This is a genomic window from Psychrobacter nivimaris (genome assembly GCF_009812035.1).
GTDB lineage: Bacteria > Pseudomonadota > Gammaproteobacteria > Pseudomonadales > Moraxellaceae > Psychrobacter > Psychrobacter nivimaris.
The window spans coordinates 1-51,801 of the sequence record NZ_VZIZ01000024.1; the positions used below are offsets into that span (position 1 = coordinate 1).

Here is a 51,801-nt window from a genome sequence, read left to right on the forward strand (position 1 = left end):
AAACAGTCTAAAGCTGCGACCGTCATTTAAGCCGTCGTGCATAAAGTCCATGCTCCAGCTTTGGTTTATCCTATCAGGTACTGCTAATGGTATTGGTTTAGCGCGTTTAATGCGACGCTTGGGCTTGATTCTAAGGTTGAGTTCAAGCTCACAGTAGATGCGATATACCCGCTTGTGGTTGTACGGCAGTCCCATGACATTACGCAGGCTTAAAAAGCATAAACCAAAGCCCCAGTTCTTATTCTCATCAGTCAGTTTGATGAGTAAGTCCGCGATCTGCTGGTTCTCATCCGTGGCCATTGACTTATGGTAATAGCAGGTCACGCTGATGTTAAAGATACGGCAAGCACGACGTATGCTAATACCATGCTCTTCAATGTAATGACAAGCCATTTTCCTGCGCCTTTGGGGCGCTACCACTTTTTTGTCATGGCATCCTGTAGGATATCGGATTTAAGACATTCATCAGCATACATCTTCTTAAGACGTGCATTTTCAATTTCAAGTTCTTTTAAGCGCGCAATCAAAGAGGCATCCATGCCGCCATACTTTGAGCGCCAGTTATAAAAGGTACTTTGGCTGATATTATGCTCACGGCAAAGCTCGGTGATAGGGACACCTTGTTCGGCTTGTTTTAGGATATTAACGATTTGGTTGTCGCTAAAGCGTGTCTTTTTCATAGGATTCTCCTGCTGATATATTTTAGCAGTTAATCTCTATTTCTAAGTGTTCTTATTTAGTGGGGGGATTACCGGGTTATAACAGCTATATTATTTCCATTCACAAATTGACCAACTTATGAGTTAAAACTAATGTTAGATAACAACAGCCACTATCCAAAAAAATGGTGATATTTTTATTTTTAACTTTAGGTACGCTATATCAGTTGATCTTATTCCCTATTTTAGTATCACTGATAATGTGGAATAAGGATGTAGGTCTGGCATACGCTGTAGCCATACCTTTTTACCTTATTGCAGGTGTATTTCTTATTGGAATGCCTACATTATTGTGCGGTATATGGCTTGCTTCCAAACAAACATATAAGTCTAAAAGATGGTGGGTAAGAGTTTTTTTTGTTGGTTTTTCTATCAATGCCACATTTTTTATTGGTCAAGATGCTCGTACATGGTTGGCTATTAGCTTAGTAGGAGGTATAAGTGCTTTGATTGTGGGTATGTCCGCATTACCTAAACCTAAACAAAGTCTGCAATATTAGCCAAAAAATTAAAATACTTTTTTAATAAAAAAACTTCTATTTTTGACAGTAATTATCAAAGTGCAATGTTTGACCTCGTAAACCTTTCATTCCTCACCTTCCTTTACCAAAAGCATGTAAAAGTCGTTTTGATAAAAACCACAAAAAAGCAGACGATGGTTATAACAGTCTAGTTTTTATTGAACGATAAGTACTTCAGCAATAAGTAACTCAAAGATAAGTCATATTGGCGATATTTAAGGCATATAGGGAGTAGGGTATGAAGGTTTTGATTAGTGGCGGTTCAGGGTTTTTGGGAAGTGCGTTTAGTCGAGAGCTAATGGCACGATATCGCGCGCAGAATAAAGACGTGACGATTACTTGGTTAACTCGTGATAGCAGTCAACCACATCCCGATGATATCAATATGATGACTTATGACGAGCTTGCGAAGTCTGATATGAGTTTTGATGTCATATTAAATTTAGCAGGTGCTGGGATTGCTGACTCTCGTTGGAGCGATGAGCGCAAAGAGCAGTTGATGGCGAGCCGTATCAAACCTACTCAGTCGATATTGGATTTTATCGCACGTGCTAGCACAAAACCCAAGTTACTGGTAAGCGGCTCAGCAATCGGTTGGTATGGTACGCAAGGCGACAAGCCATTGACTGAAAATAGCGATTATGAGACAGACTTTGCCCATACATTATGTAATGAATGGGAGCAATTAGCGCTTAAAGCAACCAATCATGATGTTCCTGTAGCTATTGTCAGAACAGGTGTAGTCATTCATCCTGAGGGCGGAATGGTGGCAAAATTGTTGCTACCCTTTAAATTTGGTGTCGGTGGACAGTTGGGTGATGGACAGCAAGTCATGAGCTGGATCAGCCGTGAAGATTGGGTTAGTGCGGTCATCTTTATTATTGAGCAGCAGCTTAAACTTACTAAAGAATCAGACGTTAATCACATTGAAAGCTTAGCCCAAGACAATGCACCTATTAATGATAGCACTATTAAGACTGCAAACAGTACCGCAAATAATACAAATGCAGTCGTATATAACCTTACTGCTCCGAATCCTGTGACCAATCATACTTTTACCAAAGCACTTGGCTCATGGCTACATCGTCCAACTTTTTTTACTTTACCAGAGTTTTTGCTTAAGCTGATGTTTGGCGAAATGTCGACCTTACTTATCGATGGTCAAAAGGTGCTGCCACAAGCGCTATTGGATGCAGGTTATTCGTTCAAACACTCGACACTCCAGCAAGCATTAGGAAATCAGAAATAGTTATATAGCAGTTGTTTCATGTGAAACATTAGAGTTTATTTTCTGATAATCACTTATCAAACAGTATTTATGTCTAAGGGCAGTCCATGCGTTACGCATTTTTCTTCACTATCTTTTTGCTATTACAGCTGTTCAGTCTGGGTACAGTATTAAGTATACAGTGGTGGCTCCAGCCTTGGATGGCGCCAACATTACAGACAACGATATGGGTTAGTGTATTTATTATTACTAATGGTCTATTAGTATTGAGCGTAAAAAGAGCATTTGCCAACAGTTATCGCTGGATTAGTGGATGGATGCTAATCATGCATTTTATGATACTGACGGCGTTGGCAGTGAGTCTATTCTACGGAGGGTATCTGCTAGTAGTTGCTTTATCAGGTAGTACGTTACACCAATCGAATGAAATGGCTATAGGGCTAAGAGTACTAGCGCTATTCCTATTTTTAGGACTATTTATTTATTCGTTATATAGTGCCTATACCCCTGTTATACGCAAGCTTTCTATTAATATAGATAAACCTTTAACCAAGCCATTACGCATTGCAGTCGCTAGTGACTTGCATATAGGACGATTATTTGGTGTAAAAGCCATAGATAGATTGCAACAACTTATGATTCGCTCTGGTGCAGATATGCTACTAATGCCAGGGGATATTATGGATGATAATACAGAGGCCTTTAATGCATATCATATGGAGCAAAACTTAGCAGAATTGTGCAGTAGTCTGCCACGTGGTGTCTATGCGACATTGGGTAATCATGATTTGTATGGTCATGAGCGACCCATTAGCGAAGCGCTGCAAAATGCAGGTATACAATTGTTGAACGATGAGGTGCTCTATATCGAGCACGAGGGTCAACCAGTATGGTTAGTTGGACGTTTTGATAATCATAAACGTCAACGTATAGCAACTACCGATCTGCTGACGCAAGTAGATACGTCGCAGCCAGTGATATTGTTAGACCATAGACCGAGTGATATAGATAATCACAGTCAATTACCTATAGATTTACAAGTCTCGGGACATACCCACAACGGTCAAGTATTCCCCGCTAATTTCATCGTCAATGCTATTAATAGATTAGGCTATGGCTATGAGCAGATTGGTAAAGGGCACTTCGTCGTGTCCTCTGGTTATGGTTTTTGGGGCATTCCCTTTCGATTGGGATCGCGCTCAGAGATTTGGTTAATTACACTATCTGGCAATACAAATTAGTTAATTATACAAATCAATAATTAGCTAGCAAGCGGTCTATGCAGCTAACCGCGATTGTGTACTGATGATCTCACGTACAAAGCTGCTAAACCCAAGAATGATATTGTTTGTCTCTTGTCCAAGGCCTTGGTGAACACTCATAAAGTGAATAAAGCCATGCGGTGCACCAAGCACAGTATAGGTCTCTACAGCAACGCCGTAACCTTTCAGCTGCTTTGCATAAGCAAATGCCTCATCACGTAATACATCGAGCTCAGAAGCTACGATGTAAGTTGGGCAAACTTTACTATTATCACCCAGCATAGGTGAGTTCAGTATGTGTAAGCGAGGCAGTGGGCTATTTTCCAAGCAAGCAGCATCAAATACTGCTACATCAGCATGATCTAATAGTAGACCCTCACCGTATAGCTCCCAACTTGGATAGTCTGTCTCAATATCAGTGACTGGATATAAAGGCATCTGCGCTAGAGGTTCGGGTAGTTTTTCTAATAGATTAAACATTTTCTGACCATCTAGACCTAGGTCTGCCCATGCACTTTTACTCGGTGCTGTCAGCTGCTGCGCAATTAAAGTTGATAGACCACCACCTGCGCTATCACCAGCCAATACGATACGAGAGGGTAATGCACCTAATTTGTCAGAGTTTTCAACCAACCAAGCATATGCAGTGATACAGTCTTTTAATGCTGCTGGAGCAGGACATTCAGGCGCTAAGCGATAATCGACACTAACCACAGACCAGCCAGTCTGCTCACAGACCGCATGACAGAACTCATGATGTGTATCGACATCACCAATGCAGAACCCGCCACCATGAAAAAACAGCATGACTGTTTCATCAGGATTATGGATACGTTTTCTTCTAAAACCAGATTTTTTGCCGCCTGCTTTATAACAACGGACAGTCATGTCGCCATTATCCGCATTGGCAATCGTTTCATCTTTCCAACTAACAGGTGAATCACTTTTTTTAGTGAAGGGCTTTATGTTACTTAGCATAGTCGTATTGGCTTGCTGCCATACTCTAGGTGATTGCATGGCTACCGCATCAGCAGTAAACCTCTCACGCAATTCCGGCATTGGGGTTAGTTCTAACGGCGTTTTGAGGTAACTATTTACTGCAAGGATGAGACGTAGATGAGCGTTTGCATGCAGATACTGTTTTGAATTAGGGCCTTTAAGATAACCAATCGCGCCCTCCAAAATAGGGTCTGGTAAGTAACCGAGACTTTTCATTGCGTAATGCAATGTATGCGGCTGGTAGTTTGCCACAGGGTTATAAGCGAGTATTTTCTCTTTAACGCTCAAACGTTTTTCTAATGAGTCATACGCTTTCGCATCTTGATTTGATGATTCTTTTGACACTGGATTTTCTTTTGACGCTAAGTGCAATGTCATCAATGCTTTATTAAGCAAAGTATTGATAGATAAATTTTTTGAATTAGACATAACAGCTCTCATAAATGATTTTTAGCGTGCATTTGAGTGTGGGCGATAATATTTATAGCAATGATAAAATAGACAGCAGAGTAATAGGGTATCGTTTGGTAATAGCTTGATTAATAAGCGTAAAGCAATGGGAATAAATAGCGGTTTTTTGTTCTTTTTGTGAGTAAATATTGAGATTTATTGACAGGGAACAAAAATGTTTGACGCATCGTATTAATGACACTTCACGAATATTTGTCATAAATGGTAAAAATTCCTTTGCTCTAGGCTTGAAATTTGTCCTTATCACCTTTATCAAGCAGCTATTGAAGCGTATTAAAAAAACAATGAGTCAGAAACATCGAGCATTTAATAATGGCATAGTAGGACCAGTAATTATTCGGTCTACTGTGCCGTCTCTTAATCTTCATTATTGAAATTCCAAGGAGCTATCATGAGCGAGCAAAACCCGAACCACGAAAATCTTGACCAAAGTGTGGCACATGAGAATATTGATCACAATGACAGTATCTTAGAAGAAACCATGAAAGAGTTTGATCCACAGAATAATTCAGGTGAAGAAACGACTATCGAAAACGAAATCAACCTTGATACTTTCAAAGCGCGTATTGCTGAGCTAGAAGGCGAAGTAAAACAAGCCAAAGAAGGTACTGCACGTGCTAATGCTGAAGCTTACAATGCGCAAAAACGCATGGAGCAAGAAGCGGATAAGAGCAAAAAATTTGCACTACAGAAATTTGCTAAAGAATTGTTAGACATCGTTGACAACTTAGAGCGCGCTATCGAAAATGCCGATGCCAATGATCCAGTCGCTGAGGGTGTGCAATTAACGCACAAAGCATTGGTTGCAGTATTGACCAAAAACGGCGTAGAAGTGGTCGATCCACAAGGCGAAAAATTCAACGCTGACTTCCATGAAGCAGTGGGTATTGACCCAGAAGCAGCGGCAGATACAGTGGGTACGGTCTTACAAAAAGGCTATAGCCTAAACGGTCGTCTATTACGTCCAGCTATGGTTCGTGTTGGTCAGTAATATTTTTAGGGCTAAACCCTACTAATATGAAGGTTTTTCACAAAAAATGACATGAAACACAGTTTTTGCGTGATTATCGCCTTGAAAAATACGACGGGTAAACCGATATATAGCAACAAGTGACCGACTACGGTCTGGATAAATAAGTATTTATAGTTAAAAACAAATTAGGAGCAATTGATTATGGGTAAAGTAATTGGTATTGATTTAGGTACTACTAACTCGTGTGTAGCAGTAATGGAAGGTGACAAAGTCAAAGTCATCGAAAATGCTGAAGGTACTCGTACAACACCATCAATCGTCGCTTATAAAGATGACGAAACGCTTGTTGGTCAGTCAGCTAAGCGTCAAGCAGTAACTAATCCAAGTAACACTTTGTTTGCGATCAAGCGTTTGATCGGTCGTCGTTTTGATGACAAAGTCGTACAAAAAGACATTGGCATGGTTCCTTACAAAATTGCTAAAGCAGACAACGGCGATGCGTGGGTAGAAATCAACGGTAAAAAGCTTGCGCCACCACAGGTTTCTGCTGAAATCTTGAAAAAAATGAAAAAAACAGCAGAAGATTATCTTGGTGAGAGCGTGACTGAAGCAGTTGTAACTGTACCTGCTTATTTCAATGACTCACAGCGTCAAGCAACTAAAGATGCGGGTAAAATCGCTGGTCTTGATGTAAAACGTATCATCAATGAGCCAACTGCTGCTGCACTTGCTTATGGTATGGACAAGAAGCAAGGCGATAGCACTGTTGCTGTATATGACTTGGGCGGTGGTACTTTCGATATCTCAATCATCGAAATCGCAGACGTAGACGGCGAGCAACAGTTCGAAGTACTAGCGACCAACGGTGATACTTTCTTGGGTGGTGAAGACTTTGACTCAGCATTGATTGATTTCTTAGTTGCTGAATTCAAAAAAGAGCAAGACGTTAACCTAAAAGGTGACTCTCTTGCGATGCAGCGTCTAAAAGAAGCGGCAGAAAAAGCGAAAATTGAGCTATCAAGTGCACAAAGCACTGAAGTAAACTTGCCATACATCACTGCTGATAGTAGTGGTCCTAAGCATTTGGTTGTTACTATTAGCCGCTCGAAACTAGAGAGCCTAACTGAAGAATTAGTACAACGTACAATGGGTCCTTGTAAGACTGCCCTTGAAGATGCTGGCCTAAAAATTGGCGACATCAACGATGTAATCTTGGTCGGTGGTCAGACGCGTATGCCACTAGTACAGCAGAAAGTACAAGACTTCTTCGGTCAAGAGCCACGTAAAGACGTGAACCCTGATGAAGCAGTTGCAGCTGGTGCAGCGATTCAAGGTGCCGTATTGTCTGGTGACAAAACTGACGTATTGCTACTTGATGTAACGCCATTGACCCTAGGTATCGAAACGATGGGCGGTGTCATGACGCCAGTTATCGAGAAAAACACCATGATTCCTACTAAGAAATCACAGGTATTCTCAACGGCTGAAGACAATCAGCCAGCAGTAACGATTCAGGTATATCAAGGTGAGCGTAAAATCGCTAACCAAAACAAAATGCTTGGCCGTTTTGACTTGACGGATATTCCACCAGCACCACGTGGCCTACCGCAAATCGAAGTATCTTTTGACATCAATGCTGATGGTATCATGAACATCTCTGCAACTGACAAAGGTACTGGTAAAGCACAAAGTATCCAAATCAAAGCGGATTCTGGTTTGTCGGACGAAGAAGTCGAACAAATGGTTCGCGATGCAGAAGCCAATGCTGCTGAAGATGAGAAGTTCGCTAACTTAGCGCAAGTTCGTAATGAAGCAGATGGTCGTATCCATGCCGTACAAAAAGCGCTAAAAGAAGCAGAAGATAAAGTCACTGATGAAGAAAAATCAACAGTAGAATCTGCTATCACTGAGCTTGAAGCTGCAGCGAAAGAAGATGACCATGACGAAATCAAAGCTAAGCTTGAAGCATTAGACAATGCATTCTTGCCAATCAGCCAAAAAATCTACGCTGATAGCGGCGCTGGCGCAGAAGGTATGGATCCAAGCCAGTTCCAACAAGGTGCTGACGATGCTGGTAGCAACAAAGCTGATGACGACGTCGTTGATGCTGAGTTCACTGAAGTAGACGAAGACAAAAAATAATACCAAATCCAAAAACGCGATTAGCGGCGTCAAACTCGCTTAGTCTACTCAATGTAGTACTTACGCTCGTTTTTCTTGCTACTCAAGTTTTTGAAAATGGTATAGTCGATACGAATCGATAACTAGTTAAATTAAAAAACGCATCCTTCGGGGTGCGTTTTTTTATGGCTGTTTTTCTATCAGCTACTATTCCTGCTAGCTATTATTTCTATTAATAAGTTACGTGCTTATGGTTTAAATGCGCTCACTATGAGCACTTCATAGGTCAAATTAACCATGAGCTGTCCTGTTTCGTCCTTTTCTGAGAATTGCTGCCAATAGTCTGACACAAATTGCTGTAGACGCGATTTTGTCCATAGAAAGGTTTGAGTATTATCTGACGTAACCTGAGTTTGATTGGTCGATACGCCGGTGAGTTTCATATGCTTTAAGATAGCGTAGGGGGTTGGAAATGGTAAATCAAAGCGCTGAACTGAGAGTTCGATATTCTCAAAGCCAGCACTATCTAATGCCAATTGCCATTTATCAATATCTGGGTAATGAAGTCCTTGACCAGTAAGAGTTTTAATTTGCAAAAAGTTATTTGGCGTAAAAGTACTAAAAACTAGCTGTCCTCCAGATTGTAGACGCTGCGCTGATTGCGTGACAAAACTCAACGGATTATCAAACCATTGCACGGCATTGGCACTAACTATCAAGCTATTATTTTCTGCTAAATCTATCGTTTCAGCATCACCAATCATTACGTTAGCAGTTGGCAGTATTGATTGCAATGTAGCAGTCTGCTCACTACATAACTCATTAATGATCCAGTGCTCGCTCTGTATATGCTCAGCGAGTAGGCGCGTCATTTGACCTGTACCTGCACCCACTTCTAACACACTGCTTTGCTTGGTATGAGCAATACTGTCTAATAAATACTGACAAACGGTCTGCTGGATACTGGCATGCTGGTCATAGTCACTTGCATTGGCAAAGTGGCGAGCGATGGTTTGTTTTCTAACACTGAGGTCATCAACTGTGTCGAATGTTGTCATAGGCTTTATTATATCCAAGTGCGCCAGTTATCTATCAATAGTAGAAATAAAGTTTGTGTCAAACGATAAAGTTACAACTGCTGTATCAGTCGCGCACAGTCTTCGTTAGTCAGTTTGGCATTCATAACTAAACGAATGCGAGCAGTGTTTGCAGGCACAGTAGGCGGCCTGATAGGTAGCGCGTAAAATCCAGCGGCTTGCAACTTTTGCGCTTTGGCAAGCGTACTCGCATTATCGCCTAATATATAAGGAACGATAGGGGATTGGTAATATATCTCTTGCAAAGTTGGCGATACACGGTGGCGTGGGTCAATGGCTTGACTAAGCGTAGTAGATAGCTGGGCTAGATGCGCACGTTGATCAGTTAAGGTCGGCATTTTTGCTAAGATAAATCGTGTCCATGCGTGATTGATAGGAGGGAGTGCAGTGCTAAAAATCAATGGACGCATGGCATTGATCAGCCATTGTTTGACGACTTCATCACACATGATATAAGCACCCATTGAAGCAAATGCTTTACCAAAGGTACCCACCAAGTAGTCAATATCGGCCAAGGTATGCGTTTCTTCCGCCAACCCTAAACCTGTATCGCCAAGCACTCCAACAGCATGTGCTTCATCGACATACAGCTCAATACGAGCATCTTTGGATTTTATTTGTACTAGTTGAGGCAAGTCGGCACGGTCACCATCCATACTAAATATACTCTCGGTGACAATGATGATGCGTTCAACCGTCTCGTCTGCTTGTTCAATAAACTTGGCCAAATGCTCGTAATCGTTGTGACGGTAACGACGATAGGTGACAAGTTTACTTTGGCTCAAGCGCATCCCATCGATAATGCTGGCATGTACTAGCTTGTCAGCCAAAATGAGCGTCTTGACTGGCAAAGTTGTTAATGCTGGCAAGTTACCTAGATTGGCATGGTAGCCACTGTTCAACACCAGCACCGACTTGGAGTTGGTTGAACTCTGTTTCTCTATGGCGCTTTGATACCAGTTTTGCAGTTCCTCTTCTAGAGCTTCTAACTGTATATCATTGCCTGTGAGTAGGCGTGAGGAAGTGGCACTCATTTTAGGAGTGTGCGTAGTAGATAGCTGTCCCACTTGAGTAAGAAACTCAGCTTGCATCTCGGTATCGCCGCCTAAGCCAAGATAATCATTACTCGCAATATTAAGCAGAGCTTTACTATTGCTAATCACATGTCGCCCGTCATGCTTTAGGTTTGGTAATTGACGATACTGCTGCTTTGCTTTTAAGTCTGCAAGTGTGCTTTGCAAACGCTCAGTGATAGAATTTTGCATTTTTTCTCTCTAATTATTGTTATATCAGCCATATTTAGCCGATTTATCTAGCAAGAAAACTGTGAAATGAGTACGGATTATTGCATAAACTGGGTGGATGTAACAAAAGGTTTCATATCTAGGCCTTTGTAACCCGAGCACTGACAAATGCTTTCAAATCTTAACTCTCATACCATTAAACACTGACAGAGTGTCTGAAATAGTTTGTTACTATGTACCCATCGTTAGCAAACAAGGCGATACGGCCAAATGGTCAATACAACTAAATAACTTGTTTGTCCAAATTTACTTGAAGGAGCTAATAATGAAAACTCTACAAAAAACTATACTTGCACTAGCAACTGGTTCTTTACTTACTGTAGGTGCACAAGCTGCCGTTAATTATGGTAACGGCTATACAGGTCAACCGTATGTTGGTGCTAAGATTGGTCAGTTCGATAATGATGTAAGCGGCGACGATCCAACTGCGTATGGTGTGTATGCTGGTTATAACTTCGATCCTAATTTTGGTATGGAAGTTGAATATGTTGGTTCAGATGATGCTGATCTAGACAATAATGCTGGCGATTATGATACGAAAACTTATGGTGCGTACGGTACTTATCGTTACACGTTCCCAAATACTGCACTGTATGCCAAAGGTAAGCTTGGTATCGCTAAAACAGAGCTAGAAGCTGATTTTAACGACGGTAGCAGTGATTCAGTGAGTGATACTGGTATTGCTGGTGGCATCGGTCTTGGCTATGCGGTGAATCCTAACTTCAATGTTGAAACAGAATATGCCATGATGGATAGTGATGCAGATACTAAGCTGCTTACTGTTGGTGCTAACTTAAAGTTCTAATTATTTAGAAAACAAGCTTTTAGCAAACAGCTATAATAAAGAAACGATCACTTTAAGTGGTCGTTTTTTTTCGCTTAAAATTTATGTTAAGGCCTTTAAGTTAGTAATTTATAAGCATCCAATAAGTAATATATCATTATCGTTAAAGCGTTGTTATCCTTAAAAATGTGCTACATTAAAAACTGGAATGATAAAGATAGGAATGGTGGCAAGGATGGAGATACTTTGGATGATTGAACCTTGGCATTGGTTAGTACTGGGCTTCTTATTACTAATCGTTGAGATGTTTGTACCGACGTTTGCCAGTCTGTGGTTTGGTGCCGCTGCCATCATCGTTGCAGCGCTATCATGGCTGTTGCCTATTTCTGTCTCTGTTCAGATTATTGTCTGGTTAGTGCTCTCTGCTGTGTTTTTGGTGGCTTGGTTCAAGTTTATCAAACCGTTGTCCGTAGATCGTACCAAAGCTGGGCTAGGCGGTAGTGTCATAGTTGGTGAAGTCGGCATGATTATCGTGTCACCGCAGCTAGATAAAGCTGGAACGGTTAGATTTAGTGTTCCTATCGTTGGTGCGGCTGAATGGATGTGCCGTACGAGAGGGGAGCAGGTAGCAATCGGCGATAGAGTGGTAGTGACTGATATTGTTGGTAATGAGCTGATTGTGAGCAGTACGAAAGCGCAGGCAGCGATGCATAAAAGTATGCAGGTATAATAATAAGGGATGAGTTATGGAAAGCTTTAGTATTGTCATGGTGGTATTGATTGCACTGGTGGTATTCACCGTGTTTAAAGGCGTACGTATTGTACCGCAAGGTTATAAATGGGTGGTGCAGAGACTGGGTAAGTATAGCCAAACGCTAGAGCCTGGACTCAACCTCATCATCCCTTATGTAGATGATGTGGCTTATAAAGTAACGACTAAGGACATCGTACTCGATATCCCGTCACAAGAAGTCATTACTCGTGACAACGTCGTTATTATTGCAAATGCTGTCGCTTATATTAATATCGTGCGTCCTGATAAGGCGGTCTATGGTATCGAAGATTATGAGTACGGTATCCGTAATCTAGTACAGACGTCATTGCGTTCGATCATTGGTGAGATGGATCTTGATAGTGCATTGTCCAGTCGTGACGAGATCAAAACCAAGCTAAAACATGCAATTTCAGAAGATATTGCGGATTGGGGTATTACCCTTAAGACAGTAGAGATTCAAGATATTAATCCTTCGCAGACCATGCAAGCATCCATGGAAGAGCAGGCAGCGGCAGAACGTTTGCGCCGTGCGACCGTGACCCGTGCTGATGGTCAAAAGCAAGCTGCTATCTTAGAAGCGGATGGTCGCTTGGAAGCTTCACGCCGTGATGCTGAAGCGCAGGTGGTACTAGCCAGAGGTTCTGAAGAGTCGATTCGTTTGATTACTAGTGCGATGGGCGAGGAAGAGATGCCGATCGTATACTTGCTGGGTGAACAGTATATCAAAGCGATACGAGAGTTGGCTGAATCTGATAACTCCAAAATGGTGGTATTACCAGCAGATATCTTAAGCACTGTAAAAGGTATGGTCGGTGATAAATTAAAAGTGTAAAAAGTCATAGCAATATTAAAAAAAGACCTCGCTTGAGGTCTTTTTTATGTGTATTAATTGGACTAAAGTTTCGCTAGCTTAGATAACTTTTGAAAAGCGGTTTTGATGTTTTTTGTCCAAGTATTCATCAAATACCATAGCGACGTTGCGACCAAGCAAGCGACCTCTGGGTAAGACGCGAATACCTGCTGCATCCATATCTATCAATCTGTCGTCTTGCATAGCGCCCAACTGCTGAATCTCACTAATAAAATAGGTGATGGCATCGATACCAAATTTTTGATTCACATCTTTAAAATCGAGATAGTCATGACATAGTAAGTTCATGATGACATATTCACGCAAGCGGTCTTTGATAGAGGTTTTTATATACTTTACTGCAGGCATGACAGTCGGATTGATTTTCGTCATATCAATCTTGGCTTGATAGTTCTGTAGATCAGTATCGTTCTGCAAAATATAGCGCGTATTGGCATTAGAAATCTGACTGATTGATGAGACACCAAAGCCTAATAAGTCACAATCACCCATGATGGTGTAACCCTGAAAGTTACGATGTAATTTACCTTCGCGCTGGGCGATAGCCAACTCGTCATCAGGTTTGGCAAAATGATCGATACCGATATATTGATAGCCGGCTTCGGTCAATGTATTGACAGTACTGCCGAGCATCGTCAGTTTGGTAGCTGGGCTTGGCAAGTCTTCATCTTTTATCTGACGCTGAGCTTTAAATCGCTCAGGCAAATGCGCATAGTTAAAGACCGACAGGCGATCTGGCGACATCTCGATGATACGATTTACGGTTTTGTCCAAAGTATCAGGCGTTTGATGCGGTAAACCATAAATCAAATCAATATTGATAGAGCGAAAACCAAGCTCACGTGCTTCTATTAGCACGCTTTCAATAAGCTCTGCTGAATGCACACGATTAACGGCAATTTGCACAGTTTCATCCAAGTCCTGCACACCTAAGCTAATACGGTTGAAACCGAGATTACGCAGTATCTTCAGGGTGTTTTTACTCAGCTCGCGAGGGTCAATTTCGATAGAATAGTCACCTTCATCTTCTGGCAAAAACTCAAACTGAGCCTGTAAAAACTCCCACAACTGCACCATCTCTTCGTCACGCAAAAACGTTGGTGTACCACCGCCCAGATGTAGCTGTTTGACCAATGGTTTGTCGCTGCCTTCTGGCGTAGATAACAGGCGGCGCTTATGCGTAATTTCAGCGATTAAATACTGCAAGTAATCGCCAGAATCGCTATTTTTTTTGGTAATAATCTTATTACAAGCACAGTAGTAGCAAAGGTGGCGACAAAACGGAATATGAAAATATAGCGATAAGGGAGCACGCGCTTCACGATTCTGTAGGATTTTTGTCTCAAGACCGATATTCTCGAAGCTATCCGGTATTGGAGTAAATTCTAAAGCAGTCGGATAAGAGGTATAACGTGGCCCTGAGCGATTGTACTTATTGATGATTGCCTCATCAAATGCTGGTAGCTGCTTGCTAGTAATGCTGCCGCGTGTACTGGCATAAGGGTTGTCAGGTTGCATAACAGGGCGCACAGTCGTGGGCGGCTCGTCCGCACGGTTGTAAGGCTGCTGAGTGTTCTGTTCTGAATAGTCTGTCATGCGATATTCCTCGTTTTTACTCTAGATACTGCTGGTTTTTACATTATCAAAGTTTTCGGATTTGGTATTTGTTTTTCAGTTTTATGACTGATTGATAATAAATTTTGAATACTTCATCGGCAGCAGTATGTATCGCTAAATTTATAGTAGGTAGTATAACAAATCCTTGTTAGCAGTGGGGTGGTCGGCGAGTATTCTTAAATATTAAAATAGAGCTATCATTTACACATAAAAACCTCAGAACGAGGCTGAGGTTTTGGTGATTCTCTTTACACCAGCAATAAGACACGACGTTTGCGCGTTGATAAATAATACTTTATTATCAATGACACTCTGTATTAGGAAGATGCTGATGTCGTTTGCCCAAGTCTATACCCGTTCGGTGGTTGGTCTGCATGCTCCCAAGGTCATCATTGAGGTGCATCTATCGCAAGGACTGCCTGCATTGACCATCGTTGGGCTACCTGAGGCCGCCGTGCGTGAGAGTAAAGACAGGGTGCGCTCCGCCATTCTCAATTCAGGTTTCCAGTTTCCTAATCGCCGCCTCACGATCAATTTAGCCCCTGCTGACTTGCCTAAAGATGGCGCGCGTTTAGACTTACCAATTGCTATCGGCATACTGGCAGCAAGCGGACAGCTTGAGCCAGAGGTGCTATCAGGATTTGAGTTTATTGGAGAGTTAGCGCTCAATGGCCAGTTGCGACAAGTAACGGGTAGTTTGGCAGTCGCACGAGCAATCAAAGCTGAGAAGTTGGCATTAGCATTGTCGAAGGTAGTAGCAGCGAGTGACCAAGAGCAAAATAATTCAGATACCTCGCCGCCGACAACACCGCAACTGATCGTTCCGATTGATAATGGTCGTGAGGCCAGCCGCGTTGATGGCGTAACGATACTAGCTGCTCAGAGTCTAAAAGCAGTTTGTGACCATCTGCAGTCACTCGTTAACCCAAGCGCAAGCTATGAGAGTTTGTCAGTGGTGCAGCCTAGTCCTGCACAGCAGCATGTTGACTATCAAGTAGATTTAGCTGATGTCAAAGGACAGCACCATGCTCGGCGCGCGTTAGAGATTGCCGCCGCTGGTGGTCATTCATTGTTATTTACAGGGCCACCGGGTTCTGGCAAGACGCTTATGGCGTCACGATTGCCAACGATATTGCCAGACTTAAGTGATGAGGATGCGCTAGAGGTTGCCAGTACCTATTCGGTGGCAGACAGCGATTATGACTATGGGACACGGCCATTTAGACAAGTCCACCATACGATATCAGCTGTAGCATTAGTTGGTGGTGGTTCACGACCAAAACCGGGTGAAATCACACTTGCTAATAAAGGCGTGTTGTTTTTAGATGAGTTACCTGAGTTTGATCGGAGTGTGTTGGAAGTATTGCGTCAACCGCTAGAAGCTAAGCAAATCACTATTAGCCGCGCTAACTCTCAAATGACCTTTCCGGCGAATTTTCAACTGGTCGCTGCGATGAATCCTTGCCCATGTGGCTATGATGGCGATACATCAGGACGTTGTCGCTGTCGACCTGAGCAGATCAAACGCTATCAAGACAAACTATCTGGACCTCTCTTAGATCGTATTGATTTGCATATCACCGTGCCTGCGTTACCGATTGCCGATCTGCAAAATAGTCAGGTAGGCGAAACTTCCAAGCAAGTACGGGCTCGCGTAGTGGTCGCACATCAGCATCAAATGCAACGACAGCAAAAGGTTAATAATGAGCTTAGCCCTAGCGAAATCGATGAATATATCCAGCTAGGCGACAATGAAAAGCAGTTATTGCAACTTGCTCAGCAGCGTCTAAATTTATCAGCGCGTGGCTACCACCGAGTATTACGGGTGGCGCGTACAATCGCGGATTTAGCTAATAGTACGGATATCAACAGCGCCCACGTATCTGAGGCGCTGAGCTATCGCAGCAAAGCGTAATCTCTGTTTAAACAAGTTACACTATGATGATTTGATAGGTTCTTTATAGACTAAGCTCTATCTTTCATAATCCAAGCAACCAAGTCAGCAAAGTGGTCAAAGGCTTCAGTCGGATTTAATTCGCGAATATCTTGCCCATAGTTGTAGCCATAAGACAGGCCGAGCGTGTCCATATTGGCGTTCTGTCCAGCCAACATATCGTTCCTAGAGTCTCCAATCATAACTGCTTGCTCGACACTGATATTGAGAGTCTCACAGACGTGTAGTAGGGGCGTTGGGTCTGGTTTTTTGACAGGCAAACTGTCGCCGCCCATCACTTCACTAAATAAATCTTGCCAGCCAAACGACTGCAATATCTTCGGTACAAATCGAATGGGTTTATTAGTGACTAAAGCAAGTGTATAGCCAGCTGCGTGCAACTTTTTGAGTCCGTCATCGACATCTGGGTAGGCAACGGTTTTGCTACCACTAAGGTTTTGATAAGCCTCAAAAAATATTTGCTCTGCATGATCGGCCTCTTCAACCGTTAGTTCACCATCTGCTACTTCTACCTTGCCAACCAAAGCGCGCTCTACGAGCAGTCGCGAACCATTTCCTATCCAGTTACGTATCGTCTCGATAGGGTAAGTGTCTTTACCCAATGTGGTTAGCATGGCGTTGGTTGCGTCGGCCAAATCAGGTACGCTATCAATGAGCGTGCCATCAAAATCAAAAATTAAAAGCTGCTTATTCATTGTTCCTCACTGTTAAAAATCGTTATATTTATTATATTGAGCATACCTTAGCACAGTAGTATTTCGAGACCAGTCACTTTAGTTACCTGTTGTGCTGAATGTCTTGAGTATTAGCAACTATTCGACATCTTTATAGCGTTCACGATGCTCTTTTTTCATTCTTAAATAGTCTTCATTCTCACGACACTCATCCCATTTAACTTTAAAGATTCGTGCGGATTCTGCTTTGATTGGGTCTTCCTCTTGTCGTGGCAATTCTTCGCGGCCATGGGCGCCGCTTTGACCTTTTTTATCATCAGGTACCGCGCCTTTATATTTTTTGCCGCCTTTATGATTGGCATAACGACGAGCACGGGTATAGCCCATTTGGATAAATTTGCGTGCCATATCTGCGCCGACGAAGTCATCGTCAGCCAAGTAATCTAAAAACATCTGATAGATAGCCTCACTGCTTTCGCGGGCGATATCGGGAGTCGCAAAACGCCAATGAGGTAAAATCTCAGACTTATAAGGTTCTACCAGTAATACGCCTTGTTCACCGCGACCAACACGGTACAACTCAGGCTGAGCGCGCAAATCCAAACTCTTATAATCCAAGTCGTAATCAAACTCTCTCATATCTATGACCTATTATTTTTATCTACTCGTATATGGTTATTGAGTATACTTAGCCAAGCTGTTTAGAAAAAAGCACAAAAATGTTATGCAACCGTGACAGTAGGTATTTAACATCAAGAGCGTTAAGTAGAAATGGTTATGGTAAAGTCAGCTGTGGGACGTATGAAGGCTACAAATATGATGAGTGCAATGCCACGAGAGATACTATGTTGAGAAATAAAATAAGTGTAGATAAGCTCAGCCGTTTGCGATTGACCAAAAATATACTGGTGGCGTGGCTATTGTTAACGACAAGCGTACTAGCCAACACGACGGCTCACAGCGCATGGTTTGAACGTTTGATTCCGCAAGGGGAGACTTATACGGTACGCGAGATAGATCGTGATTTGGCATTTGTGATAGATGGCTTTATCTATGATGCGCGTACGTCTTGTTTTTTGGTAGTGGGTGATCGAGTGATATTTTTTGAGGGGCGTCATGGTATTGATTACCGCGCAACTATATACGACTTGGATTCGCGTGAGCGCTGCAATTTACTACTGCGTGGTCGGTTGTACGAATAGTGGTCGGCTCTACGAATAAAAGCGACGCATGAATAGAATAAACGCTAAAGAATACGGTAAAATTTAAACATAAAAAAAGCCCCGAACATCGCTGTTCAGGGCTTTTTAGAATTCTATTAACGAATGGTGGCTCGAGGCAGGATCGAACTGCCGACACACGGATTTTCAATCCGTTGCTCTACCTACTGAGCTATCGAGCCGTCTTCGTTGAGGCGCTATTAAACTAAATATAGGCTCAGCTGTCAAGCAATTTTTGCATTATATCTGATAAAAGACGATAAATAATTAGATATTAGTAAAATTAACCGTTTTAGCACTCAATTTAGTCTTTTACACGCAGAAGTTCGTACTCACTCATGATACGGTGAATATCGGCGTCAGCAGGGACAAATTCACGTACGCCTTTTCTAACTTCGCAATCATAGACCAGTTTAATAAACTTGGCATCGATAGCACGTTTACGATTCTCTGGATGCACAGTGAGGTACTGCAGGCGCTTAGCATTGGTCTGCCCGTCATCAAAGCAGGCGACAGCGGCGATAGGCTTATCATTGAACATCCCGACATAGAGGTACTGTCCACGTTTAAACCCTTGCTTAATGATATTTAATACCTCGAGACCGTCAGGCTGTGCATCATCACTATCGTACAACGCTTGCAAGCGCTCTGCTAGCTCGTTGTCGCGAGCAGGTTTTTTGATAAGTGGCGCATCCAAACTATTAATGGCGATCGCTTCTAAAGGCATAGCAGTTCCTATAAATAGAGGGTTTCTATAGTATAAATAAGCAGTATGAGACAGCACAAGTCATAGCGTGCAGTGCCGTAAGTAAGGGTCTTCAAAGTCAGCGCGAGTCATGATTGATAATACTGAACACACTATTTTAGCAGAATGAGGTGATTTTGTGCGTGGTTTACCGCTTGGTCGTGGCAGTAAATGTTAGGGTTTGCTATGATGAGGCTATATAATATTTAGTATGTATAAACCCTAATATGTTGATATCTTTTGTATATATCATTTTCTGCTAAGGTCTGTCCCAGACACTAGTAAGATATTTTGGGCAGGTTTTTGCCTTATTTATTGACCGCTTTTCACTGATAAAAACTGATAGAGAGTAGCCATGACAGCCAATGCAACGACGACTGCTGCCACACCTGAGCAAACTGAGTCAAAAAACGTAAACCTATATGGTCGCCCTGAACGTATCGCGACCGTTGAACGTATCACTGCCGAAACGCAAATCACTTGTACCGTCAATCTGGATGGTACAGGTAAAGGCACGGTAGACACTGGTGTGCCATTTTTGGATCATATGATTGATCAAATTAAGCGTCACGGTTTGTTTGACTTAGAGATTAAATGTAATGGCGACACCTTTATTGATGACCACCATAGTGTGGAAGACACTGGTATTACGCTTGGGCAAGCATTCAACAAGGCGATGGGCGACAAAAAAGGTATCCGTCGTTATGGGCACTTTTATGCGCCGCTAGATGAGTCGCTTAGCCGTGCGGTTGTTGATCTATCAGGCCGTCCAGGTCTGCATATGGAGATTCCTTTTACTCGCTCGCATGTGGGTAACTTCGATGTTGATCTGTTTAGTGAGTTTTTCTACGGGTTTGTCAATCACTCATGGATGACGGTGCACTTGGACAACCTAAAAGGCAAAAACAGCCATCATCAGATCGAATCCACCTTTAAAGCCTTTGCTCGTGCATTACGTATGGCTTGTGAATATGATGAGCGTGCGTTGAACACCTTGCCATCGACCAAAGAGGCTTTCTAAGGCGCATTTAAGGCTCTTCTACGGTGTCAGTCAAGCTTGGCGTACTAGTCGTACAGCCTGCGCTTGACTTCCTTGTAGCAAAACCTTATCTACACCCGCGATAATAGAAAGGGCAATAGCCAACAATATAAACGGTCAATAATATAAATAGTACAGTAGTCAAAATATTTAAAAATGAGAACCAATCGATGACTAAAGTAGCACTATTAGATTATGGTATGGGCAACCTGCACTCTGCTAGCAAAGCCCTATCGGTAGTCGGGGCAGAAGTCTCTATCACCAATGATCCAAAAGTCGTTGCGGCGGCTGATAAAATCGTTTTCCCTGGTGTGGGTGCGATGCGTGATTGTATCGCTGGCATGTGTGATGCAGGCATTGATGAGGTCATACGCCATGCAGTGTTTAACAAGCCCGTTATGGCCATCTGTGTGGGCATGCAGGCGTTGTTTGAGCAGTCAGCTGAAAATGGTGGTACGGACTGCCTAGGCATCTTAAACGGCACTGTAGAAGCGTTTGACCCTACGTGGAAAGACAAGCAGGGTGCGACGATAAAAGTACCGCATATGGGCTGGAATACCATCAGCGGTATGGATTTTGACCATCCGCTCTGGCACGGTATCGAAGACAATGCGCACTTTTACTTTGTGCATAGTTATTACTGTGAGCCTGCCGATAGCTCACAAGTAGCGGCGGTATGTGACTATGGTCAACCGTTCTGCGCCAGTGTGATCCAAGACAATCTATTTGCTACCCAGTTCCATCCAGAAAAGAGCCATACTGCTGGCTTGCAACTGCTCAAGAACTTCGTAGAGTGGAATGTGTAAGTAGGCGATAAACGTGAAGTGAATATTTAATTTAGTAGAAGGTAGATTATCAATTGTATAATCTGCCTTTTTATGCTCAGCCATCACTTTGTAGCTGCTATTCTTCAGCTATTATAGTTTAGCCATCATGGTTTAGTGATACGCTCAGTTATTTTCTACTTGCTTATATTTGGAATATCTCAGTGGATTTTACCGCCTTTAAAATGAATGTTGTGGAAACAACTGGCCTTGCCAAAGATGCCTTACATATCTATGTCGGTGTCGGTGTTTATCTGCTGTGTCTGGTTGCGCTGCGTCCTATTATCAAAAGCCAAGGTATTCGGTCATTTATTGCGTTGATCGTCGTGACTTGCATTGCGCTGTTGGGTGAGTATCTGGACAATCGAGATACAATTGAATCGCTTGGCTTAACTGGCTTGAGCCGTGATCAGATACTCGCGAGTATCCGTGATTTGATTAATACTTGTATGCTGCCGTATGTGCTCTTTGCGCTGAATAAGTGGACGACTATATTTCGACCAACCAATAAATCGACTTCATTGACCAAGCGCCATAAAAAAACGGACTATTAATTAGTCCGTTTTTTCGTTTTGCTATTTAAATTTATAATTCTAGCAGCTCATCTTATTTTTTGGCTTCATCATACAGCTCACGTACGACTTCACCAATCGCTTGAATACCATCAGTCAGTGTCTGCTCGTCAGCCGCGATACTCATACGAATACACTCGTGCGCATGCTGATAATCGCTAACATCGACCCCAGGGAAGAAGTACTCGCTTGGTACAATAAGCGTGCCTTTTTCTTTTAGGCGCTCGTATAGATCCAGCGTGCTAATCGGCAAATCTTTAAACCATAACCATAAGAATATCGCGCCCTCAGGCTTATGAATGACCAACGGATAATCACCCAAAGCTTCTTTTAATAGCTTCACCGCGAGGCTTGCCTGCTTTTGATAAAACGGCTTGATGTCGTTATCAGATAATTGCTTGATACGATCGTTTTCTACCAATGGCGTGGCAATCGCTGCACCAAAGCGTGTCGGCGCTAGATTGACCACGGCATTCATCGCGCTAACTGCTTCGATTACTTTGGCGTCGGCCACGATAATACCCGTACGCATACCAGGCAAACCAATCTTCGACAGACTAAAGCACAGAATCGTATTGTTATCCCAATTCAGATGCGCGTCAGAGTAGATGATATTGGGGAAGGGCATACCGTAGGCGTTATCGATAATCAGCGGTATGTCGTAGCGTTTGGCAATCTCAGCCAAATGCGCCATTTCGTCATCGGTCAGCACGTTGCCAGTCGGATTGGTCGGGCGTGAGCAGCAAATCGCGCCGATACGACCTTCCTTTAACGCTGGCAAGTTCTCTAACGCCTCAAAATCGACACGATATTTAAAGAAGCCTGCTTCGCCATCATGAGTCACTTCATCGATATGTGGCAATACCGCTGCGAAATGCTGACCTTCCACATGCACATCGCTATAGCCGATATACTCAGGGGTCAATGGCAGTAGAATGGACTTGTCGACAGATTGGCTCTGTTCGTTTGTGAAAGCACCACCAAACAGATTAAACAGATAGAAAAACGCATTCTGTGAGCCATTGGTCAAGGCAATGTTTTCTGACGTTAGATTCCAATCATAATGGCGGTTAAAGAAACCAACCAAGGCATCGATAAAGGCTGCATCACCTTGCGGATTAGAGTAGTTCGCCATGCTAATAATCGCGCTACTATTGGCCTCACCTGCATCATTGTCATTACCAAGCGCTTTATACGTCTCCAAAAACAGCTCATTGACGGCATCAATTTTGGCAGGGTTACCACCGCCCAGCATGTTGACTGGCTGATCGCTTTTTAGCGCATCGCCTAGATCATCCATCAATTGTGAGATGCCAGTGGGCTGGGTAAATTTTTGACCGAACTTCGAGAATTTCATAAGGCTACCATGCTGTTTGGGAAGGTGTTATAAGTTGGTATTTAACCGATAAAGTGGGGCTAGTATAGCAAATGAGGGCTATAAAATAAGCAAAGTGCGGGGCTGATATTGACTTATATGTATATACGTTATGTGCAACAAAAAATGCCCTCTAGATGAGTAGAAGGCGTTTTGATTTGAGGTTCAGGAGTTAATGGTTCTATAGCCACGATGCCGATTCAATCAGTGCTGAAAAGCCTTATTACTGTAAAGTCCTTTAAGATAATCAAAAATTTAATCTAAATGAATTAGGATGCACAATTTCTAACGTATTTATTTAAACTTGTTACTTAACTGCTCTAGCAGATAATCAGTAAACTCTTTACTTTTTGCAATGTTAATTAGATTTTTCCCTGAGTTGGCTAGTAAGTAGTTATCAATGCTATTAGCTAAAAAACTTATTGCTTCTTCGAAAATATTTTGAGTAATCAGAGATAGATCAATAATAGATATATCTTCAAAAGAAACGTTTGTCTTCTTAAAATAAATCTTAGAAATTATCATACCTAAGTGTAATTTAAAATTCGATGTTTTACTCTTTTCTTCACTATCAGAATGCTTTAGCCAATAACTATGTCCTTTTTTATATATAAGACAGCAGTTGAACATCGGTTTAAAATCTTTCTTAGGATCGAATATCTTATTATAATTAGCTTCCGTTTTTAACAAAGAGGTTGGACGCGATCTGGCTGTATGTGGATCGTTATAAGCAATAGATTGAACCGCTTGAGCTGTTAGTTGAATACTAAATATTTTCGTCGCTGGTTTCCCTTGATTTTTATAATAGTTTTTCCGTCTATCATAATAATAGCCTTCATTTAAGAAAAATAATTCCAAATGTCTTTGTACGGGTTCTGTTGCCCGTAATAAAGTAGCAGAGACAGGGTTTTGACTGTTAGTAGAAGCAATAATATGATCAGTCGTTTCTTTATTTGTATTTATTATGACTTTAACTAGAACTGATCTATTATCATCCATATCTAGGTCATGATAGTTGTATATAGAATAAGAAGTCTGCAAACCATTCACTATCTGTATGTTTTCAATAGATAATTTCTTCCCTACTTCTTTTGGCTCTTCTGCAATAATGGTAATACCATTATTTAACCACCAGAAATCCTCATTCGAAGGGTTTTCTATTGATTCCCGTATCCGCTTATTTACATCTACTGATCCCTGAAAGTGTCTAATATTACTTTCAAAAAGATCATCACGAATACCTCCGTTTTCTGCTGTTAAAAAATTTTTATAGTTTCCTAACTTAACAGTCCCAATATACCCAATGCCATAATTATCAAATTCTGTCGATAATGGTCTATCTTTAAATTCTATAGTATTACGATTGGACTTCTGCTGCTGGTATAATTCGAGTAGCTCTTTAGAGCTATAGACAGAAAAATTTATATCGGAAGTACTAAATACTTTCTGAGATATTTCGACTAACTGCTCTGTCTTTTGAGAAAAAACTGTATTAAAATTTTTGCTAGGAGCATTAGATATATAGAGATAATCTAAATATATCTTTCCTCCACTGGTAGCAGTTTTTTTCCAAACTTCAGTTAATAACAATGCTTGATTAACTAAATCTGAATTGAAACGAGATAGTAGTAGCTCTTCCTCGTTTTCTAAATTAAATAAAACGGGAACTGTAGTGATAAGTTTGTCAATTATACCTTCTTTAAAGGAGTTTACTTTCTTACATTGTGAAATAATGAATTTAGCATTAGTTTTGTTAGTAAAATTGAAGTTATCTAAACTATCCATATTATCTATGTATTCATCATTGATAAAAATCATAATGGAGTCGATACCACCATCATTACTACCGTCGACAATTGAAGATGATATATTTTCGTATGTCACGCTACTATCTTTATGGATTTGAGTTAATGAAAAAATCTCGAACAATTCACTATCAGACAAATCAATCTCATTACTCTCTTTAAAAGCTTTAATGCAGCCTTCAAGTATTATTTTTTCATTGCTCATGATAGAACCTTTTTTTATATTTTGGATTGATTTTTAAAATCAATATCTTACAACAAAATTGCTCCCGAAGGAGCTTTTTAGCTCTGGTAGCAGAGTTTATCCTAACGGGCTGATTAATTTTCAACAGTTCGGCTTTGGAGTAGCTACGTGCCAAGAGACGTACCAAGTTGTATTAGTAACCTAGCTCAGAAATGTAAGTAATATAAAGTTAAAGAACCCCAATTAAGGGGTTTTTATTTGCAAAGTCAAAATCTAATACGCCTAAATCATCGCCCTTACCCTTGCCATAATCCCGCGTCCAATCACCAATCTCACATAAATAATAGCAATGGCAAATAGCAACATGATTAATGCCGCACCGCCAAACGCCAAGCTCGTCCACGGCACACTAAACTGTAGATTAAACCATTGCGTGATAGCAGCCCATGCACCCACACTGGCGATGACAACCGCAAAGGTCGCTGCGCTAATCCCCAGCACACCCAACTCTAGGATATTGAGCGCATACAGGTCGCGCTTTTGCATACCGAGCAGTCTAAATGAAGCGCTGTCTTTCATGCGGTCTTGCGAAGTAGACAGCAGCGAGCTGATCAGCACCATGACCCCAGTGAGTAGAGCAAGCAAGGTAAACACATAGACCAAGCGGCTCATTTGTACCACCAGCTCTTGGATTTGCTTCGCAATAGCCGTCCCATCAATCGTAGTGACAGCAGGGAACTCACGTACCAGTTTGCCTTGCAGTTCTGGAATGGCACTCTCTGACACATGTGCAGTAGCAAATTGAATCTGCGGTGCAGCGGACAGCACCGACGGCTCAAACAAGAAGTAGAAATACGGGCTTGGGCCACGCTCATAGCGCGTGCGAATACTGGTAATCTGCCCGATGATTTCGATACCTTGAATGTTAAAACGCACCTGATCGCCCATTCCGACATTGAGCATACCTGCGGCAGTGTCCAAGATAGACAAGGGTTTGATTTGCTCATTTGTCGCATCGATAGGGGTGTATAGCGCGTCGTCTGTGAGCGATTCAGTGATGTATTCGGTATCCATGACTGTATCTGTATAGCTCAAGTTAAAGACACGCGTGGGGTCATCAAACCCATCAGCAGGCTCGATATCTTTTGCCGCCACATTATTGGCCGTCTCCACACGGGCACGAATGACGGGATAATAAGTGACGGGCGCCTCAATGATCGCATCAATATCATCATGCTGATCGCTCTGCACATCGAGCAAAAACAAATTGGGCGCGTCTTCAGGATAGGCGTTGATAAACTGCGCATTGATACTGTGATTGAGCGTGGTGATAAGCGTCAGTACCGCCACCGATAGCGATAAGGTGACAAAGAATAACGCTGATTGGTTGCCTTTACGCGCAAGGTTATGAATGGCGATACGCTGCATCCAACTCACCTTAGTATTGCTTGCCAACTTATTAAGCAACCACAGCCACCCACGCGCCAATAACCAAAATATCGCCACAAAGCCAATCAAGCCGCCCAATAGCTGCGCACCTAATGACAGTGAGCCAACTTCATAAGCAAAGAAGGCATACAGTCCTGCCAGCACCAAGCCATACCATAGTAGCGGCACGCGTCGATACCAAGGCAAGTTTTGTGTTTGCGTACTCGCCCCTTGATTGAGTAGGGTAGCCGGTTTGGTTGTGTTAAGTGCGCTTAGACCGCGCTGTGCAATCAGTAGCGTCAGGGTTAAAGCAATCACAATGGTTTTGATAGCACTGATTGGGTTGATGGCTAGACCAACGTCGGCTGGTAAGATAGCCACCAGATACGGCTGACCGATTTTAAGTAAGCCCAGACTAAGGGCAACCGCTGCGATACAAGCAATGACAGTCGTGACGATAAGCAACTGATAATAGCTACGTTTGAGTGAGCCAAGTGGCTCGCCGAGCGCTAATCGAATGGCGTTATTTGACTGCTGCTTACTGACAAACGCACTAATGACGCCATACATAGCGACCGCAGATAGTAGCAGCACCGCGATGACTAGCAGTTTTAAAAACATCAGCACATTGTCAGAGATACGCGAGACAGAAGTATCTGCGGACTCTGCATCAGAGATCTCGATATCAGGATAATTGGTCAGGATATCTGTAAGCTGTTCACGCTGCGTGGTTATCAGCTCTGGATCGCCTGCCATCTCAATACGATAGTTTATGCGGCTACGTTGACCGAGTAGGTTGGTTGACGGAAGTGCATCTTGTTTCATCAACACACGCCCACCAAAACCAAAGGTGGTCAGCGGACGGTCAGGCTCTTTGGTCAGTACATCACTGATCGTGAACTGCGCATCGCCAATGGTGATACGGTCGCCGACATCGGCCTGTAGACTACTGAGTACTTCTGGCGCGACGATCACACTGTCAGATGTTAGCTGATCCCACAGCGGCTGTCCCGATGCAAGCTCTGCTGTGCCGTATAAGGGGTACGACGGCGAGACGGCTTTGACACTGGCAAGCAAAGTTTGCTCATCATTGACCAGCATGGCGCTAAACTGATAGTCATACACGGTCTGGGTATCAGCGACAGTTTCTACCTGTGACAATACTTCGCTTGGCCAGTCTTGTTTACTGTTTAGGATTAGATCCCCACCAACGAGTGCGCGCTGATTGTCATTGATGTAGCTATCGACAGACTGCTGTACGGAGTCGAGGGTCAGGTAGGTTGCAAGTGATAGGGTCAAGGTCAATAGAAACAACACTGGATACACCCAGCGCTGCCACCAGCTACGGCTGAGTGCTTGCGAGCCTAGGGTACGGGTAAATAGTTGACTAAGGATGCCGCTAGGATAACTGGACTCTTGATGCATACTGGTAGCAGTCTTTTTTGTATCAGGCGATTTATTGTCTGTGGGCTTACTATTCATTAAGATACAATCCAGTTATTCATGTAGGTACAATGCGGCCGTCATGCATGGTGATGACGCGATCTGCCATCTCGGCAAGTGCAGGATCATGGGTTACGACCACCAGTGCCGAGCCAACCTGTTGGCGTAGATTTAATAGCAGCTGCATCACTTGATCGGCATTTTGCTCATCTAAGTTGCCTGTTGGCTCATCCGCAAACACAATTTTTGGATGCGATACCAGTGCTCGTGCCACCGCTGTACGCTGCTGCTCACCACCTGATAATTGATTGGGTAAGCTGTGACGTCTATGACCTAAGTCGACTGCATCTATCAGCTCGTCTACGCGTGCTGGGTTTGGACGTCTGGCAATATCAAGTGGAAAGGCGATATTTTCGGCGACAGTTAGTGTAGGCAGTAGATGAAACGACTGAAAGACAAAGCCCATATCCTGCTGACGAATGACGGCTAACGCATCTTCGTCAAGACTGCTAAGCATTTGACCTGCCAGCGATACCGTACCGCTATCGGGATAGTCTAGCGCGGCAAGTAGTCCTAACAAAGTAGATTTACCCGAGCCTGATTTACCCATGATGACCACAAACTCGCCAGCGTTGACATAGATATCTACGTCTTTGATGATGGACAGGGTTTGCTCACCGACTTGCACGGTTTTATTTAATTGTGAGGCGGTCAGTAGAGCTTGTGTCTTAGCGTCTGCTTGTGGCGTTGCTGTGGCAGTCGAAGATGATGATGTCATTACAGTATCTCGTTTAATGGTCTCGTTAAGTAGTCTCGTTTGTCTTATTTTTTGTCGTATTGTCTTGAGCAGTCGTAGCTGTGTTATCGGTATCGGCTGTTTTTAACTCTTGTAGTTTTTCTAGTTCATTTAATTTCGGTTCTAGAATGGGCAGGATATTGTTATTAACGATAATCTCATAGCCTTCTTTGGTTGGATGAATCGCATCTGCTTGGTTAAGCTCTCGGTCACCGCCGACGCCCTCTAAGAAGAACGGAATAAGCGTTAGATTCATATCCTTGGCAACACGTGGATAAATGTCTGAGAATGCCGCGACGTATTCACTGCCTAGATTGTCATAGATCGACATACCGCCTAAGATGACGACACTACCATTGTCTTGCAGGTGCTTAACCGCAGTACGAATATTGGCTTCAATTGTGGCCACATCGATACCACGTATCGCATCGTTAGCACCGATAGTCAATATTGTGATGTCGGGTTTGGTTTGCGATACCCAGTCCAATCGATTGACCAATCCCGTACTGGTTTCACCGCTTAGACCTGAGTTGATAACTTTGGCATTAGCGTAGCCCATTTCTTGCAGACGATCTTCTAACTGAGCAGGATAGTTGTCATCTTTATCTACCCCCAGACCTTCTGTCAGTGAGTCACCAAGCGCTAAAATAGTAAGTGATGAGGATTTGACCTGTTGATCAGTTGATGCTGCGGTTTCAGCTGCTACTGGAGCAGTGCTGGCTTGACTGTTAGTCGCTTCAGTACTGGTACTCTGCGTATCATCAGCAGATGTCGTTTCAGCATCTTTCTGACAGCCACTGATAGCCATTGCAGCTGCGAGCATGGCGATAGCAGGCAAGCGCTGAGCAAAACGAGAAGGGAAATTCATCATGGGTGTTATGTCCTATATGCAATCAAACCAAGGTATAGTCAAATCCTATCTAAATCAGATACGGTATCAGTCGGATGAGTCGTCAGGCTCGCTCAGTCTACTATTGGTAGTACTGTCACTCACCTTCCTTTTATCCAGATTATATTGAGTATCCAGCTTATATTAAGTATCTAAGTTATATTGAACTGACTATAGCAAAATAAGACAGTGACCTATATTGCCCTAAGGTTAATTTAAAGCCGCTTTATTGCGCGTTAGCAATTATGGCCTTATGAATAACAAAGGCTTATAGCAATCAAATATATTTGCCATCGACCATCACTGGGCGACTAACAAGCCAAGCAATCACGACGTTGACAATCATCAGTATCAACATAATAAAAAGCGGCATATTCCAGCTACCAGTCATCTCATGCAGCCAACCCGTACCCAATGGTCCAAAAAATGCAATGACATAACCAACTGCTTGAGCCATACCAGACAGCTCACTTGCCTGATTGGTCGTATAAGTACGCATAGAGAATAGCATCATGCTCAAGGTAAAAATCGCCGAACAGCCCATGCCCATCATGCCTGACCATAGCCATGCCAAGTCAGTCGATAGATAACTAACGCCCAATATGCCAACGACATTTAGCACAGCGGCGAACACTGCTAGCGCTTGAATAGGGCGGCCGCGATTGACCAGCCAAGTTAGGCTTAAGATAGAGACTGGTGCCATAAACTGAAATACAGAACCCATTTGTCCAGCACTGACGGCAGATAGTCCTTTACTAACCCAAATCGATGGTAAAAAACTGGCAACGGTGTAAAACAATAATGACTGCAAACCCATAAAAATCGCAATCTGCCACGCAAAAGTGGTTCGCCACATGGAAATATCAGAAGAGCCTAAAGCCGCAGGGATGACCGCTTGATGGTTAGATGAACCCAAACGCACACGTAAGAACAGCCAGATAACAAAGGCAAAAACACCCAGTATTGTCCAACCACCCAATGCCCACTGCCAACCAACTTGCTCCGATAATGGTAGTACTACACCTGCGACGATACCTGCTGCTGTGGTCATCGTTAAACTAAACAACCCTGTAATCAGCGGAATATGTTGCGGGGTACGCTGTTTAATGACCGGTGCTGCTAAAGTATTAGCGAAACCAATAGCAAGGGTAAGTAGCAAAGTACCAATTAAAAACCCACTCCATGTCGGGATAGCGGTACGGATAATCATCCCTACCGTCAATAGCCCAATCATGGCAATCAGTGTGTTTTCTAGTCCGAATCGCTTACCAATGGTTGGGGAAATCAGCGCACCAACGGCAAAGCTCAGCATAGGCACTGCTCCTAGCCAGCCTATCTGAAACTCAGAGATATCAAGCGCATCTTTTACCACTGGGGCGATAGAACCTAGCGCGACGATAGGCGCACGCATATTGGTAGCTAGCAGAATCATGGCACACAGTACCAACCAAAAGGTAAAGCGTGAGGAGGGCAGGCTAGATGAAGCAGATAGATTGGACGAGGTAGACATAGCAGCACAACGATGACAGCGAAAAAAGAACACGTTATCAAACAGCGCCAAGAAATTGCCGCTTATAAAATAACACCAGAGAGCATTTACCCAGACACGTACCTAAACGGTAATCGATATCTTAAATGCGACCGAAAAATATATGTAGCGCGTAAGACATACATTCGCTTAACTGACTTTGCTAAATTGGCAGGCAGCTTAGTCAAAATATATGTGTGGTTACTGCGAGTTACGGCTTTAGAATCGTGATGATAAGAGATGGCGGTAATAAGGAATCTTAAATAAGCAGCCTTATCGCACAATAAAAATAGCGCCAAGTCACTTTTGAATGACTTGACGCTATTATAAGAACATATGTCAGGTAAATGCTACCAGCGTATGGTAACCAATAGGCTATTAAACCGATTTACCCAATTGAGCAGCTCTTAATGCATTCTCTTGTTGTTCAGCGATTAATGAATCGCACTTATTGGGATCATTGCCGCAAAACGAGCAATTTTCGTCGCCCATCAATTTGGCAACACCGCCACAAGATCCTCTAAGCGGCTTTTTTTTGACCATATAACCGACGCCCATAAAAATGAAGAATAGGACAAATACGGTGAAAGTAATGGCAAGCATAGGAAGCAGTTGGCTAAGCATAGAGGAAACCTCATTTTAAAAAATAGGGCAGTTATTAGTAGTGTTGTCTAAGTTCATGACAGCTAAGCACCGTTAATAACAACTGTATAATAGTATAGCAAATTTTAGTGCAGCTCGTTGTGCGTTAACGTATTCTCTTGTTTCACATCTATCACTTACCAGTGGCTTGTAGAGTATACCGTCTAGAGCTTAGAGAACGTTTAGAGCTTTTTATCAGCACGTAACGCTTTCATCGCTGGTGTCTGTACCACCTGCCAGTCGTCAATGTCATCGTCAGCAGCTTCGTTAGACATATCGTCAGAACCTTTTGCTTTTACATCATCAGCTAGCACCACAAACATGGCCGCCAGATTTTGTGTTTTAGCGACATCTAGTGCCTTGTGATAAGGCATCGCGGTAAGGGCAGTTGCCCACGCATCCGCCAGTGCAACCGAATCAGCTGCGACAGTGACTGAAGGTGCGCCGCCTGCAATAGGGTTACCCGTTGTCGGATCGATAGTATGGCTATAGCGTTTGCCATCGAATATGACAGAGTTACGATAGTTACCAGAGGTCGCTAGATGCATTTGGCTAGCCGTATTCTTTGGCTGGCGAATAGCAGATATGGTTTGGCGTTCGCTGACCGTGCTGCCTTCAATAGGGGCGTCAATCGCAATTTGCCATGGTTGCTGCTGGTTGTTCACACCAGAGGTGGCAATCTCACCGCCGATCTCAACCATATAATTACGAATTTGATAATCATCTCTCAACACATCAGCGATGACATCGACGCCATAACCTTTGGCAACAGCAGAAAAATCTAAACCAACGCCGTCTTTGGTCTTATAGATAGTGTCGTCTTTCTTTATGATGCTCTCAAAATCGACCAACGCTTTGGCTTGCGCAATCTCAACGGCAGTCGGCGGACTTTGTAGTCGCTCGACCGTCATGGTACTCCCAAAGCCCCAGGTGTTTACGAGTGGCATAACAGTAGGGTCAAAGGCACCGCCAGATTGCTGATAGACAATTTGTGAGACGTCTAGCACACGACTAAAATCAGCATCGATAGTGATAGGTTTGTCTTTGCCCAAACGATTGAATGTAGATATAGTCGAGTCGTTTTGATAAGTAGACATGCTATCGTTAATTTGTTTTAGGCGCTCGTCTACCGCAGCTTGTATGGCAGCTTCGTCCGCATCATCAGGCAACTGATAGCTAATATGATAGCTCGTTCCCATCGTCTCACCGATCAGATAGTTATAGTCTGGGGTTTGCTGGCAAGCACTGAGACCTAAAGTACTAGCAAGGCCAAGGACTCCAACTAGGGTAAGGTGCAGAGGTTTTTTGGAAGATAAGCTGGATATAGTGTTTTTCATAATATTTTCGGTATGGCGTAGAAATGAGTAGGGTGTAAAACAAGCCACGCTTATTTTACACCCCTTGAACCCAAAAATACTAATGAAGGCACCATTCAGCGACAATTCGTTCGGTTGAGTGGATTATTTTACTTGTGACTCACGTATGAGCTTATAGAGTTTTGGCGGAGAAACGCGGTTGACCCGTGTGGCCAGTTTTTCTTTACGACCAGCGACGATGATATATTCCTCTCCCTTGGTGAGCGCCCTCACAACTTGTTTAGCAAACTCAGCCGCAGTTAGACCGTTATTAGTTGCTTCATCCATCGTACCTTGTGCGCTACCGTCGCCAGTCAACGCATTGATAGAGATATTGGTCTGGATAAACCCTGGGAATATCGTGGCTACTTCGATACCTTGGTCATGTAACTCAGCTCGCAAACTGTTTGCCCACATATGCAGCGCTGCCTTGGCTGCTCCATAAGCACCGCGATATTGTGTACCCAATAGGCCTGCCACACTTGAAACCATCACGATTTTGCCGCCACCTTGTGCAATCATGTCAGGCAACGCAAGTCTAGTAAGGCGCGTCTGAGCAAAATAATCTATTTCCATGATTTGGCGTTCAACTTCTTCAGCCGTGTCCATGATGAGCGAACGCTGACTGATACCAGCATTATTAATGAGCCAATCGATTTTTCCTACCTGAGCTTTAGCAGTAGCATAAGCTTCTTTGGTTTGATTGGCATCACTGATATCAAAAGGAACAACGATATGCTTGTTAGCACGTTTGCAGCTGCTTTTGACCGCATCTAACTTATCACTGTCGCGTCCACTTAGAATAATCCTAGCGCCGCGCTTTGCGAACGCAACGGCTAATGCTTGCCCAATACCGCTAGAAGCACCGGTAATCCAAATGGTCAAATCTTTGTATTTCGTTTTCATAAGAGTCCTTTCTCAAAGTTTAGATAGTCCATAATATAGGATAATAAAGCGACTCTACTAGCTAGATTTGTAGTCTGCAAAGGCACTACTATGTGTAAAAATCGCACAAAAAAAAGAGCCTCAATTGAGACTCTTTTTTTATTCTTAGATTTGTGCTGTTAGATTAAGACTCTAACTTAACCACCGAAATCATCAAGCATGATGTTTTCGTCTTCCACGCCCATGCTGTGTAGCATGTCGATTACGGCAGCGTTCATCATCGGTGGCCCACACATGTAGTATTCACAGTCTTCTGGGTTTGGATGATCTTTCAGATAGTTTTCGAGCAATACGTTATGGATAAAGCCTGTTGGACCTTCCCAGTTATCTTCTGGTAATGGGTCAGACAGTGCAACATGCCACTCAAAGTTATCGAACTCTTCTTCTAGCTGATCATAGTCTTCAACGTAGAACATCTCACGAATAGAACGAGCTCCGTACCAGAAGCTAATCTTACGATCAGTATTCAAACGTTTAAGCTGATCAAAGATATGTGAGCGCATTGGGGCCATACCAGCACCACCACCAACAAAGATCATTTCAGCTTCGGTCTTCTTGGCAAAGAATTCACCATAAGGACCTGAAACTGTCACTTTGTCACCAGGTACTAAGCTAAATACCCATGAAGACATTTTGCCTGGTGGAATACCGTCAGGACCACGTGGCGGTGGACTTGCGATACGGATGTTAAATTTGATGAGGCCTTTCTCTTCAGGATAGTTGGCCATTGAGTAAGCACGGATAACAGGCTCATCAACTTTTGAGACATAGTTGAAGATACCGAATTTTTCCCAGTCTTCTCTATATTCTTCATCAACCACAAAGTCTTTGTAGTGCACTTCATGCGGTGGCGCTTCCAACTGTACATAACCACCAGCGCGGAAGTTTACTTCTTCGCCTTCTGGAATTTTTAGTACCAGCTCTTTAATGAAAGTGGCAACGTTATCGTTAGAGATAACTTCACATTCCCATTTCTGTACATCAAAGAACTCAGGATCAATCTCAATTTTCATGTCTTGCTTAACAGCTACCTGACAAGCTAAGCGCATGTGATTGCGGATTTCACCTTGAGTAAAATAGCCTTCTTCGGTGGGCAAAATAGAACCACCACCTTCAATAACGCGGCAACGACACTGCGCACAAGTACCACCACCACCACAAGCTGAAGATAAAAATATACCTTCGCCCGCTAGCGTTTGTAGTAGTTTGCCGCCAGCTGGTGTCACCACATCATTATCGGGATTATCATTAATATGGATAGTGACATCGCCTGAACTGACCAGTCTTGAGCGTGCCGCCAAAATAATAGCGACGAGGCCCATGATGATCAAGGTAAACATAGCAACGCCACCAATCGCCGTAGCGTAATCCATGGTAGGTATCCTTAATCTATGGGGTAGGGGTGAGGGGGCATCATCTATGCTGTACCCAAACCTCTACCGAATAAATGAATTAAATAAGTCAAATAGCTAATGAAAGCTTTGAGCTTAGCGGTTTAGATGGACATACCACCGAACGACATAAAGCCGAGCGACATAAGACCAACCGTGATAAAAGTAATACCAAGACCACGCAGCGGTGCTGGAATGTCTGAGTATTTTAGCTTTTCACGGATACCCGCCAATGCTGTAATAGCAAGTGCCCAACCGAAGCCTGCACCCACACCATAGACAACAGATTCACCAAAGTTATAGTCACGCTCAACCATAAATAGTACACCACCTAAGATGGCACAGTTTACGGTGATTAGTGGTAAGAATACCCCAAGCGCGTTATATAGACTCGGTACAAACTTGTCCAAGAACATCTCTAGGATCTGTACGGTAGCGGCAATCAAACCGATATAACTTAGCAATCCTAAGAAGCTCAAGTCGATATCAGGGAAACCTGCCCATGCCAGCGCACCATCTTTTAGGATGAACTGGAATAGTAAATTGTTTAGTGGAACGGTAATTGCCATTACGACAACAACCGCAACACCTAGACCAATCGCTGTAGAGACTTTTTTGGATACGGCCAAAAAAGTACACATGCCTAAGAAGTAGGCAAGCGCCATGTTCTCAATAAAGACTGAGGTTATAAATAAACTAACATAATGTCCCATTAGTGACCGCCTCCATGTGCCATGCCTTTAGACTGCGGCTTCATTACAAACTCAGCTTCTTCAACTTGTTCTGGTTTCCAGATACGGACAACAGCGATGAACAAACCAATGATAAAGAACGCCGATGGTGGTAACAGTAATAGACCGTTTGGTATGTACCAACCGCCATCAGTGACTGGCTGTAGAATCGTAATACCGAACCAAGTACCAGCACCCAATAGCTCACGGATAGTTGCAACGAATAGTAATACTGCTGAGTAACCAAGACCGTTACCAATACCGTCTAAAAAGCTTGGGACTGGTGGGTTGCTCATAGCAAATGCTTCAGCACGGCCCATAACGATACAGTTAGTGATAATCAGACCAACGAAAACTGACAAACCTTTACTGACGTCATAAGCCACTGCTTTTAGTACCTGATCAACCAAGATAACCAATGAAGCAATAATCGTCATCTGTACGATGATACGAATGCTTGATGGAATCTGCTTACGGATAATAGAGATAAAAAAGCTTGAAAATGCCGTTACCAAGGTCAATGCCACACACATGACCATAGCGTTAGCCATGCTGGTGGTGACAGCCAATGCCGAACAGATACCAAGGATCTGTAGGGCAATTGGGTTATTATCAAAGATAGGCGTGGTTAAAATGCTTTTAGTGTCAGCCATGTTATGCCTCCTTGCCGTTTGCTACTGGTAGCTTGGCTGCCAATTCGGTTTTAGGTTGAGCTGCTGGCTTTGATTGATTTGCTTGCGTGTCTGCACCTTCAACCGTTTGACCGCTTTTTTCGCGTAGCGTATCTAGATAAGGCTTATACCCTTGCTCGCCTAACCAAAACTGAATCATGTTGCTGACGCCACGGCTAGTCAATGTCGCACCGCTGATGCCATCAACCCAGTTCTCTTTTGGGTTACCAGCTTTGGTGACACCAGTGGCAACGTTACCATTCTCGTCATAAGACTCGATACCGCTCCACTTTGCACGCCATTCTGGCTCTTCGATACGAGCGCCAAGACCTGGGGTTTCTTTATGCTCATAGAAACTGATACCTTTGATGGTATTCATATCACTTTCGAGCGTTAAGAAACCATAGATAGTGCCCCATAGACCGTAGCCCTGAATTGGCAATACAACCGTTTCTGGCTGACCTGCGTCATCATTTTTGACATAGACTTTGGCATATTTTGGCTTACGACCAATACCAGCAGGATCATTGTCACCCAAGTCTTCACTTAAAGCTTGGTTTTTTGTCGCTTGACTGGCGTCATAAGCATTACGATCAGGGATGCCAGCAGTTTTTAGCGCATCGTCATCGAGATAAGTACCTTCGTTTAAATCAATGATTTTTACTTCAAAGTCTTTAAAACGTTCGGCGACATCATCTGCTGTATCAGACTCAGCGTCATACATGTCAGCCGCAACTAAGATGTTTTTGTTGCGATCTAAACGTGCGTTTTCGACTTGCGCAGGCTTTAGACCAACAGCCACTGCTGAGACCAAAACTGAACACACCAAGCATAGCGTCAAAGCCACACTGATGGTTTTCGCGTTATTACTTTTGGGCTTGGACATAGCGAACCCTCCGAGCGGTTTGGCGTTTGATATTTGCTTGAGTCACAAAGTAATCAAACAATGGAGCAAATAAGTTGGCGAATAGAATGGCCAGCATGATACCTTCTGGGAAAGCAGGGTTGATGACGCGAATCAATACGGTCATAAAACCAATCAAGATACCGTAAGCCCAGCGGCCTTTGTTTGTATGCGCAGCTGATACTGGATCAGTTGCCATAAATACAGCACCGAAAGCAAAGCCACCGATAACTAAGTGCCAGTAGAACGGCAAGCTCATCATCATGTTGTCTTCAGAGCCAATCATGTTGAACACAAGAGACGTAGCAATCAGACCGACCACACAACCTGCCATAATGCGCCAAGAAGCGATACGCGTCCATAGCAACACTGCAGCGCCCATTAGGATAGCTAGCGTCGATACTTCACCGATACTGCCTTGCATATTACCTAAGAATGCATCACTCCACGTGATGGCATTACCATAAACATCGACGAAGTCCTGAGGAACCACACCAAGGGCTGCAAGGCCAAGAGGCGTCGCACCTGAGAAACCATCTACTGCGGTCCATACTGAGTCACCAGACATATAGGCTGGATAAGCAAAGTATAAGAATGCACGACCCGATAGTGCAGGGTTCAGGAAGTTTTTACCAGTACCACCGAACACTTCTTTTGCGACAACCACACCGAAGATAATACCTAGGGCAACTTGCCATAAAGGAATATCAGGTGGTAGACATAATGCAAATAGAACTGAAGTCACAAAGAAACCTTCGTTAACTTCGTGTCCACGGACGACAGCAAAGATAATCTCACAGAGAATACCTACCGCAAACGTCACGATATAAATAGGCAAAAACTGCATCGCACCATAGACGAAACTTGCCCAGATACTGTCTGGGTTATAGCCTGCCATGCTAGTGATTACAGTACGCCAGCCTTCAGGCTGCAAGCCAAGCTGAGCGATAGCGGTTAGTGCTTGATGACCAATGTTGTACATACCCCAAAACATTGCTGGGAAGGTACATAGCCATACGGTAATCATAATACGTTTTAGGTCAATCCCGTCACGTACATGCGATGACGCATATGTGGTTGAGCTTGGTTGACGTAAGAACGTATCAAACATCTCAAAAATAGCGTAGTACTTTTCGTGTTTGCCGCCTTTGGTGAAAGATGGCTCCATACGATCGAACATATTGTGTAAAAATTTCATCGTGGTTAGCCCTCCAGCTCAATGCGCGTTAAGTTATCACGCAAAATATCACCGAATTCATATTTGCCAGGAGATACAAAGGTGCATAGTGCCAAATCTTCTTCGTCCAGTTCAAGCACACCCAAATCTACGGCGCTAATGATGTCTTCGACGATCAATGCACGTAGTAATTGAGTTGGTAGGTAATCTTGTGGCATGACTTCTTCATAGACACCGATTGGTACCATCGCTCGCGGTGAGCCGTTACTTGTCGTAGTAAAGTCGTATTTTTTGCCACCAAAGAACTGCGAAATATAGATAGGCAGTTTTGAGAAGCGGTTTTTACCTGGAGTAAAGAAGTGGAACGCAGGACGCTCACGGCCTTCAGTCAATACGCTGATCTGATTGTGAAAACGACCCAGATAGGCGATGTTTTCAAACACTTTGCGACCGGACAATACTGAACCTGAAATGATACGATTCTCGCCAGCAGCCAGTTTACCTTTGGTTAATGCAGTGATATCAGCACCGCGTTCGGTCATAACCAAATGCGGGTTAGTGACAGCAGGACCTGCTAAGCTCACCATGCGGCGTGTATATAGACGGCCTGTCGTGAACAATTTACCGATGGCAATCACGTCTTGATAACCAATCGTCCATACGGTCACACCGCGGCTGATAGGATGCAAGAAATGAATATGCGTACCGGCAAGACCAGCTGGATGCTTACCAGCAAAACCATGATACTCAGTGACGTTATTCGCTGTAGTTTTTGCAACTGGCGTCAGTTGAGTATCGCCATGATGGCAGACAAAGGTCTTTGGACTAAGCGTAGATAATACAGCAAGTCCATCATTGAACGCTTGTAGCTGCTCATTGATCACAAGCATCGGGTCAAAGGCAAGTGGATTGGTATCCATTGCTGTGACAAAGATAGCATGTGGACGAGCGCCGATTTCGGGTGCGCGGCTATAAGGACGTGTGCGAAACGCCGTCCATTCGCCAGAGGCAATCAGTTGGGTTTCAACGACTTCAGAGTCTAGGTCAGCAAGCTGCTGTGAGTCATAGCGCTCAAAGTCTACTTCTTCACCATTTGGGTCGACCGCAATCACAAGACTCTCAAACACTCGACGTTCGCCACGTTTAACAGCGACGACCTTACCGGCAGCAGGAGCAGTGTAGATCACGCCAACACGTTTTTTGTCTTCATAAACGGGCTGACCTTTGGCTACAATGTCACCTTCTTTGACATTCATAGTGGGCTTCATGCCCACATAATCATAGCCAACAAGTGCTACATGTGTCGGTTGGTGCTCAGATATCTCGCGGGAGGGTTCACCAGTGATGGGCAAATCCAAACCTTTTTTGATGGTAATCATAAGCGAAAACTTAGTCCATAGTCTAAAACGATACCAGACGTCCTGTTTGGTATATCGGTAGCATGAACATTTGTATCACTCAACAAAGCCCTCAATCGTCTATTTCCTTTATAGTGAAATAGGGATGAAAGCTCTGTGAAGACAATACATGATCATAACTACTAGTAAGAGTATTAACGCTGACCTTAGACTCCTTAACAACACGTTAATGTCTTATTCGAATTACCAAAGTGGCGACTGGCTACCAAGGTGTATGCTAAAACCGTTTCATCGAAATCAATCGCTACAGCACATGGCTAAAAGAGACTGGTTTAAATACAAATGGCTTTATCACACGTTTCATTGAAATTTAAAACTTGTAACACCAGCATGTTTGACCATCTCTCGTTTACTAATATCGTCTAAAGATATTCGATAGAATAAGAGTGTGGCCAAATAACGATCTATTAAGGTAGATGATATACTGGGTAAAAGACAAACTAGCTAAGCAACTGATAAGCAAGCCTCGCTTATTATAAGCTGCTATAGTTTTAATCGTAACGGTTTTAATATAGTTAGCTAGTGATAGGGACTTGCAAGACATCTAATTGAGGTTAAATACCGCAGAATCGATGGTTTAGAGACTATTGGTTGAGATTTTTTCAGATAGTCCTTTTTAGCAATTTTTTAGCCAATATTTTATTGGCGTATTGAGCGATTGCTCGATCCATCCTGATCACCATGCTGTATTAGTGAGTTGTAACAACTCAACAAAAAGCGTAACACATGGTTACTATCACATAGAAACAAATAAAAATTTACCTAGGATTATACGCTAAATTGACCTAAAATTGCCAGTTAGTAATAGAATTTAACGATTGTTGGTAGTGATTCTACGTACTAAAACTTATGGTTATGATTGTCTAGTTTCTGTCTTTCTTATTTGTATTCAAACAGATTGCTAACTTAGCGATGTCTTGGTTTTCGATCTGTCCATAATTTATGCTACTTTTAAGCAGCGTTTTCTCTCGTTATTTGACGCTTCAATAACGTTTCATTCTCAAAATTTTCATTTACTAAATTTATTGCCAATCTTGTGCTTTATAAGGAATGCTATATGTGTGCTGTGCCTGTCATTATCCCGGCTATTGATTTAAAAGATGGTAAGTGTGTACGTTTAAAACAAGGCCGTATGGAAGATGATACGGTGTTCTCTGATGACCCAGTTGCCATGGCAGCGCGTTGGGTAGATGAAGGCGCGCGTCGCTTACATTTGGTCGATTTGAATGGTGCTTTTGATGGCGTGCCAGTACATAGACAAGTGGTCAATGATATCACCAAAGCTTATCCGAACCTGCCTATTCAACTGGGTGGCGGTGTACGCAACATGAACACTATCGAGCAATATATTACCGCAGGTTTGACGTATATCATTATCGGTACAAAAGCCGTTGAAGATCCTAATTTTGTCGCGGAAGCTTGCCGCGAATTTGCAGGACATATCATCGTCGGTATCGATGCCAAAGACGGTATGGTAGCCACTCATGGCTGGGCAAACGTGACAGATACCAAAGCGACCGAGCTTGCTAAGCGCTTTGCAGACGTTGGCGTGTCATCAATTGTTTATACTGACATCGCCCGCGATGGCATGATGCAAGGCGTCAACGTTGAACAAACCGTTAATCTGGCGCGTGAAGGCGGACTACCTGTGATTGCATCAGGTGGTGTTACCGATATGAAAGATATTGAACTGCTAAAGCCTTACGGTGACTGTATCGAAGGTATCATTACCGGTCGCGCTATCTATGAAGGCACATTGAACTTGAGCGCAGCGCAGCTTTACTTAGATAGCTAAATAAAGCCAGGCAGCTAAAATCAGACAGCTAATTATCAGCAACAAGCTAAGCGAGAAAAATCCGTAAAAAATAAAGGATGTTTATGGCCACTTACATTGACCGTTCAATAGTACGCAGTTCTATAAAAGCGTGGGGTCAAATAGTGTTGCTACTAAGCATCCTTTTTGCTTTTTCAGCGCATGCTGCCAGTGAAGAAATTTCTGGTATCGCAGCAGCATTAGGCGTAGAGACGACCGAAGGTATAGAGACAACAGAGGAAAGCGTATCTAACGATGATTCTGCTATATCAGGAAATGAGACATTAACAGGTGATACCACAGAACCTGCTAGCTCATTGCCAACGCCTGCTCCACCGCCAGTAATCAGTGGCGAAAGCACTAATAATGCTCAAATCGAGACCACGCCCACACCGCAAAAAGACAACGACATTCGTCAACGTATCAGCGGTATTTTCTCTGAAATCGAAGGTTTACAAGCCGTCAATGTTAGTGTCACCCAAGGGGTCGTTACCCTAACGGGAGAGACAGCCAACGAAAAAAAAGCACAACAAGCGATTAACCTAACCAACCGACTAACAGATGTCGTCACTGTAGAAGACAGAATTAACCGCACGCTAGATGTTCAAGAAAATGTCTCAACGGTCTATCAAGGTTTAAAAGCGCAGGTGACCAATCTAGTGAAGGCGCTACCACTACTATTAGTTGGCATCGTTATATTTGCTTTGGTGGCATGGTTTGGCAGCTGGGTATCTAATCGCAAAAAGATGTGGCAACGTCTAACACCCAATCCATTTGTCGCTGAGCTACTGTCACAAACGGTCAAAGTTATCTTTATTATCTTTGGTCTGATTCTAGGACTAAGTCTGATAGGGGCAGAGACTATTTTAGGTACATTGCTTGGTGGGGCAGGTGTCATTGGTATTGCGGTTGGTTTCGCAGTCAAAGACACTATCGAAAATTATATCGCTTCACTAATGCTGAGCATTCGCCAACCTTTTCGTGCTCGTGATCATATCGTGATTAATGGACAAGAGGGCATCGTGGTTCGTTTGACCTCACGTGCAACAATACTGATGACATTGGATGGTAATCAGCTGCGCATTCCTAATGCTGAAGTTTTTAAAGGTACAATTCTAAATTACACCAAAAACCCTGAGCGCCGATTTGCTTTTGAATTGGGCGTTGATGCCAATGATGACCCACTAGCAGCAATCAAAGTCGGATTGGATGCGATACATACGCTGGCGTTTGTGTTGAATGAACCAAAGGCGATTGCCGTCATTACCAATGTGGGTGATTCTAATATTGTTTTGGAATTTCAGGTTTGGGTAGATCAATCAGAGACTGACTTTGCCAAAGCACGCAGTATCGCCATTCGTGAGACCAAGCATGCACTAGAAGATAAAGGCTTTAGCTTACCTGAACCTATTTATCGTCTGCGCTTTAACAATAAGTTAGAAAAAGCCTTTGAACATATGCAGAACAGTGCCAACAATGCTAATAATGTTCAATCTGATATAACGATTACGCCGACGATTCCTGAATCTGCTGAAACAAATCAGGTCAGCGAGAGTCATACGGATGACCAAGATAAAAAACAAGCCAAGGCTCGAGCCAAAACCATTCTGCAAGGTCGCAGTGCTAATGATGTTCTCGATGCCCGTCCTGACGATAAGCTGATGGAAAAAGTCGAGCAAGAGATTGCTCAAAGCTCAGATGAGACGGATTTATTGAATAATAATAGTCCTCAAGAATAGGTATTAGACGTTAAATAAAATTTAGGCATAAAAAGTGCAACAGAATCTATATTTGGTGGTTATTCAAATACGGGGCTTTTTATGGAAATGAAACACGTCATTATCTTTGCAGTAATTGGTATTGTGGCATTGCTTGGCTTTAACATTATCAATGGTAATAGTCGCGAAAAAAATAGAGAGATCGCAGCCAGTAGCGTAGCGGCTGAACAGCCTGATTCTACAGTAGTTACCTCTGATACAGATATTATTAGCCAGCCACTTAGTCAACAGCCGAAAGCTATCGTAGATAGTGCTACTAGCAAAATTGACCAAGCACAGCAAGCCGAACAAGACCGTGTAGGGCAATTGGACAATGCGCAATAGGCACAATAAATAGCTATATCATTGATGATTGAAAAGTACACAGCATAAAAAAGGCTAACGATTACGTTAGCCTTTTTTATTGTATTACAACATCAGTATCTAAGTATCAGTCTAAGCTTAGCTTTTTTTGGCAGCGCCTCTGCGGTTGCTGCTTCTTTTCGCTGGGGTTTTCTTAGGCTGTTCTTTCTTCGGTTGACCTTTTTTGCTTTGGTTCATTGCACTAGATTGCAATTTAGCCTTCAAATCAAAATCAATTTGTAGCAGGTCCATGTTGACACCCGCAACCTTCACCTTAACTGAATCGCCCAGTCCAAATAGCGTGCCTTTATCCTTACCGATAAGCTGCTGTTGCTGCTCATCGTAGACAAAGAAGTCATCGCCAACGTTTGAAATATGAACCAAACCGTCGATATATAAGTCAGTCAATGTGACGAATAGACCAAAGCTAGTAACCGTAGTCACAACGCCTTCAAACTCTTCACCGACATGATCGGTCATATAGTGACACTTGAGCCAAGATTCTACATAACGTGATGCTTTTTCTGCACGGCGTTCTGTATCTGACGTTTGTGTACCAGCACCTTCAAGAGAAAAGTCCATAACAGGCTGTGGGCTGTTGGTAACTTTTGCCTTAATCGCACGATGCAGCATCAAATCTGGATAACGGCGAATTGGCGAGGTAAAGTGGCTATATTCATCATATGCTAAGCCAAAGTGACCAATATTGTCAGGTGCATAGTTTGCTTGCATCATTGAACGCAGCAGCATGCTATGAATACTGATGGCATCTGGTCTATCTTTAGTCGCTTCGATAATGCGCTGATAATCCGCTTGAGTTGGATTCTCTTCTGGGAATGGTAAGCCAAAGTTTTTTGCATACTCATGAATACGCATCGACTTCTCATTATCAGGCTTATCATGGTTACGATATAAAACTGGTAACTCATGCTTAAGCGCGAAGTTTGCAGCACAAGTATTTGCAAGAAGCATACACTCTTCGATTAGCTTTTGAGAGTCGCCACGAGTGCGCGGTAAAATCGCTTCGATTCCGCCTTTCTCATTGAACTTGATATACGTCTCAACCGTTTCAAATTCCATTGCATGACGTTCTTCACGCTTTTTAAGCAGTAGCTCATACAGCTGATGTAAGGTATCAACAGACTTTTTAACGTCTTTATTACCTGTCAGTGATTTAGGTAATCTCTTATCATTCGGATTCACAAGATAATCATTTACTTGATTATAAGTTAGACGTGCTTGTGAGTGCATCACTGACGGATAGAACTCATATCCAGTCACTTTACCGGCGCGCGATATCTTAATATCAGCAACCATACATAAGCGATCTAGATTAGGATTAAGTGAACATAGACCGTTAGATAACACTTCAGGCAACATTGGAATCACGCGATGCGGGAAGTATACTGAAGTACCACGCTCATAGGCATCTTGGTCAAGTGGTGAATTCGGTGTCACATAATAGCTGACATCCGCAATCGCAACCACGACACGGTAGTTACCACCAGAACGCTTTTCAGCAAATACAGCATCGTCAAAGTCACGAGCATCTTCGCCATCGATAGTGACAAGCGGTAGATGACGTATATCTGTACGACCTTTTATGTCTTTCTCAGTTGGCTCTTGATAATCATCAGCTTGCTTAAGCGCAGCTTCACTAAAATCTGATGGAATATCATAGTTGAGCAGGGTAGTCTCAATAATCAATTCACGATCATTGTCATCAGACAGCACTTCAGTGATTTTTCCAGTGGCAAATTCATGCTGGTTTGGCCAGTCAATGATATCGACTTTGACAGGAGCGCCTTGCTTAATATTTAGCGCCTGAACATTGTCATCAGTAACCGTAATCGGTTGATGATTGTTTGGGCTACCAAGCTCAACACAATAGCCGTCTTCATCACGAGCAAGTGTACCGATAAAGTTGTTTTGACGACGTTCGACAACATCAACGATACGCCCTTCGGTACGTCCGCGATTGTCTGTCGAGGTGCCGACGGCTGCTACTGTATCGCCATTGAATACCCAGCGCATTTGTTTTTCATGTAAAAACAAATCTGGCATATCACTTAGTACCACAAATCCAAAACCTTTTGGATGGGCAGAAACTGTACCTGAGACGATATCTTGCTTAGTCACTGTGCGATAGCGATAAGGACGACCATCACGATTCACCTGGCCATCACGCGCCATTGCCTTTAGGCGATTGCCCAAAGCATCAAACTGATCAGGATCATCAATGTTAAAGGCTTTTGCCAACTGTTGATGCGTGACTTCCCCATGTTCATTAATCGTGCTGAGTATCAGCTCACGACTAGGAATCGGGTTATCATATTTTTTTGCCTCACTTGAGGCGTTTGGATCATTCCAACTCATAAATTACCGTATCTATTTTTAAAATTATTAACAGTGGCTATCTTAACACGAACGACGTCGCAATATCTTGCGTCAATTGTCTTATGTGTATTCGGTAGCAGGAAGCGGTCAGTTTTCTGGCGACCGCTATAGGGATAAATCAAATATCGATATCGACATTGCTCGATTGGTTAGTGATTTTTTTACTATCCAACTCTTTTGAGACTTCTAACACCGTAGTCTGATTTGATTTATCCAAGTATTTTTGTGCTTTATCTACTTCAGTGGTCAATGTATTGACCGTTTGCTTCATATTCTCTAGCGCTTTAATTTTGTAATTGCTAATCATATCCATAGTGTCATAGACATTATTGAAGGCATTTTGCAGTTTATCAAGCTCAATACTACTGCTAGTCGCTTGTTCGTGAATCTCACCTGACTGACGCTTGAGCATCGCAGAGGTCGATTCAATCAAACTACTGGTGGTTTTGTTCAACGCAGTGATTTGATCTAATACCAATTTTTGATTGGTCATTGCTTGGGCGACGACAACAGCCGTGCGTAATGCAGACACAGTAGTCGTGGTTGCACGATCGACCCCTTTAATCAGCTCTAAGTTATTGCGGCGAATGGTATCAAGCGCCAAATAGCCTTGTACATTCACTGCTAACTGAGTTAAAAAGTCAGTGTTTTTTTGACGGACATAAAACAACATCTCTTCTTTAATAATGCGAGCTTTTTCTGGATCTGTTGCTTCTATCGCATAAACTTTTTGTTCTAGCTGTTCATCAATCTTTTTGCCAACATAGACATACTGGCGAATAGACTGCATCAGCTCCCACATATTGACTTTTTCTTGCTCAATCATCGCATTGTCTTTGAGCAATTCATCTTTACCATTATAGAGACTGGTAACGACCGCATTGATATGTGATTGTGCTGATTCATATTGGCGGAAATAATCTTGTACTTTGTTGCCGAATGGTATCAGACCGAACAGCTTGCGTGAGCTGGTTAGCTCCTTTTTGCTTGGATCTAAGTCTTCGACAATCCCGCGTAGTTCCGTTAGCGATTTGGCGATAGGAGAGTTGTCGAATAAACTGTCATTCAGACTTTTTGCGGGCAAATCTAACATTCGGTTAGATACTTGTGCAGATTCACGAATCTCTTTGGTACCTAAATTATGAATAGACTGCACGTTCTGTCGAAATTCATCGCTATGCACAGAGTTGGTCAGCACATGATCAACAAAAGCATCAACCTTGGCATCGAGCTCAGGAATTTGGCTTTCATCCAATTTGACCATCTGATCTGCTTCACTTTTCTGTATTTCTTTGACAGGTTCAGGTGCTGTTAGAGAGATACTGGGAGTTGTAGCGTTTTCTGGTGGCGTCAATTCTTGCATGAAATATCCTCTGATATCGGAGAAGGGAAGTGTTTTTTTCAACGACTCTGACAGTCGTGATATACATTGTCTTTATTTATACACTTAGCTTTTATACATTTATAAATTGTTTTTAGCTCGTACTAATTTTTATCAAATGATCATTAGTTACTGCTAAATACTAACTAGTAAATATAACTAGACCTTTAGATTACCGTGTAATCAGAAAGTTGAGAAGGTGGGTTTTGTAAAATAGCGTCAATCAATGATGCTAGGCTATTTATGTTCAATATAGCTGCGTTCATTACTGCCGTTTTTGAGTCCAAATAATAAAAAACCATCAATATCCCGCAGCATATTGATGGTTAGAGTTATAAATAGCTATATAGACTAACAGCCACCACTCAAAGCAATCCAATAAACAGATTACTTTTTCTTAGTGGGTCCAAGCAGCATACCCATCTGACGACCTTCCATCTTAGGGTACTGTTCGACGTTTGAGATATCAGCAGTATCTTCAATGATACGATCAAGTTGTTTGCGACCAATATCTTGGTGCGCCATTTCACGTCCGCGGAAACGGATGCTAATTTTAACTTTGTCTTGATCTTCCAAGAAGCTCACGATTTTTCTCAGTTTAACCTGATAATCGGCCTCTTCGGTACTAGGACGTAGCTTCATCTCTTTAAGCTGAGTCTGCTTTTGGTTTTTCTTAGCTTCTTTAGCCTTTTGCTTTTGATCATAGAGGAAATGCTTATAATCCATGATCTTACATACTGGCGGCTTAGCTTCAGGAACTAATTCGACCAAATCTAGATTTTCATCACGTGCCGCTTTCATCGCGGTTGCGATATCAACCACGCCCATTTGCTCGCCATCTTCTTTAACGAGACGGACTTCTTTGACATTGATATCTTCGTTGATGTTCAAACGGTTGGACTGTTTAATAGGTATTACTCCTCATCTGTTTTTGGGGTCTGTCGGCCTTTTTTACTGACAGCGGTCTGTACTAATGTAATAAATTCAGAAACACTCATCACGCCAAGGTTCTCACCTTCGCGAGTTCGGACGTTGACACTGCCCGATTCGACTTCTTTATCCCCTAATACTAGCATATAGGGAATACGTTCTAATGTTTTCTCTCGTATCTTAAATCCAATCTTTTCGTTACGCAAGTCGCTAATAGCGCGCAAACCTGCATTTTTAAGCTCGCTAACCACGTTTTCACATGCATCAGCTTGTTTATCAGTGATGTTCATGACCACAACTTGCTGCGGTGCTAGCCATACTGGCATCCAACCGGCATAGTTTTCGATCAAAATACCGATGAAACGCTCAAACGACCCTAAGATTGCACGGTGCAACATAATAGGTACTTCACGATCGTTTTGCTCATTGACGAACTCTGCATCTAGTCGTTCAGGCATGTTCGGATCAACCTGAATAGTGCCACACTGCCAAATGCGTCCTAATGAATCCTTTAGACTAAACTCAATCTTTGGACCATAGAATGCACCTTCGCCAGGTAAGTAATCCCAGTCTAGCCCTGAGCTATCAAGCGCATCTGCAAGAGCCTTTTCTGCAAAGTCCCAAGACTCATCACTACCAACACGTTTTTCAGGGCGGGTAGAAAGCTTCATAATGATATTGTCAAAACCAAAATCTTCATAGACAGCAAGCGTTAGCTTAATAAAGTCAGCAACTTCTTGTTGAATCTGTGCCTGCGTACAGAAGATATGGGCATCATCTTGAGTAAAACCACGTACACGCATCAAACCATGCAATGAACCTGATGGCTCATTACGATGACAAGAACCAAATTCAGCCATACGCAGTGGTAAGTCACGATAAGACTTTAAACCTTGATTAAACACTTGCACATGACAAGGGCAGTTCATCGGTTTTACTGCATAATCACGGTTTTCGCTAGAAGTCGTGAACATATTGGTTGCATAGTTGCCCCAATGTCCTGAACGCTCCCACAAGCTGCGATCAACGATTTGAGGTGTCTTAATCTCTTCGTAGCCGTTATCGTATTGTACTTTGCGCATATATTGCTCAAGTACTTGATAAATCGTCCAACCATTAGCATGCCAGAACACCATACCTGGCGCTTGCTCTTGCATATGAAATAGGTTCAGCGCTTTACCGATTTTACGATGGTCACGTTTTTCTGCTTCTTCAATACGCTGGATATAAGCTTTTAGCTGTTTCTTATCAGCCCACGCAGTACCATAGATACGTTGTAACTGCTCATTTTTCGCATCGCCGCGCCAATAAGCACCTGACATTTTGGTCAGTTTAAATACTTTTAAAAAGCGCGTGTTTGGCACATGCGGGCCACGGCACATATCCACGTATTCTTGATGATGATATAGACCAAAGGCTTCTTCACCTGGCATATCATTAATAAGTTTTAGCTTATAGTCTTCGTTACGTGATTCAAATATCTCAATCGCTTCGGCACGTGGCGTCATTTTTTTGATAACGTCATAATCTTGCTTGATCAGCTCCATCATGCGTTTTTCAATCGCTTCCATATGCTCAGGCGTAAATGGTGTTTCACTAAAGATATCGTAATAAAAACCATCATCAATAACAGGACCAATGACCATTTTCACATCAGGATATAGCTGCTTAACAGCGTGACCTAATAGATGAGCGCATGAGTGACGAATAATATCGACACCGTCGTCGTCTTTTGGCGTTACGATTTCAACATTGGCATCAGCGACGATAGGATCATGTGCATCTACCAGATGACCATTTACACGTCCAGCAACCGTCGCTTTAGCGAGTCCTGTCCCAATACTTTGTGCCACTTCCATGACCGTTGTATGACCTTCAAAGTCTTTTACACTACCATCGGGTAAAGTAATCGCTACCATAATCTATTCGCCTATTATTGGGTCCGTTGGCAGTGATGATTGCAACCATCAATCATATAACCGTGAGACCACATCAATTATATCTAATCATTGTGATATGTTGTGAAAGGGACGCATTACCTAGAGTCTTACTATGACTATATATGCTAGAACTGATATAAGGCTCGAAGCCAGTCAATCAATAGCATTACAGCAAAATGCATTTCGCTATAGAAGTAATATAACAGCCAACATATATAAGTAATGCAGCAAAATACCTATTATAGCAAAAACCGTCTCTCAACACTAGATATCAAGGGATTGGGCGACGACTAATATAAGAGCCACATCTTATGACAAAGGTAGTATCAAATACTACACTATATAGGACAATATATTGAAAGCATCATATAACCCTAAATGACTTAGCTCCTATATAGTGCTAATTATGTGAATATCAACATTCAAAAATATAATAGATAATTTGTTTAAGGAAGATACTCAAGAATGACAGGATGGATAAGTCCAGTTATAAGGAACAAATAATCTTACCTTTACTAAAAATTGTTAAATTAAGTCGTATTGCACACTAGTACTTAAGAAGATAAAGAACCCTAAGTTCATAACCCATTGAAAAAAATACAGATTTATTCATCTACTAAAATAAGATTAAAAACATTAATAAAACGGGTTGACACAAAAGTTAAACCGTTTATAATACGCACCTCATCAAGACGAGCTGGAAGTAGCTAGTGTGTAGATTACACATTAATAACCCAGTTAACTTATTGAAACAAATTAAAAAAAGAA

The 51,801-nt window shown here is 42.8% G+C and carries 42 protein-coding genes, 1 tRNA gene and 1 pseudogene; 16 read left to right on the forward strand and 28 right to left on the reverse strand.

Going from position 1 to position 51,801, the window contains the following annotated elements; translation table 11 throughout:
• A pseudogene (locus FQV37_RS10215) lies at positions 1–680 on the reverse strand (transposase); the annotation flags it as partial.
• A 239-nt stretch (positions 681–919) separates the two neighbouring features.
• Here FQV37_RS10215 and FQV37_RS10220 point away from each other — a divergent pair.
• The 3 genes from FQV37_RS10220 to FQV37_RS10230 all read left to right on the forward strand — a co-directional run bounded on the left by FQV37_RS10220 (position 920) and on the right by FQV37_RS10230 (position 3,709).
• Positions 920–1,219, forward strand: coding sequence for a hypothetical protein (locus tag FQV37_RS10220; RefSeq protein ID WP_145990199.1), 300 nt, complete (start codon positions 920–922; stop codon positions 1,217–1,219).
• 259 nt (positions 1,220–1,478) lie between these two features.
• Positions 1,479–2,489 carry a TIGR01777 family oxidoreductase gene (locus FQV37_RS10225; RefSeq protein WP_160022807.1) on the forward strand — a complete coding sequence of 337 codons (1,011 nt, stop codon included), beginning with the start codon at positions 1,479–1,481 and terminating at the stop codon, positions 2,487–2,489.
• A gap of 86 nt (positions 2,490–2,575) precedes the next feature.
• On the forward strand, positions 2,576–3,709 hold the full coding sequence (locus tag FQV37_RS10230; protein WP_160022809.1) for a metallophosphoesterase: 1,134 nt from the start codon (positions 2,576–2,578) through the stop codon (positions 3,707–3,709).
• Positions 3,710–3,745: 36 nt separating this feature from the next.
• On the opposite strand, the gene FQV37_RS10235 is transcribed toward FQV37_RS10230, so the two are convergent.
• Entirely contained in the window at positions 3,746–5,158 is a 1,413-nt protein-coding gene (locus tag FQV37_RS10235) for an alpha/beta hydrolase (RefSeq protein ID WP_160022811.1), read from the reverse strand.
• Between the two features lie 433 nt (positions 5,159–5,591).
• On the opposite strand from FQV37_RS10235, the gene grpE reads away from it, so the two are divergent.
• Positions 5,592–6,191, forward strand: a complete 600-nt coding sequence (grpE, locus tag FQV37_RS10240) for a nucleotide exchange factor GrpE (protein WP_160022813.1) — start codon at positions 5,592–5,594, stop codon at positions 6,189–6,191.
• Between the two features lie 183 nt (positions 6,192–6,374).
• On the forward strand, positions 6,375–8,315 hold the full coding sequence (dnaK, locus tag FQV37_RS10245; RefSeq protein ID WP_057762214.1) for a molecular chaperone DnaK: 1,941 nt from the start codon (positions 6,375–6,377) through the stop codon (positions 8,313–8,315).
• A gap of 227 nt (positions 8,316–8,542) precedes the next feature.
• Here the strand turns inward: dnaK and FQV37_RS10250 are convergent, their stop codons facing one another.
• A complete protein-coding gene (locus FQV37_RS10250) occupies positions 8,543–9,352 on the reverse strand; it encodes a methyltransferase domain-containing protein (RefSeq protein WP_160022815.1) in 810 nt (269 codons plus the stop codon).
• Between the two features lie 71 nt (positions 9,353–9,423).
• A complete protein-coding gene (locus tag FQV37_RS10255) occupies positions 9,424–10,656 on the reverse strand; it encodes an 8-amino-7-oxononanoate synthase (RefSeq protein ID WP_160022817.1) in 1,233 nt (410 codons plus the stop codon).
• A 304-nt stretch (positions 10,657–10,960) separates the two neighbouring features.
• Between FQV37_RS10255 and FQV37_RS10260 the strand changes: the two genes are divergently transcribed.
• The 3 genes from FQV37_RS10260 (at position 10,961) to FQV37_RS10270 (ending at position 13,086) form a co-directional block, all read left to right on the forward strand.
• The gene (locus FQV37_RS10260; protein WP_102078619.1) at positions 10,961–11,500 is read left to right on the forward strand and encodes a porin family protein; all 540 of its coding nucleotides are present in this window, start codon (positions 10,961–10,963) and stop codon (positions 11,498–11,500) included.
• Between the two features lie 229 nt (positions 11,501–11,729).
• A complete protein-coding gene (locus tag FQV37_RS10265) occupies positions 11,730–12,209 on the forward strand; it encodes an NfeD family protein (RefSeq protein WP_160022819.1) in 480 nt (159 codons plus the stop codon).
• A gap of 16 nt (positions 12,210–12,225) precedes the next feature.
• Positions 12,226–13,086 carry an SPFH domain-containing protein gene (locus tag FQV37_RS10270; protein WP_057762202.1) on the forward strand — a complete coding sequence of 287 codons (861 nt, stop codon included), beginning with the start codon at positions 12,226–12,228 and terminating at the stop codon, positions 13,084–13,086.
• Between the two features lie 78 nt (positions 13,087–13,164).
• Here FQV37_RS10270 and hemN read toward each other — a convergent pair whose 3' ends face one another.
• Complete coding sequence (hemN, locus tag FQV37_RS10275; protein WP_420877008.1) at positions 13,165–14,643, reverse strand: oxygen-independent coproporphyrinogen III oxidase; 1,479 nt, start codon at positions 14,641–14,643, stop codon at positions 13,165–13,167.
• A gap of 430 nt (positions 14,644–15,073) precedes the next feature.
• On the opposite strand from hemN, the gene FQV37_RS10280 reads away from it, so the two are divergent.
• The gene (locus FQV37_RS10280) at positions 15,074–16,657 is read left to right on the forward strand and encodes a YifB family Mg chelatase-like AAA ATPase (protein ID WP_160022823.1); all 1,584 of its coding nucleotides are present in this window, start codon (positions 15,074–15,076) and stop codon (positions 16,655–16,657) included.
• Between the two features lie 50 nt (positions 16,658–16,707).
• On the opposite strand, the gene FQV37_RS10285 is transcribed toward FQV37_RS10280, so the two are convergent.
• Together FQV37_RS10285 and FQV37_RS10290 are read right to left on the reverse strand one after the other, a co-directional pair.
• Complete coding sequence (locus tag FQV37_RS10285; RefSeq protein WP_160022825.1) at positions 16,708–17,391, reverse strand: phosphoglycolate phosphatase; 684 nt, start codon at positions 17,389–17,391, stop codon at positions 16,708–16,710.
• A 117-nt stretch (positions 17,392–17,508) separates the two neighbouring features.
• Positions 17,509–18,009: a DUF4385 domain-containing protein gene (locus tag FQV37_RS10290; protein ID WP_160022827.1), complete on the reverse strand. Its 501-nt coding sequence runs from the start codon at positions 18,007–18,009 to the stop codon at positions 17,509–17,511.
• A gap of 206 nt (positions 18,010–18,215) precedes the next feature.
• Between FQV37_RS10290 and FQV37_RS10295 the strand changes: the two genes are divergently transcribed.
• Positions 18,216–18,572, forward strand: a complete 357-nt coding sequence (locus FQV37_RS10295; RefSeq protein WP_160022829.1) for a hypothetical protein — start codon at positions 18,216–18,218, stop codon at positions 18,570–18,572.
• A 124-nt stretch (positions 18,573–18,696) separates the two neighbouring features.
• Here FQV37_RS10295 and FQV37_RS10300 read toward each other — a convergent pair.
• Positions 18,697–18,772: transfer RNA gene (locus FQV37_RS10300), tRNA-Phe, on the reverse strand.
• A 122-nt stretch (positions 18,773–18,894) separates the two neighbouring features.
• Positions 18,895–19,317 carry a hypothetical protein gene (locus FQV37_RS10305; RefSeq protein ID WP_102094866.1) on the reverse strand — a complete coding sequence of 141 codons (423 nt, stop codon included), beginning with the start codon at positions 19,315–19,317 and terminating at the stop codon, positions 18,895–18,897.
• Positions 19,318–19,690: 373 nt separating this feature from the next.
• On the opposite strand from FQV37_RS10305, the gene hisB reads away from it, so the two are divergent.
• From hisB to FQV37_RS10320, 3 genes are all read left to right on the forward strand, one after another.
• Positions 19,691–20,356: an imidazoleglycerol-phosphate dehydratase HisB gene (gene hisB, locus FQV37_RS10310; RefSeq protein ID WP_240991011.1), complete on the forward strand. Its 666-nt coding sequence runs from the start codon at positions 19,691–19,693 to the stop codon at positions 20,354–20,356.
• A gap of 188 nt (positions 20,357–20,544) precedes the next feature.
• On the forward strand, positions 20,545–21,180 hold the full coding sequence (hisH, locus tag FQV37_RS10315) for an imidazole glycerol phosphate synthase subunit HisH (RefSeq protein WP_160022831.1): 636 nt from the start codon (positions 20,545–20,547) through the stop codon (positions 21,178–21,180).
• Positions 21,181–21,383: 203 nt separating this feature from the next.
• Entirely contained in the window at positions 21,384–21,752 is a 369-nt protein-coding gene (locus FQV37_RS10320) for a hypothetical protein (RefSeq protein ID WP_218870062.1), read from the forward strand.
• Between the two features lie 52 nt (positions 21,753–21,804).
• Here the strand turns inward: FQV37_RS10320 and FQV37_RS10325 are convergent, their stop codons facing one another.
• The 15 genes from FQV37_RS10325 to FQV37_RS10395 form a co-directional block, all read right to left on the reverse strand.
• On the reverse strand, positions 21,805–23,127 hold the full coding sequence (locus tag FQV37_RS10325; RefSeq protein ID WP_160022835.1) for a valine--pyruvate transaminase: 1,323 nt from the start codon (positions 23,125–23,127) through the stop codon (positions 21,805–21,807).
• A 312-nt stretch (positions 23,128–23,439) separates the two neighbouring features.
• Positions 23,440–25,155: an AIPR family protein gene (locus tag FQV37_RS10330; protein WP_160022837.1), complete on the reverse strand. Its 1,716-nt coding sequence runs from the start codon at positions 25,153–25,155 to the stop codon at positions 23,440–23,442.
• A 261-nt stretch (positions 25,156–25,416) separates the two neighbouring features.
• Positions 25,417–28,044, reverse strand: coding sequence for an ABC transporter permease (locus tag FQV37_RS10335; protein ID WP_160022839.1), 2,628 nt, complete (start codon positions 28,042–28,044; stop codon positions 25,417–25,419).
• Positions 28,045–28,063: 19 nt separating this feature from the next.
• Positions 28,064–28,783, reverse strand: coding sequence for an ABC transporter ATP-binding protein (locus tag FQV37_RS10340; protein ID WP_160022841.1), 720 nt, complete (start codon positions 28,781–28,783; stop codon positions 28,064–28,066).
• A 25-nt stretch (positions 28,784–28,808) separates the two neighbouring features.
• The gene (locus tag FQV37_RS10345) at positions 28,809–29,669 is read right to left on the reverse strand and encodes an arylesterase (protein ID WP_420877009.1); all 861 of its coding nucleotides are present in this window, start codon (positions 29,667–29,669) and stop codon (positions 28,809–28,811) included.
• Between the two features lie 298 nt (positions 29,670–29,967).
• Positions 29,968–31,200 (reverse strand): MFS transporter, encoded by a 1,233-nt coding sequence (locus tag FQV37_RS10350; protein WP_160022845.1) that lies wholly within the window; start codon positions 31,198–31,200, stop codon positions 29,968–29,970.
• 396 nt (positions 31,201–31,596) lie between these two features.
• A complete protein-coding gene (gene nqrM / locus FQV37_RS10355) occupies positions 31,597–31,842 on the reverse strand; it encodes a (Na+)-NQR maturation NqrM (protein ID WP_057762175.1) in 246 nt (81 codons plus the stop codon).
• Between the two features lie 200 nt (positions 31,843–32,042).
• Positions 32,043–33,197: an FAD:protein FMN transferase gene (locus FQV37_RS10360; protein ID WP_160022847.1), complete on the reverse strand. Its 1,155-nt coding sequence runs from the start codon at positions 33,195–33,197 to the stop codon at positions 32,043–32,045.
• 123 nt (positions 33,198–33,320) lie between these two features.
• Positions 33,321–34,121, reverse strand: a complete 801-nt coding sequence (locus tag FQV37_RS10365) for an SDR family oxidoreductase (protein ID WP_160022849.1) — start codon at positions 34,119–34,121, stop codon at positions 33,321–33,323.
• Positions 34,122–34,297: 176 nt separating this feature from the next.
• Positions 34,298–35,533 (reverse strand): NADH:ubiquinone reductase (Na(+)-transporting) subunit F, encoded by a 1,236-nt coding sequence (gene nqrF / locus FQV37_RS10370; protein ID WP_102078341.1) that lies wholly within the window; start codon positions 35,531–35,533, stop codon positions 34,298–34,300.
• Positions 35,534–35,655: 122 nt separating this feature from the next.
• Positions 35,656–36,264, reverse strand: a complete 609-nt coding sequence (gene nqrE, locus FQV37_RS10375) for an NADH:ubiquinone reductase (Na(+)-transporting) subunit E (protein ID WP_011281361.1) — start codon at positions 36,262–36,264, stop codon at positions 35,656–35,658.
• A complete protein-coding gene (locus FQV37_RS10380; protein WP_101204727.1) occupies positions 36,264–36,935 on the reverse strand; it encodes an NADH:ubiquinone reductase (Na(+)-transporting) subunit D in 672 nt (223 codons plus the stop codon). The genes nqrE and FQV37_RS10380 overlap by 1 nt, the downstream gene beginning before the upstream one ends.
• Before the next feature lies 1 nt (position 36,936).
• Entirely contained in the window at positions 36,937–37,839 is a 903-nt protein-coding gene (locus FQV37_RS10385) for a Na(+)-translocating NADH-quinone reductase subunit C (protein ID WP_057762167.1), read from the reverse strand.
• On the reverse strand, positions 37,820–39,055 hold the full coding sequence (locus FQV37_RS10390) for an NADH:ubiquinone reductase (Na(+)-transporting) subunit B (protein WP_057762164.1): 1,236 nt from the start codon (positions 39,053–39,055) through the stop codon (positions 37,820–37,822). The genes FQV37_RS10385 and FQV37_RS10390 overlap by 20 nt, the downstream gene beginning before the upstream one ends.
• A 5-nt stretch (positions 39,056–39,060) precedes the next feature.
• Positions 39,061–40,413, reverse strand: a complete 1,353-nt coding sequence (locus FQV37_RS10395) for a Na(+)-translocating NADH-quinone reductase subunit A (protein WP_160022851.1) — start codon at positions 40,411–40,413, stop codon at positions 39,061–39,063.
• Positions 40,414–41,509: 1,096 nt separating this feature from the next.
• Here FQV37_RS10395 and hisA point away from each other — a divergent pair.
• From hisA to FQV37_RS10410, 3 genes are all read left to right on the forward strand, one after another.
• Positions 41,510–42,247 carry a 1-(5-phosphoribosyl)-5-[(5-phosphoribosylamino)methylideneamino]imidazole-4-carboxamide isomerase gene (hisA, locus tag FQV37_RS10400; RefSeq protein ID WP_160022853.1) on the forward strand — a complete coding sequence of 246 codons (738 nt, stop codon included), beginning with the start codon at positions 41,510–41,512 and terminating at the stop codon, positions 42,245–42,247.
• A gap of 83 nt (positions 42,248–42,330) precedes the next feature.
• A complete protein-coding gene (locus tag FQV37_RS10405; RefSeq protein ID WP_160022855.1) occupies positions 42,331–44,004 on the forward strand; it encodes a mechanosensitive ion channel family protein in 1,674 nt (557 codons plus the stop codon).
• Positions 44,005–44,085: 81 nt separating this feature from the next.
• Entirely contained in the window at positions 44,086–44,367 is a 282-nt protein-coding gene (locus FQV37_RS10410) for a hypothetical protein (protein WP_160022857.1), read from the forward strand.
• Between the two features lie 117 nt (positions 44,368–44,484).
• Here FQV37_RS10410 and rnr read toward each other — a convergent pair whose 3' ends face one another.
• The 4 genes from rnr to thrS all read right to left on the reverse strand — a co-directional run bounded on the left by rnr (position 44,485) and on the right by thrS (position 51,012).
• Positions 44,485–46,761, reverse strand: a complete 2,277-nt coding sequence (gene rnr / locus FQV37_RS10415) for a ribonuclease R (RefSeq protein ID WP_101204722.1) — start codon at positions 46,759–46,761, stop codon at positions 44,485–44,487.
• A 139-nt stretch (positions 46,762–46,900) separates the two neighbouring features.
• Positions 46,901–48,145 carry a toxic anion resistance protein gene (locus FQV37_RS10420; RefSeq protein ID WP_160022859.1) on the reverse strand — a complete coding sequence of 415 codons (1,245 nt, stop codon included), beginning with the start codon at positions 48,143–48,145 and terminating at the stop codon, positions 46,901–46,903.
• Positions 48,146–48,550: 405 nt separating this feature from the next.
• Positions 48,551–49,054, reverse strand: coding sequence for a translation initiation factor IF-3 (gene infC, locus FQV37_RS10425; protein WP_057762155.1), 504 nt, complete (start codon positions 49,052–49,054; stop codon positions 48,551–48,553).
• A gap of 23 nt (positions 49,055–49,077) precedes the next feature.
• A complete protein-coding gene (gene thrS / locus FQV37_RS10430; protein WP_102091060.1) occupies positions 49,078–51,012 on the reverse strand; it encodes a threonine--tRNA ligase in 1,935 nt (644 codons plus the stop codon).
• Between the last annotated feature and the right edge of the window lie 789 nt (positions 51,013–51,801).

Excerpts from the sequence above, each read along its gene's own strand:
- FQV37_RS10220 (WP_145990199.1), top strand. The coding sequence starts at position 920 with ATGTGGAATAAGGATGTAGGTCTGGCATACGCTGTAGCCATACCTTTT.
- FQV37_RS10225 (WP_160022807.1), top strand. The coding sequence starts at position 1,479 with ATGAAGGTTTTGATTAGTGGCGGTTCAGGGTTTTTGGGAAGTGCGTTT.
- FQV37_RS10230 (WP_160022809.1), top strand. The coding sequence starts at position 2,576 with ATGCGTTACGCATTTTTCTTCACTATCTTTTTGCTATTACAGCTGTTC.
- FQV37_RS10235 (WP_160022811.1), bottom strand. The coding sequence starts at position 5,158 with ATGTCTAATTCAAAAAATTTATCTATCAATACTTTGCTTAATAAAGCA.
- grpE (WP_160022813.1), top strand. The coding sequence starts at position 5,592 with ATGAGCGAGCAAAACCCGAACCACGAAAATCTTGACCAAAGTGTGGCA.
- dnaK (WP_057762214.1), top strand. The coding sequence starts at position 6,375 with ATGGGTAAAGTAATTGGTATTGATTTAGGTACTACTAACTCGTGTGTA.
- FQV37_RS10250 (WP_160022815.1), bottom strand. The coding sequence starts at position 9,352 with ATGACAACATTCGACACAGTTGATGACCTCAGTGTTAGAAAACAAACC.
- FQV37_RS10255 (WP_160022817.1), bottom strand. The coding sequence starts at position 10,656 with ATGCAAAATTCTATCACTGAGCGTTTGCAAAGCACACTTGCAGACTTA.
- FQV37_RS10260 (WP_102078619.1), top strand. The coding sequence starts at position 10,961 with ATGAAAACTCTACAAAAAACTATACTTGCACTAGCAACTGGTTCTTTA.
- FQV37_RS10265 (WP_160022819.1), top strand. The coding sequence starts at position 11,730 with ATGATTGAACCTTGGCATTGGTTAGTACTGGGCTTCTTATTACTAATC.
- FQV37_RS10270 (WP_057762202.1), top strand. The coding sequence starts at position 12,226 with ATGGAAAGCTTTAGTATTGTCATGGTGGTATTGATTGCACTGGTGGTA.
- hemN (WP_420877008.1), bottom strand. The coding sequence starts at position 14,643 with ATGCAACCTGACAACCCTTATGCCAGTACACGCGGCAGCATTACTAGC.
- FQV37_RS10280 (WP_160022823.1), top strand. The coding sequence starts at position 15,074 with ATGTCGTTTGCCCAAGTCTATACCCGTTCGGTGGTTGGTCTGCATGCT.
- FQV37_RS10285 (WP_160022825.1), bottom strand. The coding sequence starts at position 17,391 with ATGAATAAGCAGCTTTTAATTTTTGATTTTGATGGCACGCTCATTGAT.
- FQV37_RS10290 (WP_160022827.1), bottom strand. The coding sequence starts at position 18,009 with ATGAGAGAGTTTGATTACGACTTGGATTATAAGAGTTTGGATTTGCGC.
- FQV37_RS10295 (WP_160022829.1), top strand. The coding sequence starts at position 18,216 with ATGTTGAGAAATAAAATAAGTGTAGATAAGCTCAGCCGTTTGCGATTG.
- FQV37_RS10305 (WP_102094866.1), bottom strand. The coding sequence starts at position 19,317 with ATGCCTTTAGAAGCGATCGCCATTAATAGTTTGGATGCGCCACTTATC.
- hisB (WP_240991011.1), top strand. The coding sequence starts at position 19,691 with ATGACAGCCAATGCAACGACGACTGCTGCCACACCTGAGCAAACTGAG.
- hisH (WP_160022831.1), top strand. The coding sequence starts at position 20,545 with ATGACTAAAGTAGCACTATTAGATTATGGTATGGGCAACCTGCACTCT.
- FQV37_RS10320 (WP_218870062.1), top strand. The coding sequence starts at position 21,384 with ATGAATGTTGTGGAAACAACTGGCCTTGCCAAAGATGCCTTACATATC.
- FQV37_RS10325 (WP_160022835.1), bottom strand. The coding sequence starts at position 23,127 with ATGAAATTCTCGAAGTTCGGTCAAAAATTTACCCAGCCCACTGGCATC.
- FQV37_RS10330 (WP_160022837.1), bottom strand. The coding sequence starts at position 25,155 with ATGAGCAATGAAAAAATAATACTTGAAGGCTGCATTAAAGCTTTTAAA.
- FQV37_RS10335 (WP_160022839.1), bottom strand. The coding sequence starts at position 28,044 with ATGAATAGTAAGCCCACAGACAATAAATCGCCTGATACAAAAAAGACT.
- FQV37_RS10340 (WP_160022841.1), bottom strand. The coding sequence starts at position 28,783 with ATGACATCATCATCTTCGACTGCCACAGCAACGCCACAAGCAGACGCT.
- FQV37_RS10345 (WP_420877009.1), bottom strand. The coding sequence starts at position 29,669 with ATGAATTTCCCTTCTCGTTTTGCTCAGCGCTTGCCTGCTATCGCCATG.
- FQV37_RS10350 (WP_160022845.1), bottom strand. The coding sequence starts at position 31,200 with ATGTCTACCTCGTCCAATCTATCTGCTTCATCTAGCCTGCCCTCCTCA.
- nqrM (WP_057762175.1), bottom strand. The coding sequence starts at position 31,842 with ATGCTTAGCCAACTGCTTCCTATGCTTGCCATTACTTTCACCGTATTT.
- FQV37_RS10360 (WP_160022847.1), bottom strand. The coding sequence starts at position 33,197 with ATGAAAAACACTATATCCAGCTTATCTTCCAAAAAACCTCTGCACCTT.
- FQV37_RS10365 (WP_160022849.1), bottom strand. The coding sequence starts at position 34,121 with ATGAAAACGAAATACAAAGATTTGACCATTTGGATTACCGGTGCTTCT.
- nqrF (WP_102078341.1), bottom strand. The coding sequence starts at position 35,533 with ATGGATTACGCTACGGCGATTGGTGGCGTTGCTATGTTTACCTTGATC.
- nqrE (WP_011281361.1), bottom strand. The coding sequence starts at position 36,264 with ATGGGACATTATGTTAGTTTATTTATAACCTCAGTCTTTATTGAGAAC.
- FQV37_RS10380 (WP_101204727.1), bottom strand. The coding sequence starts at position 36,935 with ATGGCTGACACTAAAAGCATTTTAACCACGCCTATCTTTGATAATAAC.
- FQV37_RS10385 (WP_057762167.1), bottom strand. The coding sequence starts at position 37,839 with ATGTCCAAGCCCAAAAGTAATAACGCGAAAACCATCAGTGTGGCTTTG.
- FQV37_RS10390 (WP_057762164.1), bottom strand. The coding sequence starts at position 39,055 with ATGAAATTTTTACACAATATGTTCGATCGTATGGAGCCATCTTTCACC.
- FQV37_RS10395 (WP_160022851.1), bottom strand. The coding sequence starts at position 40,413 with ATGATTACCATCAAAAAAGGTTTGGATTTGCCCATCACTGGTGAACCC.
- hisA (WP_160022853.1), top strand. The coding sequence starts at position 41,510 with ATGTGTGCTGTGCCTGTCATTATCCCGGCTATTGATTTAAAAGATGGT.
- FQV37_RS10405 (WP_160022855.1), top strand. The coding sequence starts at position 42,331 with ATGGCCACTTACATTGACCGTTCAATAGTACGCAGTTCTATAAAAGCG.
- FQV37_RS10410 (WP_160022857.1), top strand. The coding sequence starts at position 44,086 with ATGGAAATGAAACACGTCATTATCTTTGCAGTAATTGGTATTGTGGCA.
- rnr (WP_101204722.1), bottom strand. The coding sequence starts at position 46,761 with ATGAGTTGGAATGATCCAAACGCCTCAAGTGAGGCAAAAAAATATGAT.
- FQV37_RS10420 (WP_160022859.1), bottom strand. The coding sequence starts at position 48,145 with ATGCAAGAATTGACGCCACCAGAAAACGCTACAACTCCCAGTATCTCT.
- thrS (WP_102091060.1), bottom strand. The coding sequence starts at position 51,012 with ATGGTAGCGATTACTTTACCCGATGGTAGTGTAAAAGACTTTGAAGGT.